Below are 57,671 nucleotides of genomic sequence, written 5' to 3'. Positions count from 1 at the left end.
TCTTCAATACTCAGCTGCTGTAAGAAATATTTTTGTGCAAAAGGCTGAGTGACTTCCATCATTGATAATTCGGGGTCTAAGGCTTTGATCACACCTTCCAAGGTGCCAAAAGCCTTAATCAGCAAGGTGATGTCTCGATGCATCTGCAGTTGGTTATCATGGCAGATCGTGATGACTTCCCCCATCACTTTTTGCAAGTCGATATCCTTTAGCGGCATATTATAGTAGTTTTCAACAAATTTTTGAAGATCCTGATAGAAGGCGACTTCATCAAAGGAACTGCCGCTGCTGTTGCACAAACGCAAGACAGCTTTGCCGACTTCTTGGGTGTCTTGGGTATACAAAGCAATCAATGCATCAGCTAAGCGACTGCGTAATGACTGATCCAAGTGTCCCATCATCCCAAAATCTAAGAAAATCACTTGGTAAGGCGGCATAATCGCTTCTTCTTGCCATTTCAATGAATAATCAACACCGCCGAGGACACCGACGCGCTTTTTGACTTGGAATGGTTTTGGTCGGTTGGTTTGATCTGTGAAGACATGTAAAAAAAGATTGCCAGGATGCGGATCAGCGTGAAAGAAGCCATCTTCAAAGACTTGCTTCATAAAGTTTTCGACTAATAGCGTTCCCACTTGTTTTTTCACTGCTTTCACGGACTGATTGTCATAAACGATATCTTGATTTTTGCGGGTCAGTAAGCAGTTCAAGCTTTCACCTGCCATGTAATCCATGACTAATATTTTTTGGGTACACCATTCGGGATAAACTTTTGGCAATGCCAACTGCGGGTCTTGGTGATTGTTGCGGTAGAATTCCTGTGCATTTTTCATCTCTTGCAAAAAATTCGTTTCATTGGCAAGTGATCGTCGGACTTCGCTTAGCACGCTTTTTAAATCCACCACATTGGCTTCTGGAATTGCGCGAACCAACGGCAGGGCTTTTTCAAAAAGATCGAGATCCACTTGAATCGCCGCAATGATTCCCGGATGCTGCACTTTGACGATCACTTCTTTGCCGCTGATCAAGTTTGCTCGGTGGGCTTGTCCGATGGAAGCTGAGGCGACTGGGATTTCATCAAAAGCGGAAAAAACTTCCGTTAGTGGCTGCTGTAGTTCTGCTTCCAGCAGTGCTTTGACCTTGGGAAATGGATCGCTTTTGACATTGTCTTGTAACTGCTTGAAGGCATCAACGAAAGTGCTGGAAAGCAGGTCATTGCGGACCGAAAGCATCTGCCCGATTTTGATAAATGTTGGTCCTAATTCTTCAAACGCTTGACGCACCATTTCGGGGTGCTGCTGTTTGCTGATATTTTGAACGACTTTGTATTTCAAAAAGACTTGAAGGATTTGTTTTAATCGTCCTTTTCTAGAAGGAGCAGTTTGTTCTGTCATAGGTCCCACCTCTTTAAACGTGCCGTGATATATTCATAGTACTGACAAAATGAAAAACATTCAACTAACGACTGTGTAAGCTTAAAGAAATTTCTGCAAGATTTAATGCCGGTTGGTCGATTTTGTGCTAAAATGTGGAAGACTTAGTTTGGTAGAATCAATGAATACAGGAGGAAATTCTTTTGAAAATCATTTTATTATACGGGGGACGCAGTGCAGAGCATGAGGTATCACTGTTATCCGCTTTTTCAGTTGTTAATGCTGTATATTATAATTACTACCAAGTTCAATTAGTAATGATCACTAAAGAAGGACGCTGGTTAAAAGGCCCATTATTGTCTGAGGCGCCAACGTCACCAGATACTTTGGCATTGACCAACGAAGAGACCAAAGGGGAAGAAATTTCACCTGGGGCAATCTATGAAGAAGACGCGATCGTCTTTCCATTGCTCCATGGACCAAACGGCGAAGACGGCACGATCCAAGGGTTTTTAGAAACCATCGGAATGCCTTATGTCGGTGCTGGTGTCTTGACTAGTGCCTGTGGGATGGACAAAATCATGACCAAGTACATCTTGCAAGCTGCGGGAATTCCGCAAGTTCCGTATGTACCAGTCTTGAAAAATGCGTGGAAAGAAAATCCGAAAAAGATTTTCGATCAATGCGAAGGCAGTCTCCTTTATCCGATGTTTGTCAAACCAGCCAACATGGGATCAAGTGTCGGTATCTCGAAAGCCGAGAACCGCGAAGAACTGCAAAATGCGTTGCAAGAAGCGTATCGCTACGATACCCGAGCGATCGTTGAACAAGGAATCGAAGCCCGTGAGATCGAAGTCGCTGTTCTTGGAAACGAAGACGTGCGGACCACCATGCCGGGAGAAATCGTAAAAGATGTTGCGTTTTATGATTACAATTCCAAATACATTGACAACCGAATCGAGATGCAGATTCCTGCGCAAATTCCCGAAGAAACACAAGCCAAAGCCCAAGAGTTTGCGAAAAAAGCCTATACGATGTTAGGCGGCAGTGGATTGAGCCGTTGTGATTTCTTTTTGACCAATAAAAACGAGCTCTTTTTAAATGAGCTAAACACGATGCCGGGATTCACTGAATTCAGCATGTACCCATTGCTATGGGAAAAGACCGGATTGCCGTATGGTGATTTGATTGAAGAATTGATCCAATTAGGGATGAATCGTTTCAACCAAAGACGTTCTTTCTTGACGAATGTGGAAGAAGCAGAAGTTGAAGCAGAGAATGAAAAAGAAGCAGAATAAATAGCAGGAAGAAAGCCAGCTCAACTCAAGGAAAATACTTGAAGCGATCTTGTGCTTTCTTTTTTTGTAAAAAAGGAGCGAAACTGATGAATTTTACTGTAAAAGAAGCCGCTGCCGTATTTGGTCAGCCAATTGAAAATGAGACACCACTTGCCTCTGTGGAGTTTGACAGCCGTCTAATCAAAGAAAACAGTCTTTTTGTTCCCTTGGCGGGGACTCGGGATGGACATGAATTTGCCCAACAAGCCAAAGACAATGGTGCGATCGCGACATTGTGGAGTCATCCCACCATCCAACCACCGCAAGGCATCCTTGTGATCCCCGTCAAGGATACTGTCAAAGCGTTCCAACAGTTAGCACGAGCCTACAAAGAAAAACTTGTGCCAAAAATCATCGCTATTACCGGAAGTAATGGGAAAACAACCACAAAAGATATGGTAGACGCGGTTATGGCACAAAAATACCAGACCTACAAAACTCAAGGTAATCATAACAATGAACTAGGCGTGCCTTTGACTATCTTGCATGCACCAGAAGATACGCAAGTGTTGATTTTAGAAATGGGAATGGACCATGCAGGAGAGATCGAAGTCCTTTCGCGCTTAGCAGAACCTGATGCTGCTGCTATCACGTTGATTGGCGAAGCCCACATTGAAAACTTAGGGTCCAGAGAAGGGATCGCCAAAGCCAAAATGGAGATCACCGCAGGATTGAAAAAAGACGGCTTCTTTATGATGCCGGTGGATGAACCATTGTTAGACCCCTTTGTTCCTAACTTGACGCAGACCATTGAAACTTTTGGCTTAACAGAGGGAGATCTGCAAGGAGACATCGTAGAGGAATCGCAAGATCAAACGATTTTTACGGTAGCAGGTACGACTTTTACCTTACCGGTATTAGGCGGTTATAATGTCAAAAATGCCTTGATCGCGATTGGGTTAGGACGTCATTTTGGTGTAGCAGATGAAGCCATCAAGAAAGGCTTGGCGCATTTTCAATTAACGAAAAATCGGACCCAATGGGTAACTGCCGGTAACGGAGCAGCGATTTTGAGCGATATATACAATGCCAATCCGACTGCCATGGGTCTTGTATTGGATAGTTTCCGCAAATTGCCGTTAGAAGGACGACGGATCGCCGTATTGGCAGATATGCTTGAATTAGGACCAGATTCTGCACAAATGCACGAGCAGATGGCCGCACATTTAGATGACTCGTTCCAACTAGTTTTTCTTTATGGCAAAGAAATGCAAGCATTGCAAAAACGACTAGCTCAGTCACCACTTTCTGACAAGGTGCGCTATTTTGCGACAGATGAAAAACCACAACTGATCGCCTCCTTAAAGGAAACTTTAGAACCTTCCGACAGCTTGGTAATCAAAGGGAGCAATGGCATGGGCTTGAGCGAAGTCGTTGATGCACTAAAAGGAATGTAAAGCGGAGTTGAAATCTTGCTGAAACTTTCAAAACGTGTTATACTTATCTAACGCCGAAAGATGAAGCACAGAATGATTACTGTAAAAAACATTGACGTTTTGAGATAAAATGATGGCTGAGACAAACAACACTTGTTTTAGCCTTTTATAATGCCTTCGTGAAGCGGTTTTTCGGTACCGAGAGAAAGATAAGAGTAAATGGGACTACTCTTGTGTTTCTGAAGAACTAACCTACGCTTCGATGATAGAAAAACAGGCATCGAAAAGATGACCAGCCTAGGAGGATCCATTTGAAATTTAAAGATCTAGAATTATCCAACGAATTATTGACTTCTGTTGAGCGTGCCGGCTTTGAAGAAGCAACACCCATCCAAGAAGCAACGATTCCATTAGCCTTAGCAGGCAAAGACGTGATCGGTCAAGCACAGACCGGTACTGGTAAAACCGCCGCATTTGGTTTGCCAATGTTAGAAAAAATCGACCCAGCGAACCATCAACTACAAGGATTAGTGATTGCCCCAACCCGTGAATTAGCGATCCAAACCCAAGAAGAATTGTATCGTCTTGGTAAAGACAAAAAAATTCGCGTTCAAGCAGTTTACGGTGGAGCCGATATCGGCCGTCAAATCCGTCAATTAAAAGATCGTCCCCATATCGTAGTTGGTACGCCAGGACGTATGTTAGACCATATCAACCGCCACACCTTAAAATTAGGTACGGTTGAAACGCTTGTATTAGATGAAGCAGACGAAATGTTGAACATGGGCTTCTTGGAAGATATTGAAAAAATCATCAGCCAAGTGCCAGATGTTCGTCAAACGTTGCTATTTTCAGCAACAATGCCGCCAGCAATCAAAAATATCGGCGTGAAATTCATGAAAGAGCCTGAACATGTTCAAATCAAAGCCAAAGAAATGACCGCTGATTTGATTGATCAATACTATGTTCGCTCAAAAGATTACGAAAAATTCGATGTCATGACTCGTTTGTTGGATGTGCAATCACCAGAATTGACGATCGTTTTCGGTCGTACGAAACGTCGTGTTGATGAATTGGCACGTGGTTTAGAAGCCCGTGGCTACAAAGCTGAAGGCATTCATGGGGACCTTTCTCAACAAAAACGGATGAGCGTTTTACGTTCATTTAAGAGTGGTCAATTAGATATCTTAGTTGCCACAGACGTAGCAGCTCGCGGATTAGATATTTCTGGTGTTACACACGTTTACAACTACGATATCCCTCAAGATCCTGAAAGCTATGTTCACCGGATCGGACGTACAGGTCGTGCCGGAAAAGGCGGAATGTCAGTGACTTTCGTTACACCAAACGAAATGAGCTACTTGCATGTCATTGAAAACTTAACGAAAAAACGGATGACACCAATGCGCCCACCAACCGAAAAAGAAGCTTTTAAAGGTCAATTAGGTGCCGCAATCGAATCTGTTGAAACAAAATTGGATGAAAATGGTTTGGATAAATACTTGCAAGCAGCCGACGATCTTTTGGAACGTTATTCTGCACAAGATTTAGCAGCACTGCTTCTAAAAACAATGGCGAAAGATCCAGCTGATTTAGAACCAGTCAAAATCACACCAGAACGCCCATTACCTCAAGGAAAAAAATCATTCAATAAAAACGGACGTCGCAGCAATAACAGCAATGGCGGCAATCGTAACCGCAAAGAAAACGGTGGGAACCGTGGCGGCGGCAACGGCAATAAAGCCCGTGGTAACTATTCAAAAGATGGTGCCCGTAAAAACAATCGCCGTAGCAACGACAAAAAACGCGGTTTCGTTATCAGAAATAACCAAGACTAATTGAGTTTGTGGACCTTGTAAGGAAACTTGCAAGGTCTTTTTATATAAAAAACAAATACGAGCGATTGAAAATCTTAATCTCCGTATAAACTCGTCAGATTTGAATGGTAATTCGCCATTTTTTTGGTAGAATGGTAACTAGCTGAACAAGGGCCAATTCCAATTTGGAAACCCCTATCTTAAGTAAAGGTAGCGAGAAGAATGATTAAAGGAATCGGGATCGATGCAGTCGAGCTGCCTCGAATGAAAGAATTAATTGAAAAAAAACCTCAGTTTATAACGCGTATTTTAACAGAGAAGGAAGCAAAATTATTTGCCCGTTTGCCCCTGAAACGTCAGGTAGAGTTCCTCGGGGGGCGCTATGCCTGCAAAGAAGCGTTCTCGAAAGCTTGGGGGACGGGGATCGGCAAAGTTTCTTTTCATGATATTGAAGTCTTGACCAATGAATTCGGTGCACCGATCGTTACCAAAGCACCGCACCCTTTAGAAAAAACGTTTGTCAGTATCACCCATACAAATGATACTGCCTTTGCACAAATTATCTTAGAAGTATCTGATAGTGAGTAACCTGAGTGGAAGTCGTCACTTGGTGAAAAAACGACGATACTTTATGGACGAACAGCCGACTACATAAAACCAACTTAATTTGTTTGTCTGATCAAGCATTAGTAGAAAGAAGGAACTGGAAATGGTGGTTGCTTACCATAGACCAACGAAAGCGATTATTGATACGACCGCGATTACCGAAAACATCAAAAATGAGATTGCTCACTTACCAAGCGAGACGTTTCTTTTTGCGGTGGTAAAAGCCAATGGTTACGGGCACGGAGCGGTACAAACTGCTCAAGCAGCCAAAGAAGGCGGTGCAGCCGGTTTTTGCGTTGCGACGATCGATGAGGCAATCGAATTGCGAGAAGCAGGAATCACTGACCCGCTGCTGATTTTAGGGGTTGTGAACGTGCAAGATATTCCCTTACTTGCAGAATACGATTTTTCTTTTCCAGTCGCTTCGATGGACTGGTTGGTAGAAGCCGGTACTTATTTGGAGGAGAATTCTATAAAGACACCGCTTAAAGTACATGTCAAAGTGGATACCGGCATGGGGAGAATCGGTTTTTTGACCCCAGAAGAAGTGCTTCAAGCCGTTCTTTGGTTGGAAACTCATCCCACATTTGATTGGGAAGGAATCTTTACCCATTTCTCCACAGCCGATCAAGCTGATACAACTTATTGGGAAACACAGCACCAGCGGTTTAAAGAAGTCTTAACTGTTTTGCCTTATTTGCCGACATATATACATACAGGCAATAGCGCGACCTCCTTGTGGCACAAAGAGGCCGTTGGGAATATGGTCCGTTTTGGGATCGCGATGTATGGATTGAATCCGTCAGGTCATGCATTGAAGGAACCATTTTCCTTAAAACCAGCCCTTTCACTTGTTTCTGAACTGATCCAAGTGAAATTACTTGAAAAAGGAGCGGGGATTGGCTATGGTGAGACATATATCACGCCCCGTCAGGAATGGATCGGCACTGTGCCTATCGGTTATGCGGATGGCTGGTTACGAAAAATGCAAGGCTTCTCACTCTTAGTAGAAGGCGAACCTTGTGAAATCGTCGGTCGGGTGTGTATGGATCAACTGATGATTCGTTTGCCGCGAGCCTTTGCTGTCGGTACAACGGTCACGTTGATTGGTGAGAATCATGGGAAACGAATTACGATGCAGGATGTTGCAGACCAGTTAGAAACGATTCACTATGAAGTAGCGTGCACCCTCTCAGCAAGGGTTCCGCGAGAATATAAAAGTTAGGGTGGTCCTATGGTAAAAAGGGGAGATATTTATTTTGCCGATCTTTCACCAGTCGTTGGATCGGAGCAAGGCGGAATACGACCGGTCTTGATCATTCAAAATGACTTGGGCAATCACTTCAGTCCCACCGTGATCATTGCGGCGATCACGGCAAAAATGGCGAAGCCGAAATTACCAACCCACATTGGGATTTCCGCTTCTTGCACAGGGATTGGCAAAGACTCCGTCATTTTGATGGAACAGATCCGCACGATCGACAAAAGTCGGTTGAAAGAAAAAGTTTGTCATTTAGACGATAAAGTGATGTGTGAAGTCGATGCTGCTTTGATGATCAGTATTGGTGTGGAGCCGACCTTTGCTACATCAACGATCGAGGTGTAAAACAAGCAATGGGGTATGTAGTATTAATAGTAGTTGTCATTTTATTGATTCTCTTTACTTATAAACATATTCGCCGTTTTCTTTCAGAAACCAAAAAGCGCAACGAAACCATGGAACAAGGGTATTACCTTGTCAGTCATACATATGAAGAGAAACGGGAACAGACCCATTATTACGGCGTTTTTCAACAAGGAGACAAAGAACTGATATTAGAAATGTCACTCCAGCTTTATTTACAGCTACAGCCACCGCAACGGGGGATGTTGACCGCCAAAGAAGGCCGAGTCCTTTCTTTTGAAGGGTGATCATGTGAAGAAAGCAGTGCCCATGAGAGAGTATCTCTTCAAGGAAAAGCAAACAAGCAGGAAAGAGCTGCTCCATTTATTTCACAGGAGTTGGTTCATTCACTGCTTGTTTTTTATGACTAAAATGTTTGTGAGAGCTATTTCAAGTAAGATGGCGTGATGGATGGGAACATTGAGCATCGAAAAAATGATCAACCAGCGCAGTAGAGCAACGGTTTTGCTTTGACAAACAACCAAGGTACGGTTGCTTTTCACAAAGAATTCAGTTATAGTATGTAGCGACTAGTTTGAAAAGAGGGAAAAAAGTGAACCCATCGATTTATGGACTTACCAAATCAGATCTATCTTTGTGGATAACTGAACAAAATGAAAAGAAATTTCGAGCCAACCAAGTGTGGGAGTGGCTCTATGAAAAACGAGTAACCAGCTTTGAAGAAATGACCAATTTACCGAAACCTTTGATTGAGAAACTGACGGCAGCCTTTGTGATCAATCCCCTGAAGCAGATGGTGGTACAAGAAGCCAGTGATGGGACCGTCAAGTATTTATTTCAATTGCCCGACAATCACATGATTGAAACGGTCTTGATGCGTCAAGAGTATGGCATGTCGGTTTGTGTGACGACCCAAGTCGGTTGCAACATCGGTTGTACCTTTTGTGCCAGTGGGTTATTAAAGAAACAGCGGGATTTAACAGCAGGCGAGATCGTGGCTCAAATCATGTTAGTACAACACTATTTTGATGAACGCAACGAGGGAGAACGGGTCTCTCACGTAGTCGTCATGGGGATCGGCGAACCCTTTGATAACTATGACAATGTGATGCATTTCTTGCAGATCATTAACGACCCAAAGGGTTTAGCGATCGGTGCGCGGCATATTACCGTGTCAACCAGCGGCTTAGCGCATAAAATCAAAGAGTTTGCGGAGAACGGCTTGCAAGTGAACCTAGCGATTTCGCTGCATGCCCCAAATAACGAAGTCAGAACCTCCATGATGCGGATCAATCGGAGCTTCCCGATTGAAAAACTGATGGCAGCGGTCGATTATTATTTAGAAAAAACCAATCGTCGCATCACGTTTGAGTATATCATGCTGGATCATGTCAACGACCGACCGGAACATGCCCGTCAGTTGGCAGCATTATTGAAGGATAAAAAGAAATTGTCTTACGTCAACTTGATTCCTTATAACCCAGTGAGTGAGCATGACCAATATGCTCGAAGTAAAAAAGCCGATGTGTTAGCTTTTTATGACATTTTAAAGAAAAACGGCATCAACTGTGTGATTCGTAAAGAACATGGGACAGATATCGACGCAGCATGCGGACAGCTGCGAAGCAAACAAATGAAAAAAGAAGCTTCTGCTTCTTAAACACAAAAAACCAAAAGAAGGACTGCACAAGCGTAGTTCTTCTTTTGGTTTTTTATTATCTAAGCAATTAAAAAACGCCTTAAAGAAAGCGTATTCCTGTAAAGAAAATTCAAAAAACATTGTTTTACAAGAAAAAAATAGATTATACTAAAAGCTGGTATTCATTAAAAATAACTTACTGTGAAAGGATGATTTGATGGAATGGATTAAATTAATTGGTATTCTAGTTATTTTAGTCGGCTTTTTGCTGAAGCTAGATACTATTGCTGTCGTAATCGTTGCTGGTTTTGTCACCGCGCTTGTATCGGGAATTTCTGTTGTTGATTTTTTAACAATGTTAGGAGAAGCGTTTGTCAATAATCGACTCGTTACACTGTTCTTGTTGACATTACCAATGGTCGGCTTGTCGGAACGTTTTGGCTTGAAACAGCAGGCCGTCATATTGATTGAAAAAATCAAAGGCTTGACACCAGGGAAGTTTTTGAGTTTGTACTTATTTATTCGGGAACTTGCTGGCTTTTTCTCTATTCGGATCCAAGGACATACGCAATTTATCCGCCCAATCGTTAACCCAATGGCGCAAGCTGCTGGGGAAAATAAATTTGGGGAACTGGATGAAAAAGATCAGGAAAAAATCAAAGCTCGGGCTGCCGCTAATGAAAATTTCGGGAATTTCTTTGCGCAAAATACCTTCGTGGCTGCTTCTGGTGTGCTGTTGATCGTAGGAACGTTGCAATCACTTGGATATGATGTGGCAGCTAGTTCGATCGCTCAAGCATCATTGCCGATCGCATTGATCGTCTTAGTTATTGCCACGTTATCGAACTTGCTCTTTGATCGCAAATTAGCAAAAAAATATGGCAAGAAGGAGGAGAAATAGATGGAAGGAATCGTTAACGGATTACTAGAATTCTTTTATATCTTGATTGGGCTGCTGTCGATCATGACGGCTGTCCGGGTTTTTCGTGAAGCAGACCATCCTACACGATTGGGCACCTCTGCCTTTTGGTTACTGCTAGGGGTCGTCTTTGCTTTCGGAAATTTTTTGCCGTATCTTGTGGACGGAATTTTGATCGTTTTGATGGGCTGTTTGACCTTCTTCAAACAAGTACAGATCGGTAAAATCGTCGACGTTGATGATGAAAAAGCCGAAGCGTCAGCAAAACGGATCGGTAGTACGATCTTCGTACCATGTATCAGCTTGGCATTGATCGCTGTGGTGATTTCTTATACACCATTAGGGGGCCAAGTGGGGATCGGGATCGCGTCGATCTTAGCACTCTTGTTGGCAGTCGTGCTAACTTCCGCTAAACCAAAAACAGTGTTAGACGATTCCGACCGGATGCTTCGCCAAGTCGGAACTGCCGGTATCTTGCCGCAGTTATTAGCAGCACTAGGTGTCATTTTTAACGCTGCTGGTGTTGGTGATGTGATTTCTCAAGGAATCTCTGGCGTCGTGCCAGAAGGCAATCGTTTTATCGGTGTCGTGGCTTACTGTTTAGGAATGATGATCTTTACTATGATCATGGGAAATGGCTTTGCAGCATTTACCGTTATAACTGCCGGTATTGGCGTACCTTTCGTAATGGCGCAAGGCGGCGATCCAGTTGTTGCTGGTGCTTTAGCAATGACCGCTGGTTTTTGCGGCACGTTGCTGACCCCGATGGCAGCCAATTTCAATGCACTGCCAGTGGCTTTGTTAGAGATGAAAGACCCTAATGGTGTCATTAAAGCACAAGCCCCAATTGCTTTATTATTGTTAGTGATCCACATCGCTTTAATGTACTTTTGGGCATTTTAGTGGTAAAACAGAGATGGAAGGATGATGGAAATGAAACTATTAATTACCGGATTTGATCCATTTGGCGGAGAAGCAATCAATCCTGCCTTAGAAGCAGTGAAATTACTGCCAGATACAATTCATGGTGCACAGATCGTGAAAGCAGAGATCCCCACTGTATTTGGGAAATCAGCGGCGATCGTCGAAGAGAAAATTGAAGAGGTCCACCCAGATGTCGTCTTAAACATCGGTCAAGCGGGCGGCCGGTTTGCCATCTCACCAGAACGAGTGGCAATCAATGTGGATGATGCCCGGATTCCTGATAATGAAGGCAATCAACCCGTCGATGAAGCGATCCAAACAGAAGGAAAGCCTGCCTACTTCACACAACTGCCAATCAAAGCAATGGTAGAAAATATGAAAAAAGCAGGAATACCTGCAGCCGTTTCTAATACTGCTGGAACCTTCGTCTGCAACCACATCATGTATCAAGTACAATACATGATCGATACAAAATACCCTGAAATGAAAGGCGGTTTTATTCACGTGCCATTTATTCCTCAGCAAGTCGTCGATAAAGCAGGACAGCCTGCAATGAGCATCGAAGACATCGCCAAAGGATTAACTGCAGCAGTGGAAGCTATCGTTGATTATGCCGACAAAGAAGATTTAAAAGCGATTGGCGGCGCGATCCATTAATCATTGAAGGACATCCGTTCGAGGACAAAACAAAAGTTCTTAAAATGAAAAGACCTGATCAGTAAGCATGCGATCAGGTCTTTTTTGTCTGAATTTGATAAGAAATCATCCTTGTTTTCTGCATGTTTACTTTTCTATCAGACATTTCTCATTTTGATGACTGAAATGAAAAAAGCAGACAGAAAATGAATATAAGTTACATTTAACCATGTTTTTTTATTATTTTTTTCGCTTTATTTCTTATAAATAAAGAAAGGAAAAATAGCATTTAACGAATGTTTGATGAGAGTAAGGTAAGTAAATACCAAGAAAACTTTCTTCCAAAGGTGTTTTTTATCGAAAAAGGGATTGCTTTTTTAATAATTATTAATTAAAATCTTATCTAACTTCAGAAATCGAATGATTATTCTGAAAATTAATTCAATTAAGGGGTAGGACAGGATGAAAAATAAATGGGCCTATGGTTTAGTAGCTGTGTGTGGCGTGGTGTTAGCCGGCTGTACAACAGGCGGAACAAATAGTTCAAGCAATGACACAGCAACTAGCGGCGATAGCAACGCAGAACAAGTATTTAACGTAGTGGTTTCACAAGAAATGCCAAGTGCGGATCTTTCATTAGCAACCGATACGATCAGCTTCAGTGCATTGAACAATGTATATGAAGGACTGTATCGTTTGGATGCTGACAGCACACCACAACCTGCTGGTGCAGCTGAAGCAGCTGAAGTCAGCGAGGATGGACTGACTTACAAGATCAAATTGCGTGAAGATGCGAAATGGTCAAATGGTGACCCTGTTACAGCAGCGGATTATGTCTATGGCTGGCAACGGACGGTCAAACCTGAAACTGCATCAGAATACGCGTATCTATTTTCACCAGTCAAAAATGCGGATGCCATCACAGCAGGCGATACGGATCCATCAGAGCTAGGCATCAAAGCAGTGGGGGATTATGAATTAGAAATCACCCTAGAAAAAGCAACACCTTACTTTGATTACTTATTAGCATTCCCATCATTCTTCCCGCAAAATCAAAAAGTAGTGGAAGAAAATGGCGATCAATATGCATCAACAAGCGACAATGCCGTTTATAATGGACCATTTGTCCTGACTGGTTTTGATGGGCCAGGAACGGATACAGAATGGGCTTATGAAAAGAACGATCAGTATTGGGACAAAGACACTGTTAAATTACAAACAATCAACGTAAGCGTCGTGAAAGAATCCTCAACTGCCTTGAATCTTTTCCAAGATGGTCAAGCAGATGATGTCATCCTAACAGGTGAACTGGCGCAACAGATGGCTAACGACGAAGCATTCGTTTCTCAACCAGAAGCAACGACTTCTTACTTAGAATTGAATCAACGTGATGAAGATTCACCTTTCCGTAACGAAAACTTGCGTAAAGCAATCTCTTATGCGATCGACCGTGATGCCTTAGTAACATCCATCTTAGGTGATGGTTCAATTGCTTCAAGTGGTTTGGTTCCGGAAGGCATGACTTTCAGTCCTGGCGATCATACAGACTTCACAGAAGCAGCTGGTAGCGTCATTAGCTACGATCAAGAGAAAGCAAAAGAATATTGGGAAAAAGCCAAAGGAGAATTAGGAATCGATTCATTAGAATTTGATATCTTAGCTTCTGATACAGACTCAACCAAGAAAATCATTGAGTACTTGCAAGACACGATCGAAAAAACATTGGACGGTGTGAAAGTCACGTTAAGTCCAGTTCCATTCTCTGTTCGTTTGGATCGTTCAAATGCGGGTGATTTTGATACAGTAATGGGCGGTTGGGGTGCTGACTATGCCGATGCAAGTAGCTTTACTGACTTGTTTACGACAGGTAACTCATACAACCGTGGTCAATGGAGCAGTGAAGAATACGATGCAGCTGTAAAAGCAGCAGGTACGACCAATGCCAATGACCCTGACAAACGTTGGGAAGATTTAGTCAATGCAGAAAAAATCATTATGAATGAACAAGGTGTCATTCCAGTTTATCAAAAAGCGGAAGCACATTTACGTGCAACAAAAGTCAAAGGTGTTGTTGCTCACGCAGCGGGCGCACAATACGACTACAAGTGGACATCAATCGAATAATCACGAGTAGTTGACTTGAAATGCCGAAGAAAAGGCTGAGACAATTTCTTGTCTCAGCCTTTTGCTTCTCATTTCAATGAGTAAAAATATAAGAGTGAAATTAACTAGTAGCAATCATTAAAAAGAGCAATGAAAGGAATAACAAGAAGACACCAGGCCATAACCAAAAGGCGTAACTCTGTTTGCCGACTTGGGATAATTTCAGATAATCTGTTTTATTTTTGGAAAAAGCTTTCTTCATGGAATATTGAAAATGGTCAAAGAAACCAGAAGCAAATACCCATAAAAAACCGCCAATGATCAAAAAGAACAGCGCCCACAAGAAAAGGGCATCTGAAAGAGCTGCTATGGAAAATTCATTTTTTATGGCTAACCATCCGCCAGAAATTGCGAGGCATAGGAGGGGTATGAGCCCACTACTTTTTTTTATTTTCATGATCTGACTCCTTTTTAATGATTCGTACTATGTTAATTTACATAATTATTGAATAGAAGTCAAAATACTTAAGGGGGAAACTGCGTGAACAGCTTTTTGAAATATTTATTGAAACGAGTGTTCTACATGGTCTTAACATTATGGCTGATTGCCACGATCACCTTTTTCTTGATGCAATTTTTGCCAGGAACACCATATACGAATGCTGAAAAATTAAGTCCAGAACAAATTGCCTTGCTAAATGAGCAAGCAGGATTGGACAAACCGATTATTACCCAATATTGGCTTTATTTGACCAATCTACTAAAAGGTGACTTTGGGATCTCTTTCCAATTTAAAAACCAGCCAGTAGCGAATTTATTATCAGGAAGAATCGGACCTTCACTGCAACTAGGACTACAAGCGATCATCTTTGGTACCTTCTTTGGGATCATTTTAGGAACGATCTCTGCAATGAAACAAAATACTTGGGTCGACACAACGTCTACCTTAGTGGCGATCTTAGGGCGTTCGATCCCTAACTTTGTCTTTGCCGTTTTGCTGCAATATATTTTTGCCATCAAACTAGGGATCTTGCCGATTGCCAAGTGGGAGACCTTTGCCAGCACGATCTTACCGACCGTCGCCTTAGCGATGTCGCCGTTAGCGGATTCCGCTAGGTTTATTCGAACCGAGATGGTGGAAGTGCTGCATAGTGATTATGTCGAGTTGGCACGAGCAAAAGGTTTGAGCCGCTGGGAAATTGCCTTCAAGCACGGTTTGCGGAATAGTTTGATTCCGTTATTGACGTTGTTAGGACCGCTAGCTGTCGGTTTGATGACTGGTTCCCTTGTCGTAGAAAATATTTTTGCGATCCCGGGTATCGGTGAACAGTTCGTAAAATCAATCATGACCAATGACTATCCAACAATCATGGCGGTAACGATCCTTTATTCCGCAATGTTGGTCTTTGTGATTCTTGTTGTTGATATTTTATATGGAATCGTTGATCCGCGGATCCGAGTTTCAGAAGGGAGTCGTGGCTAATGGCAGAGAAACCTTACACAGCAAATGATGTTGCTGCCATCGATGCAGCCAAATTTCAACCGTTACAAAAAAATACCAATGAAGAGCGTGAAGCGATCGCAACCCCCTCGTTAACCTTTTTCCAAGATTCATGGCGTCGTTTGAAAAAGAACAAAGCCGCTGTTTTCTCAATCGTTTTGTTGCTGATCATTATTACGATCTCAATCATTACCATTTTTGTCTCGCCACATGATCCGACCGCGCAAAATGTGACCTTTACAAATCTGCCGCCGAAAATTCCCGGTATCAACATCAATGGCTTAAACGGCTATGCGATGGTGGGAGGCGAGCTAGTGGATAAGTATGCAGCTGCCAATGTACCTGACGGGACATATTTCCTTTTAGGAACGGATGGATTAGGTCGTGACTTATTGAGTCGTCTATTTGTAGGGACACGTATCTCCTTATTGATTGCGTTTATCGCAGCGATGCTAGATATCATCTTTGGTGTAACCTATGGTTTGATCTCTGGTCTTTTAGGTGGACGAATCGATAATGTGATGCAACGTTTCCTAGAAATCTTATCAGGTATTCCCAACTTGGTGGTAATGATCTTAATGCTGGTAGTTTTCGAACCTGGGATCTTCTCGATCGTGGCAGCAATGGCGATCACTAACTGGATTCCAATGGCGCGGATCGTACGGGCCCAAACAATGAAACTAAAAGATCAGGAATTCGTTTTAGCCGCAACAACGCTGGGGGAAAGCCGTCTCAAGATTGCGATGAAACACGTATTACCAAATATTTCCAGCGTGATCATCGTACAAATGATGTTCAGTATTCCCTCGGCGATTTTCTTCGAGGCCTTCCTAAGCTTTATTGGGCTAGGATTAAAACCACCTTCAGCATCTTTAGGGATGTTACTAAGCGATGGCTACAAAACCTTCTTGTTCCTGCCTTACCAAATGTGGGTACCGGCTGTGACCTTGTCTGTGATTATGATTGGGTTCAACTTGCTGGCAGACGGTTTGCGTGATGCCTTTGATCCGAAAATGAAAGAGTGATTGCTATGAAAAAAGTCTTAGAAGTGAAAAACTTAGAAATTTCTTTTGACACCTTTGCTGGGAAAGTCCAAGCGATCCGTGATGTCAGTTTCGATCTATACAAAGGAGAAACCTTGGCAATCGTGGGCGAATCCGGGAGCGGCAAGTCCGTGACAACCCGCAGTATCATGGGGTTGTTAGCCAGCAATGCCAATGTCGATAATGGCCAGATCCTCTTCAATGGGACGGACATTTTGAAAAAATCCGAAAAAGAACTGCAAAAAATCCGTGGCAAGGAAATCGCCATGATTTTCCAAGATCCAATGACTTCACTAGACCCAACGATGCCGATTGGCAAGCAAGTGGCAGAGTCATTGATGAAGCACAACAAAATCAGTAAAAAAGAGGGCTTGCGACAAGCGTTGGAATTACTGAACCTTGTCGGCATCCCGAATGCTGAGAAACGCTTGAAAAATTATCCGCATCAATTTTCGGGTGGTCAGCGGCAGCGGATCGTTATTGCAATCGCGCTGATCTGTTACCCACAGATCTTAATTGCAGATGAACCGACGACTGCATTGGATGTAACGATCCAAGCACAGATCTTAGAGTTATTAAAAGATATTCAGAAGAAAATCAATTCGTCCATCGTCTTTATCACCCATGACTTGGGTGTCGTTGCCAATGTGGCTGACCGAGTAGCCGTGATGTATGGTGGGAAAATCGTCGAAGTGGGCACCGCAGAAGAAATCTTCTACAACCCGCAACATCCATACACCTGGGGCTTGTTGGGTTCGATGCCAACGTTAGAAGGGACAGGCGATCGTTTGTACGCGATTCCTGGTTCACCGCCGGATCTGTTGGACCCGCCAACCGGGGACGCTTTTTATCCACGAAACGAATTTGCTTTGCAGATCGATGCAGAACAGCAACCGCCGTTCTTTGATGTTTCACCGACCCACAAAGCAGCAACGTGGCTGTTAGCGCCGCAAGCACCGAAGGTAACTCCGCCGGATGAGATCTTGATTCGCTGGAAAAAATTCCAAGAAAAAAATACTCAGGCATCTGTCTAAAGGAGGAGAAACGGTTGGAAAAAGTTTTACTTGAAGTAAAGAATCTCAAACAATATTTTAACGTTGGCCGCAAAGACGAAGTCAAAGCCGTCGATGATATCTCCTTCCAAATCTATGAAGGAGAAACCTTTGGTCTAGTAGGTGAATCCGGAAGCGGAAAATCGACCACTGGACGGACGGTGATTCGTTTGAATAATCCTACCGGAGGCGAAGTTCTTTTTGATGGACAAGATGTTATGAAAATCAAAGGCAAGAAACCGCTGGCTGATTTTCGCCGGGAAGTTCAAATGGTCTTCCAAGATCCTTATGCCTCCTTGAATCCACGGATGAAAGTTCGCGACATTATTGCCGAAGGGATCGATATCAACGGATTAGCTAAAAATGAAAAAGAACGTAATGATCGGGTGGATGAACTCTTGCGAACCGTCGGACTAAACCCAAGTCATGGGACCCGTTATCCTCATGAATTTTCAGGGGGACAACGTCAGCGGATCGGAATCGCCCGAGCATTAGCCGTCGATCCAAAATTCATCATTTGTGATGAACCGATCTCGGCATTGGATGTTTCGATCCAAGCCCAAGTTGTCAACTTGCTGCAAGATCTGCAAGAAGAACATAAATTGACGTACTTGTTTATCGCCCATGATTTATCGATGGTCAAACACATCAGCGATCGGATCGGCGTGATGCACAACGGCAAACTGCTAGAAGTAGGAACCAGTGATGAAATCTATCATTACGGGGTCCATCCGTATACTGAAAGTCTTTTATCAGCGATTCCGCTGCCAGATCCTGACCATGAGCGTCAACGCAAACGGATCAAATACGTCAGCGAACCAAACGATAACCAAGAACGAGCAATGGAAGAGATCGCACCAGGACATTTCGTTTATGCCACGAAACAAGAAGCCAAGATCTACCAAGAAAAGTTAGCACAAAAAAAGGGGAACTAGCGTCAAAGGTATAGGGAGTGTTAGGAGGAGATGAAACTGGGTGTTTTAAAAGCATACAAATTTCGGATCTATCCTAATGGACAGCAAAAACAGTTTTTCATCGAAACCTTCGGCTGTGTTCGGTTTACGTACAATCAACTGCTGGAGGCGAAGATGGAGGAGCTGGCCAACAATGAAGCAAAGCAAGGGTTGACGCCAGCCAAACTAAAAAAGGAGTATCCTTTTTTGAAGGAGACCGATAGTTTGGCATTGGCGAATGCACAAAGGAATCTGGACCGAGCGTTTCGAAATTACTTTCAAAAGCGGGCTGGCTTTCCAAAAATGAAAACCAAAAAAAGTATTTGGCAATCGTATACTACGAATAATCAGCAGCACACCATTTACTTTGAAGAGGATCAAATCAAGCTGCCAAAGCTCAAAACACTGGTTCCAGTAAAAAAGCATCGGGAGATCAAAGGGAAAATCAAATCGGCAACGATCTCAGCGAAAAACAATGAAGAGTTTTATATCTCGATTCTTTGTTTGGAAGAGATCACACCACTCCCGAAACAGCAAGCGTCTATCGCGGTTGTTTATGATCCGCAGCAGCTGATCAAAGCCAACCAATCGGTACCGATCACTTGTGAGCATGCGATCCAAACAAAACAGAAGCTGACACGAGCAGAACGCAAACTTCAGGTGAAAGCTACGGCGGTCAAACGGAAAAAAATCCTTTTGACTCAGGCACGAAATTATCAGAAGCTAAAAGGAAAAGTCGCTCGCCTCTATCGTTTTCACTGCTGTCAAAAGCGGGAATTCATCGATCAAGTCAGTTATCATCTCGTAAAACAGTACGATACAATCTATTTGGAACAAATTGCTGAAGAAACGGTTCTAAAAGCCGGTCATTACAGCATCAGCGATTGGCATCAGTTTGTTCGCAAAATCCAGTACAAAGCGCAGTGGTACGGCAAAGAACTGCGTTTTGTCACGTTGGACACGCAGGACCAACAGAAGCTAGAGCGGCTCTCAGGCGAAATGAGCAGCTGATCTGCTTGAACTGGAAGGAACGCCAGGGATCGCCTAGGGTATAGAAAAAATCTTTATGATTTTTGTTTCTAGGAACCACGTTCACTAATTATGATTAACCAGCAACCCCCTGCCAAACTATGGTTTAGCAGGGGGTTGTATTTTTTTTACATTTTATCACCTAAAAATGCGTCATTTAAGCGATAGATCTTTGAGGGACGCCCGATGCCAACGGGCTTTTCGCCGACCTCCGTAAAATATTGAAGCATGGATTTTTTAAAGTTGGAATGATCGATCATTTTAAAATCGATCCCTAAAAACTTGGCGAATACTTTACGGGCTTCCGTGATCGTAAAGTCTTTGCCTAACACAAGAAGCACTTGCGGCTCGTGCTCCATCTTATTGGCAACCCGTTTGAAGGCTTTGAGAATGATCGCGCTGTGGTCAAAAGCCAGCGTATCTTTTCCAACAGAGGCACCAGTCACCAGGTCAAGAATGATCTCGATCTCACCGCTGGTCAAATAGATTTGATTGGCTTTTCTTTCCAGAGAAAACCAGCGTACCTGATTCGCATCGTCCCCAGCACTTAAGGGCTCTTCACCAATAAATGCCAAATAGCTGACGGTGATTACCCACCCACGTGGATCACGACCAGGGGTGCTGAAGGTGTGCAGCTGTTCGATGTTTTGTTTGGAGATAGTGACCCCGATCTCTTCTTGGGTCTCACGGATCACACTTTGACCTGTCGATTCATTCGGATTGACGAAGCCCCCCGGCAATGCCCAAGAATTGCGGAAGGGATGGCCTTTTCTTTGGATCAGCGCAATTTTGAGTTGTTCTTCTTCTTTGTTGTAACACATCAACACCATATCGACGGTTACGGAGGGTTTCTCGTATTTCGGCTGATCTTGTGCCTGATACCACGTAAGAAAGTCTGCTTCAGAAGCTTCTTTCTCATAGTAGTGTTTTTCAGCTGATTTTGAGGTAAATTCTTTCATTGGTTTCTCCTGCCTTAGATAAAGTAAGTAACTGAGCGCGATGGTTTTCCTTAACGGAAAAAATAAGGAACGATCAAATTAATGAAAAACAGTGCGAGATAAAGCCAAGAAGACCGAGGGTGTTCTTTGAGTGCTAAATAGCCCCAAAGAGCGATCCATAGCAGAAAAGCTACCCGTAGGATTGCCAGCGCTGTCGCAAAAAGCGCCGCGTAATCATGGCTGTTGAAGTAAGCAAACAAAAAGGGGTAACCTGTGGTTGAAAAGAGCAAGTGCCCCACAGAAAGCGCGGTTAAAAGCAAAAAATGCTGTTTGTTTTTTCGAGTCATAGCGTTCCTTTCTATAAGAGAAGTCTTCCTCATTATAGCAAAAGAAGTACCTGTTAATCAAAGAGAGATAAAACACCTTTATTTCTTATGAGATTCGTTGTCAGGATCAGATTCTTCCCCTAGAACATTGAAGTGAACGGCTATCTGCGCTATGATAACTAGTAGAAAAGAAATACTCAAATCTGCTGGTTTATTTGCTGCGTTTTAAGGACGAAAACGATTCCTTTGCTTCTTTTAGAGCATGAAGAAAGGTCTTATTATGTCCGCTTTTTTGATTAAATTTATAGCATTTTTGGGTTGCGAACTGTATACTACCTAAGTATACACTTTACTAGTGAAAAGGAGGACTTGCGTCCATGGCTGAAAAAGAAACATTCTATATTACGACGCCAATTTATTATCCAAGCGGCAAGCTGCATATCGGGAATTCTTACACGACGATCGCTTGTGATGCGGTAGCACGATACAAACGATTGATGGGCTTTGATGTCTTTTATTTAACGGGTGTCGATGAGCACGGTCAAAAAATCGAGAAAAAAGCAGAAGAACTTGGCGTAGATCCGCAAGAATACGTCGACAAAATGGCAGCTGACGTCAAGAAATTATGGAACACACTAGACATCAGTTATGACAAATTTATCCGTACAACGGATGACTACCATAAAACAGCCGTTCAAAAAATCTTCCAGCAATTGCTTGATCAAGGCGATATCTATCTTGGTGAATATGAAGGCTGGTATTCTGTTTCTGATGAAGAATACTTTACTGAAACGCAATTAGCAGAAGTTTACCGAGATGAAGAGGGCAAAGTCATCGGCGGCAAAGCGCCAAGCGGTCATGAGGTAGAATTGGTGAAGGAATCTTCTTATTTCTTCCGCATGAGCAAATACGCCGATCGTTTGGTTCAATACTATGATGAACATCCAGAGTTCATTCAACCAGAATCACGCAAAAATGAAATGCTGAATAACTTCATCAAACCAGGTTTAGAAGACCTGGCTGTTTCCAGAACGACCTTTAAATGGGGCATTCCTGTCACGGCTAGTCCTGAACACGTGGTGTATGTTTGGATCGATGCGTTATCTAACTATATTACGGCATTAGGCTATGGCTCAGAGGACGATTCCTTGTTCCAAAAATACTGGCCAGCTGACGTGCATATGGTTGGGAAAGAAATCGTGCGTTTCCATACGATCTATTGGCCAATCATGCTGATGGCCTTAGACTTGCCCTTACCGAAAAAAATCTTTGGTCATGGCTGGTTGATGATGAAAGACGGCAAGATGTCGAAATCAAAAGGCAATGTCGTTTATCCAGAAATGTTAGTGGAGCGCTACAGCTTAGATGCGTTGCGTTACTATCTATTACGGGCGGTTCCTTTTGGTAGCGATGGTGTGTTTACACCAGAAGATTTCGTTTCTCGTTTGAACTACGATCTAGCCAACGACTTAGGCAACCTGCTGAATCGGACGATCGCCATGATCAATAAATATTGTGATGGCTTAGTGCCCGATTATGCCTCAAAAGTAACGCCTTTTGATAGCGAGCTGTCAACGACTGCGGCCAATGTGGTTGGTCGTTACCATGAAGCCATGGATAAAATGGAATTCAGTACGGCATTGTCAGAAGTTTGGACATTGATTTCCCGTGCCAACAAATACATTGACGAAACCCAACCATGGGTGTTAGCCAAAGAAGAAGAAAAGCGCGCGGAATTAAACAGTGTGATGGTTCATTTGGCGGAAAGCTTACGCATCGTTGCGATCTTATTGCAACCGGTGATGACAGAAACACCAGCCAACATTTTCCAACAATTAGGATTGGCTTCTGTTGCCATGGATCTGAAAGATTTACGCTTTGGTGAATTTCCAAGTGGCACGAAAGTCGTTGCCAAAGGCACACCGATTTTCCCTCGGTTGGAACTTGAAACAGAAGTAGCCTACATCCAAAAGAAAATGGCTGAAGGGACACAAAGTCCAGAAGAAACAGTCAAATGGAATCCAGAAGAAACCACATTGCAATCAGACAAAGCCGAGATCAAATACGAAGACTTCGACAAGATCGAATTAAAAGTGGCAGAAGTCGTTGATTGTCAAAAAGTCAAAGGGGCCGACAAGCTGCTACAATTCCGCTTAGCTGCGGGAGATGATCAAGATCGTCAAATTTTATCGGGGATTGCTGAATTTTATCCAGAACCACAAGATTTGATCGGCAAAAAAGTCGTGATCGTTGCCAACTTGAAACCACGGAAAATGCGGGGGCAAGTCAGCCAAGGAATGATCCTTTCTGCAGAAGACAATGATGGTCGTCTGCAAATCGTGGAAGCGCCAAAAGGCATGCCAAACGGCTCGGTCATCGCTTGATTTTTAAGAGAAATTCTTTGTTGAATTTCAGCGAAAATAAAATTGCCAGACCCGAAAAGTTTTTGTATAATGTAGGTTATTGATATGAACATGAGGGAGTAATTGGCGGATTTTATCTGCGGCAGTATCACCATCCTGAAAGAAATTTCTGGTGCTGTCTTAAACAGTGAGACTTATGTATGCTTAGACAGTGCATACATAAGTCTATTTTTTTTCATATCATGTACAATAAAGGAAGAGTAAGTATAAAAGGAGGAGAAACATGTCAGAAGAAAACAAAAAGGAGCAGCTATCGCAGGCGTTTTATGCGCAAGAAGCGCAGCATGTTCTGGAAGAAATGCAAACAGATGCCAATGGATTAACGAACGATGAAGCGCAAAAACGCTTATCTGAGTATGGTCCCAACGAATTAGAAGAAGGCAAAAAGAAATCGATGGCACAAAAATTCTTTGAGCAATTCAAGGATTTGATGATCATCGTTTTGCTAGCGGCGGCGATTATCTCAGCAGTCGTTTCCCATGAAGTCGTGGACTCAATTATTATTTTAGCAGTTGTCATTATCAACGCGATCATGGGTGTTGTTCAAGAGGCAAAGGCAGAGCAGGCCATCGAAGCACTAAGAGAAATGTCCACACCAAATGCCAATGTCCTGCGTAATGGTCATACCGTCACCATCAAGAGCGATGAATTGGTTCCGGGGGATATTGTCCTATTAGAAGCTGGCGATGTCGTACCGGCAGATTTACGCCTCTTAGAAGCAAGTTCGTTAAAAATTGAAGAAGCCGCTTTGACCGGTGAATCCGTACCAGTCGAAAAAGAATTGACTGTCATCGAAGGGACGGATGTCGGGATCGGCGATCGCGTCAATATGGCTTATTCAAACAGTAATGTGACCTATGGCCGCGGAAAAGGGGTCGTGGTCAATACAGGGATGGGAACGGAAGTTGGGAAAATCGCTGGCATGCTAGCTAGCGCCCAAGAAACCGAAACACCATTGAAACGTAACTTAAATGAACTAGGAAAATTCCTGACGATCGCCATCATTATCATTGCAGTGATCATGTTCTTTGTTGGAACGATCTTTAACAATACGTCATGGGTCGACATGCTATTGACTTCGATCTCATTAGCAGTAGCGGCGATCCCAGAAGGGCTGCCAGCGATCGTAACGATCATCTTAGCCTTAGGTACGCAAGTAATGGCGAAACGAAATGCAGTGATCCGTAAATTACCAGCGGTTGAAACCCTTGGGGCAACGGATATTATCGCTTCTGATAAAACTGGTACTTTGACGTTGAATCAAATGACCGTGGAAAAATTGTATGTCAATAACAAACAACATGCTGCTTCAGAAGATATTCCGTTAGACAACATGGCATTAAAAGTCATGAACTTTGCCAATGATACAAAATTTGGTGAAGAAGGCAACTTGATCGGTGATCCGACCGAGACCGCATTGGTGCAATTCGGGATGGATCAAGGATTCCATGTGCGGGATCTCGTCAATCAAGAACCACGGGTAGCGGATCTGCCCTTTGATTCTGACCGAAAACTTATGAGTACGATCCACCAACAAGAAGACGGCCGCTATTTAGTTGCTGTCAAAGGTGCACCGGATGTCTTACTAGGCAGAACCTCAAAAGTACTATTGGATGGCCAAGAGCTACCAATGACGAATGAAGAAAAAGAAAAAATCTTATTCAACAATACCGATATGGCAAAACAAGCGCTGCGGGTATTGGGAATGGCCTACAAATACGTAGATCAAGTGCCAGAAAACTTAGAATCAGAAATCGTCGAAAATGATTTGGTCTTTGCTGGCTTAGTCGGAATGATTGACCCAGAACGGGCAGAAGCAGCCGATGCGGTACGTTTAGCCAAAGAAGCTGGGATTCGTCCAATCATGATCACCGGAGACCACCGGGATACAGCTGAAGCCATTGCGGGACGTTTAGGGATCATCAAACCGGGCGATGATGATGCTGTCTTGACCGGCGCTGAACTCAATAAAATGAGCGAAGAAGAGTTTGCCCAAAAGGTAGCCCACTATTCAGTCTATGCGCGGGTATCGCCGGAACATAAAGTCCGCATCGTCAAAGCTTGGCAGCAAGAAGGCAAAGTCGTTGCCATGACTGGTGACGGGGTCAATGATGCACCATCCTTGAAACAAGCAGATATTGGGGTAGGTATGGGGATTACGGGTACCGAAGTTTCTAAAGGTGCTTCCGATATGGTCCTAGCCGATGACAACTTTGCTACGATCGTCGTAGCAGTGGAAGAAGGACGTAAAGTCTTCTCCAATATTCAAAAAGCGATTCAATACTTGCTAGCCGCTAACCTAGGGGAAGTTTTGACCTTGTTCTTAGCAACCTTGTGGGGTTGGGACTCGCTATTGCCGATCCACTTGCTTTGGATCAACCTAGTAACCGATACCTTCCCAGCAATTGCCTTAGGAATGGAGCCTGCTGAAAAAGATCTAATGAAACATGCACCGCGGGGACGCAGTTCCAACTTCTTCTCCGGTGGTGTGATGAGCAGTATCATCTACCAAGGGATCTTAGAAGCAGCAACCGTGCTGTTCGTTTATTGGTCAGCGATCCAATGGCCCGTTCACAATACGTACGATGCGATCCATGCCGATGCCTTAACGATGGCCTTTGCCACGTTAGGATTGATGCAATTGTTCCATGCCTTCAACGTCAAATCGATCCATCAGTCGCTCTTTAAAGTAGGAGCATTTAGAAACAAAGCCTTCAACTGGGCGATCCTGTTGTCCTTTGCGTTGATGCTAGTGATCTTCATTGTGCCAGGATTAAACGATATCTTCCGTGTCGCACACCTTGACTTGTATCAATGGGGCATCGTTTTAGGCGCCTCCTTTGCGATCATTCCAGTCGTTGAGATCGTCAAAGCGATCCAACGAGCAATGGGACGCAAATAAGCCAAAAATAAACAGAAAAACAACGAATGGTCTGCTGTCCTTCTCCATGGGCAGCAGGCCTTTTTTTGCTGGCTTATTTTCGATAAACCCTATGGCTGTTTCTTGACCTTTTCATTTGCAGCAAGAAACGGTAAAATAGAAGATAATAACAAAGAAAGTAGGGGACCCACTGTGCGACCAAACTTAGGTTTTTATGTACAAACAATCAACGATCTTGTCAAAGAAACAGAAGCAATCGGGGAGAAAATGAATCCCAATTATGAAGAGATCCGCAAAGCGATCGACGAGAAGAAAGAAGCAGAGGTAACACCTGAGCGGCTAGCTGAGATTACCAGAATTTTTAAAGAAGGCACGGACAAATACCGCTTGATGCTGGAAAAAATCAGCAAATTGCGTCCACCAGCGAATGTGATGGGGATCCATAAAAAATTCGAGCGAGCGTATATGAAATATGTTGCCGGCTGTGATGAGATGATTTTGAGTCTGGATAACAAAATCGACCAAGAAGCCTTTGATGCAGCTGAAGCTAAGCAAGATGAAGCAACGGACGAAATTTCTTTTGCTATCCAACGGATGACCGCTTTATTGTTAAAAAAATGATAAACATTCAAGTTAAACAAGAGTTATTTAATTTAACTGTTATGTTTTTCACATGTAAAGTTTTTTTATCGGAGGTATAATGAATTCACAACCAACAACCTTTTTATTTTTCATTTTACTCCTTTTGCCATCAGGACTAACCAACCTGATGGTTTTTTTTGTTTTTTAATGAAGTGTTTCCATCAAAAGCGGGGATAGTTTGTGAACAAAATATAAAGTTGAAATAGCAAGGAATAGCAAGCTTGCGCTTTTTTGTCGATCAATGCTATACTTAGGGCACTATTAAACGAAATGAGGGATCCTCCATTGAAAAATTAACCAATTTGTTGAAAGCTGCATGAAACTGTTCCTCCAAGGGGATAGTCTGCAGATTTTCAGGATTGGTTGACTTTTTCAATGGGGGATCTTTTTGTGTACCTCTAAAAACTGATTCTGAAAATAGCTTTAGTCTACTCTATTCCGTGAATAGAGACGAGGTATATTTATGTCGAATATCAGTATTAATCATTTAACTTTTGGCTTTGATAGCCAGGAACGGTTGCTTTTTGAGGATGCCAACTTGAACCTTGATACTCAATGGAAATTAGGGTTGATTGGCAGAAATGGTCGCGGCAAAACGACCTTGCTGCGTTTGCTGCTCAATGAATTGCCGTATAGCGGCTCGATTACCCATGAGCAGCAATTCGTTTATTTTCCCTTAACCGTCGCTGACGATCAGCAACTGACGCTTTTTGTTTTACAAGAATCAGGTGAATTTGAGCAGTGGCGTTTGGAACGAGAATTGAACCTGCTGCAACTTGATCCAGAAGTTCTTTGGCGGCCCTTTGCCACTTTATCTGGCGGCGAGCAAACGAAAGTTCTGTTGGCGCGTTTGTTCGTTGATGAAGAGAATTTTGCTTTGATCGATGAGCCAACCAACCATTTGGATGTGACCGCTCGCCAACATGTTGCCCGCTATTTGCAGCAAAAAACCGGGTTTATCGTTGTGAGCCATGATCGACAGTTTGTCGATGAAGTCGTCGATCATGTATTGGCGATCGAAAAAAGCCGCTTGGTGTTGTACAAAGGGAATTATTCAGTTTATGAACTGCAAAAGCAGCAAAAAGATGCCTATGAGCAAGAACAAAACAGCAAGTTGAAAAAAGAAATCGGTCGTTTGAAGCAGACGGCAGCCGAGAAAGCGGAGTGGTCCCGAGGACGCGAACGGGACAAATTAGGGTCGCCGACCAAAAAAGGCAGTGGGGCAATCTATGATACGGGGGCGATCGGTGCCCGAGCGGCACGGACCATGAAGCGCTCGAAAGCGATCGTTAAACGGATGGAAGATCAAATTCAAGACAAGTCTGCGTTGTTAAAAGACATTGAGTGGATCGATCCTCTGAAAATGACCCCGCTTGTTAGTCATCATGACGTGTTGCTGGAAGCAGAGCATTTTCAGCTCGGCTATGAGAAGCCTTTGTTTAAACCGCTGACGTTTGCGATCCGTCAAAAAGAGCGCTTGGGGATTCAAGGGGCCAACGGATCTGGCAAGTCCAGTTTGATTGCGAGTATTTTAGGTACTTTCGAAGGACAGCAGACAGGGACGATCAAAACAGCCCATGGGATCACCATCAGTTATGTTCGACAAAACTACGAGGACAATTGTGGGATGCTGACAGAGTTTGCCCAAGAACATGGCTTGAATTATCAAGATCTGCTAAATAATTTGAAAAAACTTGGCTTGGAAAGAGCTGTTTTTCAAACGCCGATCCAGCAAATGAGCATGGGGCAGCGTAAACGCGTGGAACTAGCCAAATCATTAGCAACACCAGCAGAATTGTTTATCTGGGATGAACCTCTGAATTATTTGGATGTCTTCAATCAGAAGCAATTAGAGGAAGTAATCCATTTGGTGGAGCCTTCTATGCTGATCATTGAACACGACCGTTATTTTCTTGAGCAAGTCTCAACGAAATTGCTGACGTTGACGATCGATGAAGTCGAATAACTGAAGGGGAAAAAGGACGATTGTTTTCTTTGGGGAAACCGTCCTTTTTTGTTATTTTAATCGGAGAGATACTGACGATTTTAGTAAGTATTTAATAAGGGTGCTTTTGATAAAAAAGCTGTGTAAAAATAGTGTTATTATACACAGGTATGTATATTTGATAAAATTCATTCATTTTTTCATGAAAATTTTCGAAAAATGACGAAATGTTCGGGATTAGCGGGTAGAATTCCCTTTGAATCACTCATCGTTTTCTCATTGTTTGGTAAATTAATTAAAAATTCTTTCATAATTCCCATTGGTTTTTACAAAACATTTACAATAATAGTATCGAATAAAAACATTCGTTTGTTATGATTAAAATCGAATTTCTTTGAGCGTTTGACCGAAACATCAAGAGTTCGTTTTTTTTGTGACTTGAAATGCCAGTCAACTATTCGGAGGAAAAAGAGAAAATGGAGGGGCAGTTTTGATAGAAGTAGTCGGGTTGAAGAAGGTTTTTGATAATAAGTTCGAAGCCTTGAAAGCAGTAGATTTTACAATAGAAAAAGGCGATTTGGTTTGTTTGTTGGGACCTAGTGGTTGCGGGAAATCGACGATATTGAATTTGATCGCGGGGTTGTTAAGTCCCACCGATGGTGATATCCGCTTTAATGGTACTTCCGTTGTTAAGACGGAGCCGAAAGACCGCAATATCGGGTTTGTTTTTCAGAACTATGCCCTTTATCCCCATATGACTGTGTTAGAAAATGTCATGTTTCCTTTGACAGTCGGAGAGAAAAAGATCAAGAAAAATGAAGCACAAAAAATTGCTGAAAAGTTCATGAAACTGACCAATATTGAAGAATTAAGTCAGAAAAAACCAGGAACCCTTTCCGGTGGACAACAGCAACGGGTCGCCATTACTCGTGCTTTGGTACAAAGTCCAGAAGTGTTACTGCTGGATGAACCATTGAGTAACTTAGATGCCCGTTTGCGCTTGAAGATCCGTGAAGAGATCCGTCGGTTAGTCAAAGAAGTAGGTATCACTACAATCTTCGTGACACATGACCAAGAAGAAGCTCTTTCTATCAGTGATAAGATCATTTTGATGAACGAAGGGATCATTCAACAAAATGACGATCCGCAAAACCTTTACTTAGAACCAAACAATCTTTTCGTAGCGAAATTCATTGGTAATCCAATCATCAACATCTTGCCAGTAGAAGTCAAAGAGGGACAAATGATCCATCCAGCATTCACGATCCCAGTTGACCGCTTTACCGACATTCGCTTCAAGAAACCATTGACAGACGGCCAATATACGTTAGGTATTCGTCCAGAAGATGTGCTGACCACTTTACAAACAGGGTTGTTCCAAACAGAAATCAAGAGTGTGGAGCTGATCGGACGAGAACGAATCTTGAACTTTGATCTGGCTGCAAAACATATGAAATCGATCGTTAGTATTGAAGAGATCATTGAAGAAGGCGCGCAAGTGTCATTTGATTTTCATTACAAAAAAGCCTTTATCTTTGATGAAAAAGGAGAGCGGGTCTACTAATGTTCAAAAAAAATTATAACCCTGAGAATCAACCAAAGGCGTGGCTGTTTTTACTGCCTTCATTGGTCATTATTTTCTTATTCAGTGTGTATCCGCTGTTTCGTTCCTTCATCATGAGTTTCCAAAAAGGAACCTTGATTAACCAACAGTATGCTGGGCTTGAGAACTATCAAAGGGTTTTAACGGACCCCGTATTCTTTCGAGCACTGCAAAACACAGCGCTGTTTGCTTTTGCGGTCGTGCCGATCTCGCTGGTCCTCTCATTAGCGATCGCGTGGATCATTTTTGAAAAAGTCAAATACAAAAGTTTTTTTGAAACGATCTTCTTTATGCCCTATGTCACAAGTACGATTGCGATCGGGATCGTGTTTCGTTACTTTTTCAACGGCTCTTACGGGATCATTAATTATCTGCTAGGTCTTGTCGGCATTGCGCCAGTCAACTGGCTAGATAACGTCAATATGAGTATGACGACCTTGATCATCTTTGGCGTTTGGACGAGCCTCGCCTTCAACATTATTATCTTGTTGGCAGGAATGCGCAACATCGACAAAGAACACTACAAAATCGCAAAAATGTTTGGCGCCACCGATGGTGAGATTTTTCGGAAAATCACCTTTCCGCAATTGATCCCGACCTTTGCTTTCTTGTTGACGGTCAATCTGATCAGTGCCTTTAAAGTTTATACCCAAGTATATGCTTTGTTTGGCGGCCAGCCAGGGATCGCTCGTAGTGCAACGACGGCAGTCTTTTATATTTATGACAAATTCCATATCGCCGGACGTCCGGGGATTGCAATGGCGGCAACCGTGATCTTGTTTATCATTATTTTGCTCGTCACCTTTATCCAAAATAAACTTTTGAAGAAAGTGGGCGAATAAACGAATGAAAAAAATTGTCACGATTGTTTCGATGCTGTTTTTAGCAATTTTAGCAGTGATCACGCTATTTCCCTTTGTCTATATGATTTTAGCTGGTCTAATGACCTACAGTGAAGCAACCAGTATTCCACCGACGATCATGCCAGAGTCCTTCCAATGGAGCAACTACGGGGAAGTCTTTACCCGAGCACCGTTTTTACGCTACTTCTTTAATACGGTCTTCGTTTCCGCGGTGACGACTATCGCGACGCTGATCACGGCAATTTTAGCTGCTTTTGCATTAACGAGTCTTGAATTCAAATACAAGCGTCTCGTGATTGGTTTGATGATCTCCTTACTGATGGTTCCATATGAATCCATCATCTTTACCAATTACAATACGATTGCGCGAATGGGCTTATTGAATACGTATAGTGCCTTGATCATTCCCTTTCTGACTAGTATTTTTTACATCTATTATTTAAATGGCTATTTACAAAGTATTTCCAATACCTTTTACAAAGCGGCCAAAATCGACGGTGCTAGCGATTTGGCTTACATTCGGCGGATTTTGATCCCCATGTCAAAACCAGCCTTAGTGACAGTCGGGATTCTGACGTTCATCTCTAGCTGGAATTCCTTCTTATGGCCGTTGCTAGTAACCAATGAGAAAAAATACCGCCTCTTAAATAATGGGTTGGCTGCCTTTACCACAGAAAGCGGCAGCGATGTTCATTTACAGATGGCGGCAGCGACCTTGACCGTCATTCCAATTCTGATCATTTACTTGATCTTTAGAAAAGAAATTATCAAAGGAGTGGCTAAAGATGGCATCAAAGGATAAAACAACGATCACCTTCCATAGCGGAATTTTAACGATTGGAGGAACCGTCATCGAAGTTGCGTACAAAGATGCCCATATCTTTTTTGATTTCGGTTCGGAGTATCATCCAGAAACACCCTTACCAGATGAAGAATTACAAACGTTAGTTGCGCATCGCTGGATACCAGAACTGAAAAATGTCTACGATCCACGCTTAGACTACACGTACCAAGGAAGCGAAACGAAAGAATACCAAGAAACAGCAGTTTTTCTTTCCCACGCCCATCTGGATCATTCCAAGATGATCAACTTTTTAGACCCAAATATTCCTATGTACACCTTGAAGGAAACCAAAGCGATCCTCGAAGTGTTGAATCAAAAAGGGGACTTCTTGCTGCCCGTTCCTCATGAGGAAAAAAGCTTTGTCCGTGAATTGATCGGCTTAGAACCCCATGATGTGATTCGGATCGGGGAAATCGAAGTCGAGATCATTCCAGTCGATCATGATGCGTACGGTGCGGCGGCCTTGTTAATTCGCACGCCGGATCATTTTATCGCTTATACCGGTGATTTGCGTTTGCATGGCTATCATCCAGAGCGTACCAAAGAATTCTGTCAATTAGCCAAACACACGGATCTATTGATGATGGAAGGGGTCAGCATCAGCTTCCCAGAAAGAGAACCGGACCCCAAAGCGATCACGGTGGAAAGTGAAACAGAATTGATTGAGACCTTCGTGCGTTTGGTCAAAGAAAATCCCCAACGACAAATTACCTTCAATGGCTATCCAGCCAATGTTGAGCGCTTTATGGCGCTTGTTGAAGCCGCGCCGCGGACGGTTGTTTTAGAGGCGACGCAAGCTGCTTTGTTGAAAGAAATTTTCAATAAAGATGTACCGTTCTATACGATCGATGATCAAGTACCAGCGACTCTCGATCCAGCCTTCGCCATTTCTTATCAGGCATTATGTGCCGACACGAGCCAGTACCTTTGGCAAGCAGTCGCGCATTTTGAAAACTTGCAAACAGGTGGATTGTATATTCACAGTGATGCGCAGCCGTTAGGCGATTTTGATCCAGCTTATCAAGTCTTTTTGGATCAACTGGCAGCACTGGAGATCGAATTTTTCCGTTTGCCAAACTCGGGACATGCGAAACCAGCTGATTTAGATCAGATCATTGCATGGATCGAGCCCCAACGATTGGTTCCAATCCATACGCTGAAACCAGAAAATCTGGTGAATCCGTATGGTGAAAGAATATTGCCGCAACGCGGTGAAAAAATTATTTTAGAGTGATAGAGGAGAGGAAAAAATGAAAACAAAGAAACTTGCATTTGCAGCAGCTGCAGCCGCGACATTGGTATTAGGGGCTTGTGGAAACAACAACGATTCATCTGGTTCTACCGAAAGTGATGAAATCGTTACAGAACTAAGCGAAGATACGACTGTCACCTTTTGGCATGCAATGAATGGTGCGCAAGAAGAATCATTGACGAAATTGACGGAGCAATTCATGGACGAAAATCCAAACATCAAGATCGAATTGCAAAACCAATCCAGCTACTCTGATCTACAAGCAAAGGTGAATTCAACCTTACCTTCACCAAAAGATCTACCAACTATCACCCAAGCATATCCTGGTTGGTTATGGAATGCTGCCCAAGATGACATGTTGGTTGACCTTGGCGAATACATCAACGATGATACTATCGGTTGGGGTGACCAAGAAGAAATCCGCAGTGCCCTTTTAGAAGGCGCGCAGATCGACGGCGTGCAATACGGGATTCCTTTCAACAAATCAACAGAAATGCTGTTCTACAATGCAGACATGTTAGACGAGTATGGTATTGACGTACCGACAAACCTTGAAGAATTAAAAGAAGCTTCTCAAGAAATCTTTGAAAAATCAAACGGTGAAGTAGTAGGTGCTGGTTTTGACTCATTAAACAACTACTACGCCATCGCAATGAAAAACCAAGGTGTTGATTTTGACAAAGACTTGCAACTAGACAGCGATGAATCAAAAGAAGTCATCAACTACTACCTGGATGGTGTCAAAGAGGGCTACTTCCGAATCGCTGGTTCTGATCAATACTTGTCTGGACCATTTGCCAACGAGCAAGTCGCAATGTATGTCGGCTCAATCGCAGGGGAAGGTTTTGTTAAAAAAGATACCGAAGGCAAATTTGAATATGACGTAGCAGCTCGTCCAGAACCAATCAACTTGCAACAAGGAACTGACTTGTACATGTTCAACAGCGCAACACCAGAGCAACGTACTGCTGCTTTTGAATACATGAAATTCTTGACTTCTCCAGAAGCGCAAAAAACATGGGCAATCGATACCGGCTACATGCCAGTTGTTGAATCTGTTTTGGAAAGCGATGAATACAAAAACAATCCTGAAACAAAAGTGGCTGCCAAATTAGAAGATGCAACCAAAGAATTGTTCTCGATCCCAGTGATTGAAAATGCTGATCCTGCTTACAATGAAATGCGTTCAATCATGGAAAACATTTTGTCTAATACAGATCAAGATGTCGATCAATTGATTGAAAACGCAAAACCACAATTAGAAGATGCTTGGAACCAATAATTCTGAATTTCTTCGTCAAAATAGGGTATAATCAGGGAAACACCTGAGATGAAACACCAAAGGGTTTGTATCATAAGGTTTGAAGACGCAAGGAAGCAAAATTTGCTGGCTTTCGAGGGTTTTCGACTTATGCGCATGCCCTTTTGGTGTATTGAGGGGAAAAGGAGTCTTTTGAATGAAAATCACGTTTTTAGAAACGAGCGATATGCATGGCTATGTCTATCCAACCAATTTTGCCGATGACACGGAACAAGGATTCGGCGTGGCAAAAGTTGCCACCAAAATGAAAGAACTGCGCCAAGCAGCCACCGGACCGGTCGTAACGATCGAAAATGGCGACTTTATCCAAGGCTCGCCCTTAAGCTATTACATTGCCAAAAGCCAGCACTCCGTTGCCGCATTGACCGCTGTCGTCAACCACCTAGACGTTGATGTTCATGTCTTAGGCAATCATGAGTTCAACTACGGTCTGCCTTATTTGCAAGAAGCGATCGCCGGCTACCAAACGCCGGTACTTGCAGCCAATATTTTAAATGAAGCGGGGGAACCATTCTTTGGGCAAGCTTACACCATCATTGAAAAAGAAGGGGTAAAGATCGCGATTTTAGGAATGGTGACGCCCTATATTCCTCATTGGGAACAACCTGCGACGATTCGCGGGATGCAATTTGTCAGTATTGTTGAGACGGCGAAAAACTATGTACCTTACTTACGAGAACAAGCCGATATCGTTGTCATCAGCTACCATGGCGGCTTCGAGCGTGATTTAGTCACTGGGGAACCGACCGAATTATTGACTGGCGAAAATGAGGGCTATCAATTACTGCAGGAAGTTTCAGGAATCGATGCCTTCTTCACAGGACACCAACATCGTGAGATCGCCACAAAAATCAATGGTGTCCCTGTTGTGCAGCCCGGTTATCGTGGAAGCTTTATCGGCGCCATCGAATTGACGGTTGAAAAAAATCAGACAGGGGTTCATGTCACAAACAGTACGGCTGCGTTGATCCCTGTTGCGGATGCTGTCCCAGATCAAGAGACGTTGGCTTTGTTAGCACCCATCGAAGAAGAGTTACAAACATGGCTAGATCAGCCGTTAGGCAAAGTCAGTGGGGACATGCGAATCAACGATCCGATGGGGGCACGCTTGAAAGAGCATCCTTATATTGAATTCATCAATCGTGTTCAGATGGCTGCCAGCGGTGCTAAAATTTCTGGCACTGCTCTTTTCAACAATGAAGGCAAAGGCTTTGGCGCAACCATCACGATGCGGGATGTGATCACCAATTATATTTACCCAAATACATTAGCTGTAGTCAAAATAACAGGTGCCGAATTAAAAGCTGCTTTAGAACAAACGGCGGATTATTTAGCCGTTGTTGACGGTCAGATCGTTTTCAATCCTGCTTTTATTGAACCAAAACCGCAATATTATAACTACGATATGTATGAAGGCATCGAGTATACGATCGATCTTAGTCAACCCGTTGGTCAACGAATCACCCGTTTGGACTTTGAAGAAAAAGCCATTGCGATGGACCAAGAATTAGAGATCGTCATCAACCAATACCGTGCCGTGGGCGGTGGCAACTACGCCATGTTTTCTGCCGAAAAAATCGTTCGTGAGATTCAAGTCGATATGACGGAACTGATTGCTGACTATTTGAAACAGCATCCTCAGATCGAAGCTACGACGAATCAAAACTTTCTAGTGACGTTATAATAGCAAAACAGCCTGCGATGAATGAATCATCGCAGGCTGTTTCTTAATTTTCTACATTACGTACATAGTCATCAAAGTATTTTACCAAATCCGCTTTGACTTGTTGATAGTCTTCTTCGGAATAGTCTTTGTCTTCTAGTTTTGCTTCGAAAAATGGCATGGCCAATTCTTCTCGTAAACGATCCAACACTTGTTCTTGGTTCATAACGTCACCTTTTTCACTTTTGATTTGATTTCATCATAACAAATGAAATGAGGCTGTCAATGCTTCGTAAGTGTCTTTCATTTTTTCTAAACGATTTTTTAAAGAAACAAAATCATCGTCATCATGAAAAAGGACTTGTTTTAATTCAAAATAATAGATCTCAAAAGCATCAAAGAAAGCAATGACTTCCGCTGTTTGCAGCTCTTTGGCAGTATCGCAGCGAATATAGGCTTTTTCAGCGATCGCATACGTTTCCGCAGTCGTTAATAGGACCAATGATTCATTGTATTTGCGGCTCGTCACTAGTTCAAAGGTTGATTGACATTTATTGTAGATATTAGAAAAATCTTTGAGCACGAGTTCCTTTGGTGTTTTATCAAACATGGGGGAATCCTCCAAAACTTTATTTTTTGAATAAGACGCAGACACATTCTGGTGCGTAGATGTCTTTTTCTAAGACAGTCAATTTGCCAGTGGCTTCATCGCGTTTGTATAACGTTAGGTTATCAGAATTTTGGTTGGCACAAACCAGATAATCGTTTGTCGGGTCCAAATCGAAATCGCGAGGGAAGTCGCCTTCTGTTGAGATTGATTGAACAAAAGCCAGGCCAGCGCCTTCATCGGTTACTTCAAAAACAGCGATTGAATTATGACCGCGATTTGAGCTGTAAACAAAACGTCCATCGTTCGAGATACGTACCGCAGCGCCACTGTTGAAATCCGTAAAGTCCGCAGGGATCGTTGGCACCTTTTGGATTTTCTCAAAACTGCCATCTGCTTGATTGTAGCGTAAAACAGTCAATGAGCTGTCTAATTCGCCCACTAAGTAAGCGTATTGGTTATTTGGATGGAAGACTAAGTGACGAGGACCAGTTCCGTCTTCTGCCACGTAGACAGCTACTTCTGTCAGTTTGCCATCTTCTGAAATATCATAAGTATAGACCCGGTCCGTTCCAAGGTCACAAACTGCTAAACGTTGGTCTGGTGTTAAGTCAGTATAATGGACATGAGGTTTGTCTTGGTTTTCATGAGAGCCGACGGGTTCATCATGGTAGATGCTGTCCGTTGCTTCGATGCTGCCATCTTCTAGAATTTTATAAACATTCACTTCACCTTTGTGGTAGTTGGCACCATATAAAAGCTGACGGTTTTCATCAATTGCTACATAGCAAAGGGGTGCGCCTTCTTCCGTTGCGGTATTCAGCAAGGTAAAGTCTGGGGTATAAGCAGCGGCGCCGCCGTTGCCAGCTACTTCTGTGACGCTGTAAACTGCTTCTTTTTTACTGCGGGCAAGATAAGTCGGACTTTTTTCTTCCGCGCATAAGGTCAAATCGGTCAGTGTTCCTTTTTCCGTATCTAAAGCGATCGAATAGATCCCTTTACTTTCGCGACGAGTGTACGTACCTAAATAAATCGTTTGCAACATAAAAAAACCTCCTAATAGTTTCATTCCTATTTAATTCTACCATAGAATGCGGTTTTGGGCGGGCAGAAAAACTCTTTATGTTATAATAAACGAGAAGATAGAAAGGGGAGTTTGTCATATGAAAAAAGGGACGATCAAAGAAATTGGTCCACAGGCGATCGATTCGCAAGAAAGAATGATCATCTTCTTTGGGGAAGAAGCGACCGATACATTGCGAGAATATTCAGTCATCCAAACGATTCCTGATTCGCAAGAGTTAGTCGTAAAGAAAGAGGATCAGATTACTTTTGGTGATCAGACCTATCAAGTCCAATATGTAGGAACGGTGGCTAACCAAATCCTGCAAACGATCCAGCATGTGACCTTTGTCTTTGACGAAGTGCCGGCTGAAGAACCGCTTTCAAGTGCGATTTATTTAACGCCAACTGTTTTGCCGAACCTCGAAGTCGGCATGCAAGTGGCGTACAACTAGGAGGCAAAGAATGTCATGAAAGAAACGCAGAAAAAGCCGCATTCCTGGTTTTGGAAATGGTTTTTAAACAATCAAGCAGTGACCAGCTTGCTGGTCATTTTATTGATTCTCTTAATTTTGCTGCTCTTCACGAAAGTTTCATATTTGTTTGAGCCTGTCTGGCAATTTTTAGCCATCGTCGGATTGCCAATCATTTTGGCGGGGATCTTGTATTACTTGATGAATCCCACTGTTGACTATTTGGAGCGCAAAGGAATCAAACGAATTTACAGTATTTTTGGTCTTTTTGTTTTGGTGGTTGGTCTGATTGTCTGGGGGGTGGTGGTCATCATTCCTAAGATCCAAGAGCAATCCATGAGTTTTGCGGATAATCTGCCGGGGTATTTGACGATTATTGAGAATAAGGTGAATGAAATCTTGTCTGATCCAATCTTCTCGCAAGTCCAAGATCAGATCGAAGCTTCCAATGAGAAGTTGATTTCTTCTCTGACGGATATCGTCCAAAATCTTTCCCGTAGTACGATTCAAAATCTAGGTAGTTTCTTCGGGGCCGTTGCGACGATCGTTTTAGCGGTCATTACCATGCCGTTTATTTTGTTCTACCTACTGAAAGATGGCCGCAAACTAGCCCCTTATTTTGTCAAATTTTTACCAACCAAAATGCGCCAGCCGTCACTGATCGTTTTAAAAGAAATGAATGACCAGGTATCCTCCTATATTCGGGGACAGCTGACAGTGGCGTTTGCGGTCGCAGTGATGTTTATGATCGGCTTTAGTATTATTGGCTTAGATTATGCCATCACACTGGGGATTGCAGCGGGATTTCTAAATTTGATCCCTTATTTAGGCTCCTTTTTGGCCATGATCCCTGCGGTTTTTTTAGGAATCGTCGGCGGACCAGTGTTACTGATCCAAGTTCTGATCGTCTTTGTTATTGAGCAAACCATTGAAGGACGCTTGATTTCGCCATTAGTTCTAGGAAATGAGTTGTCGATCCATCCTGTCACGATCCTGTTAGTCCTCTTGACTTCAGGAAAATTGTTTGGTCTTGTTGGGGTCATTTTAGGGATTCCTGTCTATGCGGCTGCCAAGGTGATCATTACCCATGTGTTTGAATGGTATACGCGGGTTTCCTCCTTGTATGAAGAGGAAGAACCAATCCTCGAAGCACCACCAGAGGACACCCCAGAAGTTTAGCAGCTTCGAGTGCAAAAGAGTCCATACGTATTATCAACGGTACAGCCTTTTTCTGTGGGCTGTACCTTTTTTGTGCGGATAAAAGAGCCAGCAATCACTGGGAAGTAATGCAAGATTTACAACCTATGAACGGTGATTTGGGAGAAACCGACAGTTCTTTATTCAATAGAAAGAGTGAGGGAGTAGTGTCTTGAACCCGATTGACTTCGCAGGAACAAAAGAATATAATCGAGTTATATAAATCGTTTATATAATGTGACTTGTGCTTAAGGAGGGACTTGGATGCCAAAACAACGAATAACAAAGGAAATGGTGGTTGATGCCGCTTTTGAGATTGCTCGAAAAGGCGGTATGGAGCAAGTGATTGTAAAAAATATTGCGGAAAGGTTAGGCTGTTCAGTCCAGCCCATTTATAGTTATTGCACCAATATGGAAGGACTGCGGACAGAAGTAGAGCAGAGAGCACGGCAATTTTTACAAGAGTTTTTAGAAGCCCATAGTGACACCCAGGATCTGTTTCGCAGTACCGGACACGCATATTTGCAATTGGCGAAAGAAGAACCCCAAATTTTGAGAATTTTTGTCTTACAAAAAAGAGCGAATGTTTCGTCATTAGAAGAGCTGTATCAGTTGGAGACGAATCCTCAAGTAGCCCAAAGGATTGCCGCCGATTTGAATATTAGCATAGAAACCGCCAAACAGCTACACATGCATATGCTCATTTACACGATCGGAATCGGTACGATTTTCGCAGTAACGACACCTGGTATTCCACTAGATGAAATCTATGCACAACAGGAAAAAGCTTACGAGATGTTTTTGAAACAGGCAATAGATGGCGCAAAAAGTAGGTCGCAGTCCTAACTGCAGGGAGGAATTCCTCATGAAAAATGGCATTATTGTTTATCAATCGAAATACGGCGCTGTCAAAAAGTATGTCCACTGGCTTCAAGAAGCAACAGGTTTTCCCTGCCTAGAAACCCCAAAAGCCAAAATAGCTGAAGTAATGGATTATGACACAATTATCTTCTGTGGGGGAATCTATGCTTCGGGTATTGCTGGACTGTCCTTTTTAAAAAAGAATAGCAATCAGCTAAAAGGCAAAGAGATACTCATCTTTTGTGCGGGAGCTTCTGTTCCTGAAAAAGTGGTAGTGAAAAAACTCAGAGAACAGAATCTCACGGGTCCGCTAAAGGACATCCCCTTTTTTTACGGAAGAGGACAATGGCAGGAAAGCAAAATGAACTTTTTCGATCGAACCTTAGTGAAAATGTTAAGAAAAGCGGCCGCTAAAAAAGAGCCACACACCTATGACCCACAGACGAAGGTACTCATGGAAGCCAATGGACAAGATTGCGATTGGACGGATAAAAAATACTTGGTTCCGTTGGTGGATTATTTGGAGCAGGAATTGTATTGAACGAGCACAAGCGCTTTATTGAGGTTTTATGAATCAAATGAGCAATAAGTGACCAGAGTGTAAGAACAGAACAAAATTAGTTTACTGCGAATAGATTTTTTGTTGTGACACCAAGAGTCTGCAACTAAGTTCTTAAAATTGTTTGATCTATTCCTAAAATTCAATGAGTAAGTAGAATGCCGATCACGCATGAGAGGATGTCTTATGCGTGACGGTTTTTTTGTTTATAGCTTATCTTAATAGAAAAAACGGGAGTAGCTGATTCCTTTGTTTATAAAATTCTCAGACATTGTATCTAATAGTTCTATTTTTTAGCTTTGCATGATGAACATTTTTGTGAAGCTGAACGTTAAACCAGATCATTCAAGTGCTAAAAAAATAAGCAGAGAAGCTATCTCTGTATGTACAATGTATATTCTTTCTAAATGCAAGATATCTTTCGTTGCGGGCTTTTTTATGGCTTGGACGGATTTGACATATTGTTGCAAGAAATACATATGGTCGCTGAAAACATTGGTTGCGTATACTGAATGCAAGACAAAAGAAAACCTTGTGAGGTCAAGAAAATGTGGATTTTAGCAATTGATATTGGCGGTACTGCTATTAAATGTGGGTTAGTGAATAGTCAAGGGGAACGCAGACAATTGACTCAATTTCCTATGAACAAGGAATATTCCACAGTCACGCAACGTATATGTCGACAGATCGATGCATTCTATGCAGCAGCATTTGATGGCATCGCTATTAGCTCAACGGGACTGGTTGATCCACAAAGCCAAGAAATCGGGATGACATCACCTTTTTATGAAGGATTTGGTAAAAGACTGGTTAAGCATTTGCGCAGTACATACCAATGTCCAGTTGCTGCCGAAAATGATGGCAACTGTGCGCTATTGGCAGAAAAATGGTTGGGTCACGCTCAAAATTGTGCGTCCTTTGCGACAATTGTCCTAGGTACATCCGTTGGCGGTGGCTTGATGATCGATCATCAATTGATTCGCGGCAAACACTTACTAGCAGGAGAGTTTGGTTATCTGCTTTTTCCGACCGAAAGGAAGGATTGGGAACTTTGGAGCATCGCAGGGTCAACCAGAACATTAGTAGAGAAAACAGCAAAACGTATCGGAGACCCAACAATCAATGGCCAGCGTATTGATACACTGGTTCAAGAACAAGATCCGCGATGTCTGCCAGTAGTAGCTGATTTTGTCGATAAACTGGCGGCGGCTTGCTATAGCCTGCAATATATGATTGATCCGGAAATCATCTTGATTGGCGGTGGAATCAGTGCGAGCCGTTTCTTGATCCCACATGTAAACGCACGATTAGCTATGATTGCTGAGCAGATTCCTAGTACTGTTATCGTGCCAAACATTTGTGCCTGTCGTTTCGGCAATGAATCTAATTTATTGGGCGCTTGTTATAACTGGTTAAGAAAATACAAGCCTGATAGCTGACTTGTAAAAAAGCATTGTTTTTTATTAAAATAAAGCGTATTTTATTAGAGTATCATACATTCTTTTCTCCTAAATAAGTACCGATAAATGAAAGCGTTTTTGAGCTTTCGAAATAACAGAGAATAGGTGATGCAAATGGGAAAGTACACGGAACTGAATCGTCAAAAACTATTTAGGGGAATCATTCGTGCCATCAGCTCTTATTTAATCGTGTTTTTAGTGCCTTTTTTAGCCGTGTCATGGATTTGGTATGATACATCTGTCAAAAGTATCAATGAACAAGTGATGCTGACCGCTAGAAATCAATTGATTCAGTTGAAATATTCTTTAGAAAATACGTTTATTCAATTGAATTATCTGACGCAAAAAATGACCAATGATCATGTTGTCTCATTGAAATATTTGCAGCATCCTTACTTGACCAAAGAAGCAAGAGAGGCCATGCAAACGTACAAAATCACCAACGACTTAGTCGAAGAAGTCTATTTATATTATAAAGAGTCCCCAGCAACCTTGTATTCAACCGTAGGATCATTCTCTTTTGACACATTTTTGAAAAAAGTACTGCCGAAAAATGAAATGGGCCAGGAACAGTTAGCCGCACAATTGGATTCCTCAGCGCCTACATTGTTGACATTAGAAGGCGCCGGTGAGGAGCAGCGATATTCCCGTTTCTTTTATATCGTTCCCATTCAAAGTGAAGAGATGACTGTCTATGGCTCAGCGATCTATGAAATCAAAGAGAACAATTTGAAGAGAATTCTTGATCTCAGCAATAACGATGGGATCAGTAACACCTATATTATCAATGATGAGTACCAGTTATTAGCCAGTACCACCAATGATGAGTTAGCGCGCTTTTTAAATCATCCCGAACGCATGAAAAAAGGCATTCAAACAGGACGAATGCGGTTTGAACAATCAACGTATTTTGTTCAAGCGATTGCCAATAATGAATTGAATATTTCAGTGGTAGCCGTTGCTAATCCGAATCAAGCGCTGGCATCGGTCAACCGTGTACAAGAGCAGTTCGTCCTAGTATTTATCGCCATATTATTTACGGGTATCACTGCAGTCGTGATGCTTGGGTTACGTAGTTATCGCCCAATTCGCAAAATCGAAAATCTGGTTCAGGAGTTTCATCGGGACCCCAAAATGACCCTTCATTCGATGGATGATGTCCATAATACCTTGGCGGCATTTTTGGTTGAGCACCAAGAACTGCATCAGGAAGTCCGCCTGCAAACACCTCATGCCAGAGAGCAAGTGCTGCGCAAATTAATGAGCGGACGTTTTCGGTCCGAGCAAGAACTGGCTTTGCTTTTAGAAGCGGTTCATGTCTGCTTTCCTAAGTCAAATTACTTTGTGATCGCCATCGATACGAAAACTGTGGATTCCAAAGCCAAGCAAGGAGATAAAAAATTTCTGATCGATTATATCGAGGAAATCAAAGAGGCGGATTATACGGCATATGCGACGGAAATTTTATCCAAAGAAATGTTAGCCTTGACCGTAGGGTTTGTTGATGGCAAAGAACAACAAGAAATTGTGGATGCCATTGCGGAAAAAATTACCCATGCGATCTCCCTAACACCCACAATGGGTGTCGGTATGACGGTCGATCAACTAACCGCCATCAATGAATCCTATATCGAAGGGTTGGCAGCACTGGAAAATCAAGGGAGTCAAGGCAAGCAAATCAGCTACTATGCGGAGCTTTCCAAAGAGACCAATCATTTGCCAATCAATTATCCAGACAATCAAAAATTAAAATTGATCCAAGCCTTGAATCAAGGAAATATTGAGATTGCCAGTGAAACGATCCAGCGGTTGATCGAAGAAGGCGAGAGTAAACAGACTTCGCCTCGTGTCCAAAAAATGTATGGCTACTACTTGTTGAATACGATCGCGCAAGTCGGCGGTGAATTGGTGGGGGCAGAAGTACTGCATACCGCTTCTGAAAGTGCTGATTTCAACAGCTTGAATCAATTGCAGTCTGCCTTGTTAACGATTGCCCAGCAGATTTGCACGAAGGTGCAGAAACAGCCGCTGGATGATGAGTCGGAAATGAATGAGAAAATCTTCAGTTTTATCCAAGAAAATTACCATTCCTCACAGCTCTCCTTGGAATCGGTGGCAGAGGAGGTTGGTGTTTCTGTCTCTTATGTCAGCCGTTTTGTAAAAAAAGAAAGCGGCAAAACCTTCTCCAAATATATTCAAGAACTAAGACTGAAAAAAATCAAAGAGGAACTGATTGAAACAGATTTGCCAATCAAAGAAATTATTCGCAACAATGGGTATTATGATGTTTCCAATTATACGAGAAAGTTCCGAAAAATAGTGGGTGTGACACCAGGGCAATACCGTGAAATGAACCAAAAAATGAGAAATTATTGAAAGTATGGGGGAAAATGAGATGAACAAACAAGTTGATTTGACAAAAGTTCAGCAACGAGCAGCCGTCTTTTTTGAGGAAATAGGTTGGCAGTCGGCGAAAGATCCGTTACCGAAAATAGTGATCGATCCGCAGCTGGATGCTGATTTTCGATTTGAAAACCAAACAATCAGTGTGTCCTCGCCAGAACATGCCTTTTACGCGTTAACCAAATATGGCCGAGATCAGGCGACGGGTCAATTAGCACAGAAAAGCTATATAGCAGCGCTTAAAGAACGCTGTCTGATGATCGATATCGGGCGCAAATTTTATTCGCTAGCTGATTTGAAAGCAATCGTCCGCAGCATGGCTTGCTTCCAATTCACGCATCTGCAACTTCATTTTTCGGAAAACGAAGGCTTTCGGATTGAATCCCAGCAATTTCCAGAAATTGTTTCGGAAGAATGTTTGACCAAGCAAGAAATTCGTGAATTGATTGCGTATGCTCGAAATCATGCAATTGCCATTATCCCTGATTTTGATTCTCCTGGTCATTTGCGTCAAGTCCTAGCACAAAAACCTCAATGGCAATTGCCGACAGCAGATGGCACTCGTGATGATCGAGCACTGAACATTTTGGATTCAGAAGCGGTAGCCTTTATTCAGGAAGTTTATCGAGAATATGCGCAACTGTTTGAAGACAGCACCTATTTTCACATCGGGGCCGATGAGTTTATTGATTTTGACCAGTTAGAAAACTTTCCACAAATGATCGAAGCTGCCCGCGAGCGCTATGGGGAAAAAGCCAGCGGAATCGAAGTCTTTATTGATTATGTCAATGAGCTGGCGGCCTTTGTTGAAAGTCTCGGCTTTGTTGTGCGGGTCTGGAATGATGGTTTTTACCGCTTGAATCGCCAAGAGCAGACAACGTTGACGGAGAATTGTCAAATCTCCTATTGGACCCGTTGGAACCAGAATATGGCGCCGGCGGATGTCTTTTTTGAAAAGGGCTATACCATGATCAATCACAATGATAATTTTTTCTATTATGTCTTAGGAGAAGCGGCAGGGTATACCTACCCAACTTACGAAAAAATCAGCAATGAATTCCAGTTGACGACGTTTGCCAATGGACAACAAGTTGCACAGGAACAGCTTGCCCAAACACAGGCGATCGCTTTATCCGTCTGGGCGGATGTACCTGAGGCTCAGACTAGTCGTGAAGTGATCCAAGCGATTTTTTGGCTCCAAACGGCCATTAGCCAAAAAGTTTATAATGAGCCAAATCGACCAAAAGAAACATTTCGAAAGCTTTATGATGGGTGGGAAGCGACATTTAGCTGATTGTTAGAGGAATTGGGTGAAAGGGCACATCGCTGACAATCCCTGTTGTTTTCTTTATGATGAATAAGTTTAGCGACAAGTGAAACAAAAGCCAATAGTATTTTGATAAAATGAACGTAACTCCGAGTGAGGGGAGAAATGGAGCAATAAGTGATCATAGACATTCAACCGTTGAAGAAAAAAGATATCCTTGAAATGGATCAAATGTTTTTAAAGCAAGGGTGGCCTTCTCGCCAGCAGCTCTTGATGGAGTATTTAAACGAGCAAGAAGCGGGGGAGAGATACATTTTGCTTGCCAAAACAAACAACAAAACTGCCGGGTATTTGACATTGGTCCCTCTAGCAAAGCACGGACCATTTAAAGGCTTGTACCCAGAAATTGTGGATTTTAATGTTTTTGAATCTTATCAAAAACAAGGGGTAGGCAGTCAGCTTTTAAAAGCAGCCGAAGAAAAGGCACGAGAAATAGCTGCCGTGGTGACATTAGGGGTAGGTTTACACAATGGTTATGGATCGGCCCAGAGACTGTATGTAAAACAAGGCTATATTCCAGATGGATCTGGTGTTTGGTTCAATAATCAGAATTGTGCGATGAATGTGCCTTGTTGTAACAATGACGATCTTGTTCTTTATTTGTCTAAGGAACTTTGACCATCCCGTGGTAAGTACCTTTAAAAAAGGATTAATCCAGCAGCTTGTTTGCATGTTCTCATCACCTGTTCAACAAGCTAGCTCGCTACTTTCGTATAAGCGAATTTGGGGATTTTTTGAAAAAATAGCCATAAAAAATGACTAGAAACGATCAGTTTCTAGTCATTTTTTTGTAAAGAAAGTAAGGACAATGTTTTTGTATCAATAAAATATTCATTTAGGACAGTGCAATAGGCGCTTATATTTCTTTTAAAGTGATTTCGACCACTGGTACCAACACATCTGGGGGGCAGACGGGTAAGCTGAGAACAAGGTCCTCTTTGTTGATGATGGCTTCCGTTGACGTGAGAACTTCCTCGGGATCAAATCCTCGATAAAACAACTCGGAGCCATCATGTAAGAAACGGATATGCTTCACGCATCCTGCAAGTCCCGGAAGATGCAAGGATTTGTAGGGGTAGGAGAAGAGGTGCAAGTAAAGTTTATTCCCGTTTTGGGTGTAACGACTGTCAATAGGCGGTTGAAAAGTGCTGGCACCACAGCCGATAATCGCTTGCTGATGATAATGCATCCATGAACCGATGGCTTCTAAATGGCCGCGAGTTGGTAAGTTGATTTCTCCACGAGCATTCGGACCGATATTTAAGAGAAAGTTCCCATCTTTTGCTACTGTGTCAATCAGCATTTTGGTCATCATTTCACTGGATTTCCAGTGCTGAGCATCACGATCATAGCCCCACGTTTCGTACATCGTTTGGCACGCTTCCCATATTAAAGGCAATCCATTCGCTTCTAATGGTTTGTCTGGTTGGAATTGCTCAGGGGTGGTAATCCCTCGGCCCAAATCCAAACGGTCATTCAGTAACATCTCCGGCTGTAGACTTCGGCAAATTTCTTCGATCCGCTTACTATCCCAATCGGCGGCACCCTTGCCTTTTGACCATCCCCAATCTCGATGGCTATAAGGAAAATCAAACCACATATAATCGATGGTTCCATAATTGGTCAATAGTTCGGTGACTTGACCAGCCAAAAAATCTTGGTAACGGCGCATGTCCCGCTGGTCATTGGTTTGACGGGCTTGAATAGACTCTCGTTGCGGATGCAGGCCGTCGAGCGTGAAATCTGGATGATACCAATCGATCAGCGAATGATACAGTCCGACCTTAATGCCTACCTTGCGAAATGCCGGCAGCAGTTCTGCTAAGAGGTCTCGCTTGAATGGGGTGTTGGTTACTTTGTAGTCGCTGAGCGCGGTGTCCCAAAGGGCAAAGCCTTCATGATGTTTCGTCGTGAAGACCATGTATTGAAAACCGGCCTTCTTTGCGGTTTGAGCCCATTCCTCCGCGTTGAAAAGATCAGGATCAAACTGAGAAAAATAGTTCTCGCGATAGGTGGTGGGTTCAATTTTTTCTGTCGTCATAAACCATTCGTGTCGAGCGCCAATACTGAATAGGCCGAAATGGATGAATAAGCCAAACCGATCATGGAGGAACCAGTTTGGATCAGGGTAGTTGGCAGGCCAATTCTTATACGTTCTCATTAAAAATCACTCCTTTTTCACTCACTTAAAGAAATTCTGTATTCGTCATGACTGTTTCTTGAATTTTCCAGCCATCTGCTTCCTTAACGAAAGTATGGTAAGCCTCTGTGATGTGATCACGGTAGGAAGAATCTTTTGGGCTGATCGTTTTCTGTTGCGCCGCGACCAGCATGGATTCTGTCTCTTGTTTAACGACTTCAAAAGAAAGCAGCGTGTGCTGCAGCTGTTCTTCTGCAAAAAAAGCAGCCAATTCTTGGGTCGTCTCTGCTCGCGCCGCTGCCACGAGCGTGGCGGCATAAGCTGTCGCGTCTTGGTCAGAGGCTGCTTGTAAATTTTCTTTCAGCACTGCCAAACAAGCCTCCGCCGCTGCTTGACTTGTAATATTACCTGTCATCTCCAGTTTTTCTGAAGGTTGGGCATGAACTGGAGCAGAAGAATCGGTTGTTAGAAAATAGAGAAAGAATAGGCTAACAACAGCCAGCAAACTCACGATGATGGTTCGGCGCAGCAAGGATGTTTTCATAATTTCTCACTCCTTCTTTTAAACATCAGAAATTTTCCCCGCACTATAGATTCCATGAAATAAATTGCGACCCACAGAAGTGTTGCCGCTGAAAGGGGTCACCATTGGTAAGGACGGTTGAGTCAATTCTTCCAAAGTATCGAGCTCCCCGTCCAAGAAGGCAGTAAGCCGCCAGAGTGTCGTGTCGCAGCGCATCAGCAAGGCGCCGTAGCGCAGATCGATACTCTCAAAACCGAAAGGTCGATTCCAGTCAAACCAGACTTGACGATGGGCTTCATAAAGGGATTGCAAGGCGGATTTATAGACACTGAGCTCATCGACTGCTTGGCACAGTCCGGTGCGATCCTTGCTTTGATACGCACGGGTGATTTGGTGGGAAATGTTGGCCTTTTTAGCCAAAACGACTGCCATCTGTTGATAAAAGGCAAACATCGTTTGTGTGTCCCGTGTTGCTTTCACAGCGGCCAACTCTTGAGCCAATGTTTGATAGTGGGATGCTAAAGAAAGATCAGTTAAATTTTCTTGATACAAGCCATACAGCAAGTCTTGGTAGAGCAACAGCTTGCTGGGGTTTTCTCCGTGAGGATTGTTTTCTGGTACACCTGCAGTTTGATCAAAGCGATCAAGCAGTAAAAAATCTTTGGCTATTGATTGGTGAAAGAGCTGAAATTTTTTAGTTAAATTCTCTAACGAAAGGTCGTTTCCAAACTGCGCTTCACTGAAATATTGCAAACCTAATAGCGCAGCAATCAGCGGTGTTTCGGCTCCGTCGTCGCCCCAAAGTGTGGCATAAACTTCCTGAACATCGTTTTCTTTGGCGGCTTGCAAGGCATGACGCATGGTGGCGAAACTCTTGCCATAGTTCGGCGCCAAACCGTTCCAAGTCCAGATACCTCCAGCAAAGGCGATCGGCTGTTTTAATTCCCGATGTTTCGCAAACATTCGCTGATAAGAGGCATGATCATGGTGGTAATAATCCCAGTAAACCATTTTGACAGCAGGAAGGTCAGCAAACAATTCTGTGGGAAAACACACGTCTGGATCGTAATAATCACCAGTAGGTGCACCGATCCTAAAAAACATATCGCTCCACATCATCGGCTTAAAACCCACTTTTTGACAAAGCGCAGCTACCCGCTGCAGATGTTCGGCCATAATCGAGAAACGGTCTTTTAAACCGTGTAATACCAAATATCTTCCTTTCCCCAATTGGTGTGCTTCATCCATGCCAATGTGTAGCTGATCCGTCGTAAAACACGAACGGATCGAACGGATCGCTGCTTCCAAAAAGGTATATGTTTCTTCTTCTCCCACCAGTAAAATATCTTCCGTGTCCCGAATGTTTTTAGCAAATCCCCATTTTAAGGGATTCGTTAAGTGTGCCAATGTTTGAATCGCCGGAATCAAAGTTACACCTATAGATTGCGCGTAGCTATCAAGCTTCTTTAACTCACCTTGTGTATAACGGCCTCGTAAATGACCAAAATAAGGATACTCTGGAATTTCATAAGTGTCTTCCATATAAAGCGTGAGGCGATTAAGCCCCATCTTGCTTGTCAATAGAATAAAGCGTTGCAGTTTTTCAACGGTCATTACTGCATTGCGGGACAGATCGATCATTGGTCCAATTGCTTCAAAATGCGGCTGTTCTTCTAAGACATAGACTGGGCGGTCTTCATGCACCCATAAAGTTAATGCCCGAAATAAATGGGCCTTTTCTTGATAGTAAATGATTGTTGCTAGCGGACCATGGCAAATTTTCAGAGAACCGGGCCGTTGAATCAGCTGTAATGGATGCCCTTGCGGTGATTCTCGCAACGCTAGTTCCGGTAGTATGTTACTAAAAAAATCATCAAGATTTTCATTACTTTGGATAAAAATGTCTTTCATTACGAACGTCCCTTCTTAAGTTTCTTTTATCAGCAATGATTCTGAACGTTGGATCGCTTGAAAAGAGAACCAACTATTGGGAAAAAGGAAAAAAGGAACAAAGCCGATGACTAATAAAATCGGTAAAAAAGTCAAAATGATTGTAGTTACTAAGATTCCCAAAATCATCGCAATCGTTTGGGGAATACTGATAACCATCAGTATTACAGCTTGCTTAAAATAGTGAAGAAGGGGCAAGTCATAACGCAAATACACTGGCAGCAGATACAAGCTGATCAAAAGGGCACTGATAAACAATAGCAGCAAAAAAAAGTGAATCAAGCTATTTTGGATAAAGGTACTAGAGATGCGCAATTCTAGCCATAAGAAAAGCAGCAAACCCACTTGCATGGCTCCTAATTGATTGGCGCGACGGAAATTTTTTTTCACGACAGTTCTGAACCAAGACTTCAAAGCCGCTGGTCGTCCCTTTTTTTGGAAACTGTCGAAAAAAGCTTGAATGATCGTAGCGGTGGCAGGAAAAATCCCTAAAAATATCCCGTATCGCAAAACCCAATAGAACCAAAGAAACTGCAATTTTAGGCAATGGAGGAGCCATTCACCGACTTGATAGGAAACATGATAAAGACCATTGGATTGTTTCATAAGATCCTCACTTTCTTACGGATAACCATATTGTATCCGCTTTAATTGTTGTTCTTATCGTACCATTGATCCATGGATAGTGGGCATGGATGAAAAAAAACACACATCCCATACAGGAAAAACACAGCAAATATGTTTGACCCGCTTTATTTCTCTTAGCGCTTTTATGGAAGAAAGCTTTTTTCGTTACAAATTTTACAAACGCTCTTGCTTGGTTTAACACAGTGAAAAAAGTTACATATTGTTAGATGGACTTTTTTTCGCTTACATTTAGAACAAAGAAAGGAGTGCAAATGCATGACAAAAATTCGCGGCGATATTGAAGAAGCCAAGGAGAGAGAGCAAGCAGCGTGGGTCCCAGAAACAGAAATGCTCAAGCAGCGTCTGGAATGGTTTCAAGACTTGAAATTCGGAGTGATCTTCCATTATGGGCTGTATGCCGAAGCGGGGATCGTTGAATCATGGCAATTATCTGAAAAAGATGAATGGGCTAGAGAAAACCAGCCCTATCGAGAAACTATCGAAGCACTGCGTTTGGATTATTGGCAGTTGATTAATCAATTTGAGCCGAAGAAGCTGGATACCCGTAAATGGGCCAAGATCTGTAAGAAGGCGGGATTTAAGTACTGTTTATTCACAACAAAGCATCATGATGGGTTTTCGATGTTTAACACAATGGAGTCAGAGTTTAAAATCGGCGGGAAATTGAATCCCTTTAAACGCGACATTTTACAAGAAGTGTTTACGGCGTTTCAAGAAGCAGGGATTGCAACAGGAGCCTACTATTCTAAAGCTGACTGGTATTCTCCTTTTTACTGGTTGGATGATGACACCGTCAAAGGTCGTCATGCCAGCTATGACACCCACCTTCATCCAGATATCTGGGCGCGCTATGTGTCATTTGTGCATCGTCAGATTGTAGAGATTACTTCCAATTATGGAAAAGTCGATTTTCTTTGGTTAGATGCTGGTTGGTGCGGGCAAGGAAAAGAAGACCTACAAATGGATCGTTTAGCTGAGATTGCACGTGAGAAACAGCCGGAATTGATCATCGTTGATCGAATGATGGGTGGCCGTCATGAAAACTATGTGACACCAGAACGCAAAATTCCTGCATTAGCAGAAATTCCTAAAAAAGTTTGGGAAAGCAATATCCCGATTGGGAATGATTGGGGCTATGTGCCGAATGATACCTTCAAGAGCAGCCAAGAACTGCTGGAAACCTTGATTGAGGTAGTCAGCAAAGGGGGGAATTTGATTTTAGGTGTCGGCCCAACACCTGATGGCGAATTTACATTCGAAGAGACCCAACGCTTAGAAGAAATCGGCAATTGGTTGGCGCTATATGGTGAAGGTATCTATGAAACGCGGGCGAAACCAATAGCTTGGCCAAATGAATGGCATTTGACCTATCAAAAAGAGGGCAAGGCTCATTTTGCATTTCGCAGTATCGCTGCAGGCGCTTGCGAACAGATTCCTTTAACAGAGATCGGCGCAACTGAAGAAGACGAGCTAATTGATCTAGCCACTAAAAAAGCGTTGCCAGTCTATAAAAACGCTACCGAACCGTACCTCTTATGGTCGGATATCAGTCAGCCGAACGTTGGGGCAGTTGGGATTCGCGTTTCGACACATAGGGAAAAAAATACACATTGATTTGAAAGCGAATACAATCCATGATAAGGCTAACACCAAGCAAGGAGGAGGAAGAATGGAAACAGCGCCAATCAGACAAACCGTTTCAGTACCTAAAACAAAGAAACAAGATATAAAAATGAAGATCAAGAAAAATCGGCAATTGTACTTGTTTGTGTTGCCAGCATTTTTGATTATTTTGATTTTCTCTTATGGACCGATGTATGGAATCATTATTGCATTCAAGGATTATATGCCTTCATTAGGGATTTTGGGCAGTCCTTGGGTTGGATTTAAACATTTTCAACGTTTCTTCGATTCCTATTATTTTTGGGAACTCATCAAAAATACTTTAGGAATCAGTATCTATTCATTGGTTGTCGGTTTTCCGCTGCCGATCATCCTGGCATTGGCTTTGAATGAGATCAAAGACGGCCCGTTTAAAAAGATTACCCAAACAGTCACCTATGCCCCAAACTTTATTGCTGTGGTGGTCATGGTTGGTATGGTCATTGCTTTCTTATCTCCCTCAACAGGGATCATCAATCACCTATTAGAATTTTTGGGTTTCGAGCGGATCAGCTTTATGACCAATCCCCGTTGGTTTAAAACGATTTATGTCCTGTCCGGAGTTTGGCAAGGAACGGGATGGGGGTCTGTGATTTATCTGGCAGCTCTATCTGGAGTCGATACGCAACTGCACGAAGCGGCAACGATCGATGGCGCTTCTCGTCTGCAACGCGTTTGGTATATCAATATTCCAACGATCATGCCCACGATGGTGATCTTATTGATCATGAGCTTCGGCAGCTTGATGTCAGTTGGGTTTGAAAAAATCATCTTGATGCAGAATCCTTTGAATATGCAATCCTCGAATGTGATTGCGACCTTTGTTTACCAGCAAGGGCTGTTAGATGCGCAGTACAGTTTTGCTGCGGCAGTCGGCCTATTTAACTCATTGATCAATTCCGTATTGTTGATCGTAGTCAATCATATTGCCAAACGTTTAAGCAATTCTAGTCTATTGTAGGAGGGAGGACCAAAAGTGAAAACAACTTCTTTAATAAAAGATACCCGTGCTGATAAAATCTTTTTGATCTTTGTTTATGTGTTTTTAGCAATTTCATTGCTGATCGTTTTATATCCGCTGATCTATATCGTCAGTGCTTCGATCTCAAATCCGCATCTGGTAAACTCAGGTGAAATGTGGCTTTTACCAAAAGGAATCACCTTCGAAGGCTATCGAACATTATTGGGCAACAGCAGTATCTGGCGTGGCTATTTGAACACGATCTACTATACAGTGTTAGGAACATCGATCAATCTCTTGGTAACCTTGCCTTGTGCCTATGCGTTATCGCGAGAAGATTTTTATGGGCGACGGGCCTTCACCAATTTTATGCTGGTTACCATGTTCCTGTCTGGTGGCTTGATTCCCAGCTATTTGCTGATTCGCAGCTTAGGTATGCTGAATACCGTTTGGGCACTGGTGATTCCAGGGGCCGTCTCGGTTTACAATGTGGTTGTCACACGAACGTTTTTTCAATCCACAATTCCGCGAGAGATGGAAGAAGCAGCGATTGTGGATGGTTGTTCCGATTTTCGTCTATTCATGCAGATCGTTTTACCATTATCAACGCCGATCATTGCGGTAATGGCTTTGTTCTATGGCGTCGGACATTGGAACAGCTTCTTTAACGCATTGATCTATCTTTCTGATCGATCGATGTACCCGCTGCAGATGATTTTAAGAGAAATTTTGATTCTTCAAGATATGTCTTCAAATACCGTCAGCAATGTGACTTCAGAAATGGCGAATATGCTATACAGCAAACAGCAACTCGCTCAAGTCATCAAATACGGCGTCATGATCGTTTCTTCGTTACCGGTAATCATCGTCTATCCGTTCTTACAAAAGTATTTTGTCAAGGGCATGATGGTCGGTTCAATTAAAGGATAAAAAAATCAAAGGAGGAAGAAAATGGGATTAAAAAAGAAACTTTTAGGAATGGCGGGTGTCGCTTTATGCAGTACCCTCGTCTTGGGTGCCTGCGGCAATTCTTCAGATGAGGGAACTGGAGAAAAGAAAGAGGTTGCTATCAATCATGACAGCCAATTTCCAATCATCAAAGAAGGCGAAGAGCTGACCTTGAATATCATGGCACCAGGTGTGGGAATGGCCGAGTGGGAAGACATGCCGACGCTACAGGATTACCAAGAAAAAACCGGTATCAAACTGACTTATACGACACCGCCATCGGCTGACTTTAGTACGAAACTGAACTTAGCTTTTGCTTCCGGCGACTTGCCGGATATCGTTTACGGTGCTGGTTCGCAAGCACTGACGGCTTCGATGGAGATCGATTACGGTTCACAAGGGATTTTACTTCCCTTAGAGGAGTATATCACGCCAGAAATCATGCCAAATCTTTATGCACTGACGCAAGAAGATCCTTCTATTTTAAAATCGATCACCACGCCAGATGGGCACATTTACTCCTTACCAATGATCTCTCGGAATGCGACTTCAATCTGGTGGCAAGGCCCGATGTGGTACAACGGCACGTGGCTAGATAATTTAGGTGTATCAGAACTGCCGAAAACCACAGAGGAACTGCAAGAATTGTTGACGCGTTTCAAAGACGAAGATCCTAACGGAAATGGTCAAGCAGACGAGATTCCATTGACGGATGTCGATATGAACTCGACACGTGTTTGGTTGATGGCCGCCTTTGGCTTACGGACTCGCGGGATTCAAGTGGACGATGATGTGGTCTCCTACACACCGACATCAGAAAACTACAAAGCATTCTTGGAATACATGAATACACTGTACGATGCAGGATTACTGGATAAAGAAGTTTATGGACAGTCCGATGAGCAGAAAAAAGCGAAGGGTGAAAACAATCAACTAGGGCTTTTTGCCGACTATTTCAGCTTCTTTACTACTGGTCGCAGTGAGGCAGAGGCGATGAACGATCCGATGTTCCAACCGTTGACCTCTGAATGGGCACCAGAAGCCAAGATTCCTGGCAGTCCACGAATCTCTCGGGGAACTTTTGCATTGACCAATGTCAATCCTTCCCCAGAAGCTTCCATGCGTTGGGTGGATTACTTCTATTCGGAAGAAGGCACAAAATATATTGAACAAGGGCCAGAAGGTGTTCTTTGGGAGTACCAAGAAAATGCGGATGGCGAAAAAGTCCGGGTTTATGTGGATGGTATTGATACAGACAACACAGAAGACGAACGCGGCAAAATCACGCCGGCGTATGGATTGACTACACCAAACATTGTCATTGATACAACAGGTGAATACCATATCCGCAAAACGGCTGATGAAGAACCAGATACTCGTTTTAGTGATTGGGTTGCACAAGAAACGGCAGAAAAGATGGAAGACATCGCTGAAGTACCATTTCCGCTACTGTATTTAACGATTGAAGAAAATGACAAAGTAGCAGCCACTGCCACTGATTTGACAACTTATGTAGAACAAATGGAAGCTAAGTTTATCACAGGTGTCGAGCCATTAGACAATTGGGACGATTATGTGAAAACGATCGAAGCAATGGGCATTGACGAATATGTCGAAGTCTATCAAACGGCCTATGACCGCTGGAAAGCAAACTAATATCATACGATAAGGGAAACGGGTCGAGACAATCAATCTCCACCCGTTTTTTTTCAAAAAATAGATAGAGGAGTCAAAAGAAAAATGAGAGTTATGCAGCCTTACGAGTTTGAACGCATCCGAAAAATTTTCTACAAATTAAAACAGTACCGTGTACGCTATCAACAGCCAATAGACCTGCTTTTTTTTAAGCAAGAGGATTGGGTACCGTATGAACAAGGGAGTTATTTCGGAGAAAAAAACACCTATTACCAGTTGAAAGGCAGCTTTCAAGTTCCCGCTGACTGGGTAGGGAAACCTTGTGTTTTACAAGTCTATTCAAGTCTCTCAGAGTGGGACAACACCACCAATCCCCAAATCAAAATTTATTTGGACGATACCTATGTCCAAGCTATCGATGTCAATCATCGAGAGGTCACTTTGGCTGAAGGATATCAACAAAAAGCAGTCAAACTGAAGATTGATCTGTTCTCGGGCCGTTCCGATAAACCATTCCCACTGCATATCAACTTATTGGCATTGGATCCTGTCGTCAATGAACTCTGGTTTGATTTTTATACGCTGTTTGATAGTTGGCGTGCCATTCGTGCGTTTGGCGGTG

At 42.9% G+C, this 57,671-nt stretch carries 51 protein-coding genes (2 of these 51 only partly in view); 40 read left to right on the top strand and 11 right to left on the bottom strand.

Going from position 1 to position 57,671, the window contains the following annotated elements:
• A protein-coding gene (locus tag IGJ42_RS14400) for an ABC1 kinase family protein (RefSeq protein ID WP_429946826.1) crosses the window boundary here: on the bottom strand, positions 1-1,394 show its 5' portion. It extends 349 nt beyond the left edge of the window; 1,394 of the gene's 1,743 nt are visible here — the first part of the coding sequence; the start codon lies at positions 1,392-1,394; its stop codon lies beyond the left edge, outside the window.
• Between the two features lie 182 nt (positions 1,395-1,576).
• On the opposite strand from IGJ42_RS14400, the gene IGJ42_RS14395 reads away from it, so the two are divergent.
• From IGJ42_RS14395 to IGJ42_RS14340, 12 genes are all read left to right on the top strand, one after another.
• Complete coding sequence (locus tag IGJ42_RS14395; RefSeq protein ID WP_005233659.1) at positions 1,577-2,671, top strand: D-alanine--D-alanine ligase; 1,095 nt, start codon at positions 1,577-1,579, stop codon at positions 2,669-2,671.
• Between the two features lie 86 nt (positions 2,672-2,757).
• The gene (locus IGJ42_RS14390) at positions 2,758-4,107 is read left to right on the top strand and encodes a UDP-N-acetylmuramoyl-tripeptide--D-alanyl-D-alanine ligase (RefSeq protein ID WP_429946824.1); all 1,350 of its coding nucleotides are present in this window, start codon (positions 2,758-2,760) and stop codon (positions 4,105-4,107) included.
• 290 nt (positions 4,108-4,397) lie between these two features.
• A complete protein-coding gene (gene cshA / locus IGJ42_RS14385) occupies positions 4,398-5,924 on the top strand; it encodes a degradosome RNA helicase CshA (protein ID WP_010749100.1) in 1,527 nt (508 codons plus the stop codon).
• A gap of 201 nt (positions 5,925-6,125) precedes the next feature.
• Complete coding sequence (gene acpS, locus IGJ42_RS14380) at positions 6,126-6,491, top strand: holo-ACP synthase (protein WP_005233665.1); 366 nt, start codon at positions 6,126-6,128, stop codon at positions 6,489-6,491.
• 121 nt (positions 6,492-6,612) lie between these two features.
• Positions 6,613-7,734: an alanine racemase gene (alr, locus tag IGJ42_RS14375; RefSeq protein ID WP_429946823.1), complete on the top strand. Its 1,122-nt coding sequence runs from the start codon at positions 6,613-6,615 to the stop codon at positions 7,732-7,734.
• Positions 7,735-7,743: 9 nt separating this feature from the next.
• Complete coding sequence (locus tag IGJ42_RS14370) at positions 7,744-8,115, top strand: type II toxin-antitoxin system PemK/MazF family toxin (protein ID WP_005227961.1); 372 nt, start codon at positions 7,744-7,746, stop codon at positions 8,113-8,115.
• An 8-nt stretch (positions 8,116-8,123) separates the two neighbouring features.
• Positions 8,124-8,420 carry a hypothetical protein gene (locus IGJ42_RS14365; protein WP_016612926.1) on the top strand — a complete coding sequence of 99 codons (297 nt, stop codon included), beginning with the start codon at positions 8,124-8,126 and terminating at the stop codon, positions 8,418-8,420.
• 305 nt (positions 8,421-8,725) lie between these two features.
• Positions 8,726-9,793, top strand: a complete 1,068-nt coding sequence (gene rlmN / locus IGJ42_RS14360) for a 23S rRNA (adenine(2503)-C(2))-methyltransferase RlmN (protein WP_010749104.1) — start codon at positions 8,726-8,728, stop codon at positions 9,791-9,793.
• A 196-nt stretch (positions 9,794-9,989) separates the two neighbouring features.
• Positions 9,990-10,673: a DUF969 domain-containing protein gene (locus tag IGJ42_RS14355; RefSeq protein WP_005233676.1), complete on the top strand. Its 684-nt coding sequence runs from the start codon at positions 9,990-9,992 to the stop codon at positions 10,671-10,673.
• Positions 10,674-11,594: a DUF979 domain-containing protein gene (locus IGJ42_RS14350; protein ID WP_005233677.1), complete on the top strand. Its 921-nt coding sequence runs from the start codon at positions 10,674-10,676 to the stop codon at positions 11,592-11,594. It begins immediately after the preceding gene.
• Between the two features lie 30 nt (positions 11,595-11,624).
• On the top strand, positions 11,625-12,272 hold the full coding sequence (gene pcp, locus IGJ42_RS14345) for a pyroglutamyl-peptidase I (RefSeq protein WP_008379428.1): 648 nt from the start codon (positions 11,625-11,627) through the stop codon (positions 12,270-12,272).
• A gap of 441 nt (positions 12,273-12,713) precedes the next feature.
• Entirely contained in the window at positions 12,714-14,375 is a 1,662-nt protein-coding gene (locus IGJ42_RS14340; protein WP_429946822.1) for a peptide ABC transporter substrate-binding protein, read from the top strand.
• 100 nt (positions 14,376-14,475) lie between these two features.
• On the opposite strand, the gene IGJ42_RS14335 is transcribed toward IGJ42_RS14340, so the two are convergent.
• A complete protein-coding gene (locus tag IGJ42_RS14335; protein WP_005227990.1) occupies positions 14,476-14,811 on the bottom strand; it encodes a DUF3899 domain-containing protein in 336 nt (111 codons plus the stop codon).
• Between the two features lie 84 nt (positions 14,812-14,895).
• On the opposite strand from IGJ42_RS14335, the gene opp3b reads away from it, so the two are divergent.
• Genes opp3b through IGJ42_RS14310 form a run of 5 tightly spaced genes read left to right on the top strand, consistent with a single transcriptional unit; the run spans position 14,896 to position 19,914 of the window.
• Positions 14,896-15,837 (top strand): oligopeptide ABC transporter permease, encoded by a 942-nt coding sequence (opp3b, locus tag IGJ42_RS14330; protein ID WP_005233681.1) that lies wholly within the window; start codon positions 14,896-14,898, stop codon positions 15,835-15,837.
• Positions 15,837-16,880, top strand: a complete 1,044-nt coding sequence (locus IGJ42_RS14325) for an ABC transporter permease (RefSeq protein WP_005233683.1) — start codon at positions 15,837-15,839, stop codon at positions 16,878-16,880. Before opp3b ends, IGJ42_RS14325 begins: the two co-directional genes overlap by 1 nt.
• Positions 16,880-17,932, top strand: a complete 1,053-nt coding sequence (locus IGJ42_RS14320; RefSeq protein ID WP_216593164.1) for an ABC transporter ATP-binding protein — start codon at positions 16,880-16,882, stop codon at positions 17,930-17,932. Before IGJ42_RS14325 ends, IGJ42_RS14320 begins: the two co-directional genes overlap by 1 nt.
• 14 nt (positions 17,933-17,946) lie before the next feature.
• Complete coding sequence (locus IGJ42_RS14315; protein ID WP_005233685.1) at positions 17,947-18,885, top strand: ABC transporter ATP-binding protein; 939 nt, start codon at positions 17,947-17,949, stop codon at positions 18,883-18,885.
• 30 nt (positions 18,886-18,915) lie between these two features.
• Positions 18,916-19,914 carry an RNA-guided endonuclease TnpB family protein gene (locus IGJ42_RS14310; RefSeq protein ID WP_429946820.1) on the top strand — a complete coding sequence of 333 codons (999 nt, stop codon included), beginning with the start codon at positions 18,916-18,918 and terminating at the stop codon, positions 19,912-19,914.
• Between the two features lie 146 nt (positions 19,915-20,060).
• On the opposite strand, the gene IGJ42_RS14305 is transcribed toward IGJ42_RS14310, so the two are convergent.
• Positions 20,061-20,891 carry an NUDIX domain-containing protein gene (locus IGJ42_RS14305; RefSeq protein ID WP_005233702.1) on the bottom strand — a complete coding sequence of 277 codons (831 nt, stop codon included), beginning with the start codon at positions 20,889-20,891 and terminating at the stop codon, positions 20,061-20,063.
• 50 nt (positions 20,892-20,941) lie between these two features.
• Positions 20,942-21,217, bottom strand: a complete 276-nt coding sequence (locus IGJ42_RS14300) for a hypothetical protein (protein ID WP_034872151.1) — start codon at positions 21,215-21,217, stop codon at positions 20,942-20,944.
• 356 nt (positions 21,218-21,573) lie between these two features.
• Here IGJ42_RS14300 and metG point away from each other — a divergent pair, with 356 nt between their 5' ends.
• The 10 genes from metG (at position 21,574) to IGJ42_RS14250 (ending at position 36,654) form a co-directional block, all read left to right on the top strand.
• Positions 21,574-23,580, top strand: coding sequence for a methionine--tRNA ligase (gene metG, locus IGJ42_RS14295; RefSeq protein WP_005233704.1), 2,007 nt, complete (start codon positions 21,574-21,576; stop codon positions 23,578-23,580).
• A gap of 262 nt (positions 23,581-23,842) precedes the next feature.
• On the top strand, positions 23,843-26,521 hold the full coding sequence (locus IGJ42_RS14290; RefSeq protein ID WP_008379442.1) for a cation-translocating P-type ATPase: 2,679 nt from the start codon (positions 23,843-23,845) through the stop codon (positions 26,519-26,521).
• 171 nt (positions 26,522-26,692) lie between these two features.
• The gene (locus IGJ42_RS14285; protein ID WP_005228008.1) at positions 26,693-27,121 is read left to right on the top strand and encodes a hypothetical protein; all 429 of its coding nucleotides are present in this window, start codon (positions 26,693-26,695) and stop codon (positions 27,119-27,121) included.
• A 484-nt stretch (positions 27,122-27,605) separates the two neighbouring features.
• The gene (abc-f, locus tag IGJ42_RS14280; protein ID WP_086316601.1) at positions 27,606-29,108 is read left to right on the top strand and encodes a ribosomal protection-like ABC-F family protein; all 1,503 of its coding nucleotides are present in this window, start codon (positions 27,606-27,608) and stop codon (positions 29,106-29,108) included.
• A gap of 469 nt (positions 29,109-29,577) precedes the next feature.
• On the top strand, positions 29,578-30,651 hold the full coding sequence (locus IGJ42_RS14275) for an ABC transporter ATP-binding protein (RefSeq protein ID WP_005233711.1): 1,074 nt from the start codon (positions 29,578-29,580) through the stop codon (positions 30,649-30,651).
• Positions 30,651-31,532: a carbohydrate ABC transporter permease gene (locus IGJ42_RS14270; protein WP_060791541.1), complete on the top strand. Its 882-nt coding sequence runs from the start codon at positions 30,651-30,653 to the stop codon at positions 31,530-31,532. The genes IGJ42_RS14275 and IGJ42_RS14270 overlap by 1 nt, the downstream gene beginning before the upstream one ends.
• Before the next feature lie 4 nt (positions 31,533-31,536).
• Positions 31,537-32,355 carry a carbohydrate ABC transporter permease gene (locus IGJ42_RS14265; RefSeq protein WP_005228015.1) on the top strand — a complete coding sequence of 273 codons (819 nt, stop codon included), beginning with the start codon at positions 31,537-31,539 and terminating at the stop codon, positions 32,353-32,355.
• Positions 32,339-33,631 (top strand): MBL fold metallo-hydrolase, encoded by a 1,293-nt coding sequence (locus tag IGJ42_RS14260; RefSeq protein WP_429946817.1) that lies wholly within the window; start codon positions 32,339-32,341, stop codon positions 33,629-33,631. The genes IGJ42_RS14265 and IGJ42_RS14260 overlap by 17 nt, the downstream gene beginning before the upstream one ends.
• A gap of 16 nt (positions 33,632-33,647) precedes the next feature.
• Entirely contained in the window at positions 33,648-34,931 is a 1,284-nt protein-coding gene (locus tag IGJ42_RS14255) for an ABC transporter substrate-binding protein (RefSeq protein WP_005233730.1), read from the top strand.
• A gap of 175 nt (positions 34,932-35,106) precedes the next feature.
• On the top strand, positions 35,107-36,654 hold the full coding sequence (locus IGJ42_RS14250; RefSeq protein WP_005233732.1) for a bifunctional metallophosphatase/5'-nucleotidase: 1,548 nt from the start codon (positions 35,107-35,109) through the stop codon (positions 36,652-36,654).
• A gap of 43 nt (positions 36,655-36,697) precedes the next feature.
• Here the strand turns inward: IGJ42_RS14250 and IGJ42_RS14245 are convergent, their stop codons facing one another.
• Genes IGJ42_RS14245 through IGJ42_RS14235 form a run of 3 tightly spaced genes read right to left on the bottom strand, consistent with a single transcriptional unit; the run spans position 36,698 to position 38,285 of the window.
• Entirely contained in the window at positions 36,698-36,859 is a 162-nt protein-coding gene (locus IGJ42_RS14245; protein ID WP_005233739.1) for a hypothetical protein, read from the bottom strand.
• Positions 36,860-36,892: 33 nt separating this feature from the next.
• Positions 36,893-37,243, bottom strand: a complete 351-nt coding sequence (locus IGJ42_RS14240) for a hypothetical protein (RefSeq protein WP_005233740.1) — start codon at positions 37,241-37,243, stop codon at positions 36,893-36,895.
• A gap of 19 nt (positions 37,244-37,262) precedes the next feature.
• Positions 37,263-38,285 (bottom strand): lactonase family protein, encoded by a 1,023-nt coding sequence (locus tag IGJ42_RS14235; RefSeq protein WP_430615774.1) that lies wholly within the window; start codon positions 38,283-38,285, stop codon positions 37,263-37,265.
• Positions 38,286-38,403: 118 nt separating this feature from the next.
• Between IGJ42_RS14235 and IGJ42_RS14230 the strand changes: the two genes are divergently transcribed.
• The 8 genes from IGJ42_RS14230 (at position 38,404) to IGJ42_RS14195 (ending at position 47,200) form a co-directional block, all read left to right on the top strand.
• A complete protein-coding gene (locus tag IGJ42_RS14230) occupies positions 38,404-38,757 on the top strand; it encodes a PTS glucitol/sorbitol transporter subunit IIA (RefSeq protein WP_034878298.1) in 354 nt (117 codons plus the stop codon).
• A 15-nt stretch (positions 38,758-38,772) separates the two neighbouring features.
• A complete protein-coding gene (locus tag IGJ42_RS14225) occupies positions 38,773-39,954 on the top strand; it encodes an AI-2E family transporter (protein WP_005233743.1) in 1,182 nt (393 codons plus the stop codon).
• A 282-nt stretch (positions 39,955-40,236) separates the two neighbouring features.
• Positions 40,237-40,818 carry a TetR/AcrR family transcriptional regulator gene (locus IGJ42_RS14220; RefSeq protein WP_086372380.1) on the top strand — a complete coding sequence of 194 codons (582 nt, stop codon included), beginning with the start codon at positions 40,237-40,239 and terminating at the stop codon, positions 40,816-40,818.
• A gap of 19 nt (positions 40,819-40,837) precedes the next feature.
• The gene (locus IGJ42_RS14215) at positions 40,838-41,374 is read left to right on the top strand and encodes a flavodoxin domain-containing protein (RefSeq protein WP_008379457.1); all 537 of its coding nucleotides are present in this window, start codon (positions 40,838-40,840) and stop codon (positions 41,372-41,374) included.
• A gap of 530 nt (positions 41,375-41,904) precedes the next feature.
• Complete coding sequence (locus IGJ42_RS14210; protein WP_429946813.1) at positions 41,905-42,831, top strand: ROK family protein; 927 nt, start codon at positions 41,905-41,907, stop codon at positions 42,829-42,831.
• 129 nt (positions 42,832-42,960) lie between these two features.
• Positions 42,961-45,228 (top strand): helix-turn-helix domain-containing protein, encoded by a 2,268-nt coding sequence (locus IGJ42_RS14205; RefSeq protein ID WP_008379459.1) that lies wholly within the window; start codon positions 42,961-42,963, stop codon positions 45,226-45,228.
• A 19-nt stretch (positions 45,229-45,247) separates the two neighbouring features.
• Positions 45,248-46,549 (top strand): family 20 glycosylhydrolase, encoded by a 1,302-nt coding sequence (locus tag IGJ42_RS14200; protein WP_042890670.1) that lies wholly within the window; start codon positions 45,248-45,250, stop codon positions 46,547-46,549.
• A 150-nt stretch (positions 46,550-46,699) separates the two neighbouring features.
• Positions 46,700-47,200 carry a GNAT family N-acetyltransferase gene (locus IGJ42_RS14195; RefSeq protein WP_016621903.1) on the top strand — a complete coding sequence of 167 codons (501 nt, stop codon included), beginning with the start codon at positions 46,700-46,702 and terminating at the stop codon, positions 47,198-47,200.
• Between the two features lie 238 nt (positions 47,201-47,438).
• Here the strand turns inward: IGJ42_RS14195 and IGJ42_RS14190 are convergent, their stop codons facing one another.
• From IGJ42_RS14190 to IGJ42_RS14175, 4 genes are read right to left on the bottom strand one after another with little or no spacing between them, the layout of a single operon-like run.
• Positions 47,439-48,743, bottom strand: coding sequence for an alpha-L-fucosidase (locus IGJ42_RS14190; RefSeq protein WP_101699358.1), 1,305 nt, complete (start codon positions 48,741-48,743; stop codon positions 47,439-47,441).
• Positions 48,744-48,768: 25 nt separating this feature from the next.
• Positions 48,769-49,266: a hypothetical protein gene (locus tag IGJ42_RS14185; protein WP_101699357.1), complete on the bottom strand. Its 498-nt coding sequence runs from the start codon at positions 49,264-49,266 to the stop codon at positions 48,769-48,771.
• Between the two features lie 18 nt (positions 49,267-49,284).
• On the bottom strand, positions 49,285-51,156 hold the full coding sequence (locus IGJ42_RS14180) for a beta-N-acetylhexosaminidase (RefSeq protein ID WP_430615771.1): 1,872 nt from the start codon (positions 51,154-51,156) through the stop codon (positions 49,285-49,287).
• 15 nt (positions 51,157-51,171) lie between these two features.
• Complete coding sequence (locus tag IGJ42_RS14175) at positions 51,172-51,801, bottom strand: DUF624 domain-containing protein (protein WP_194195209.1); 630 nt, start codon at positions 51,799-51,801, stop codon at positions 51,172-51,174.
• A gap of 297 nt (positions 51,802-52,098) precedes the next feature.
• Between IGJ42_RS14175 and IGJ42_RS14170 the strand changes: the two genes are divergently transcribed.
• The 5 genes from IGJ42_RS14170 to IGJ42_RS14150 all read left to right on the top strand — a co-directional run.
• Positions 52,099-53,457, top strand: a complete 1,359-nt coding sequence (locus IGJ42_RS14170; RefSeq protein ID WP_429946811.1) for an alpha-L-fucosidase — start codon at positions 52,099-52,101, stop codon at positions 53,455-53,457.
• A 55-nt stretch (positions 53,458-53,512) separates the two neighbouring features.
• Entirely contained in the window at positions 53,513-54,466 is a 954-nt protein-coding gene (locus IGJ42_RS14165) for an ABC transporter permease (protein ID WP_008379472.1), read from the top strand.
• A gap of 15 nt (positions 54,467-54,481) precedes the next feature.
• The gene (locus IGJ42_RS14160; protein WP_008379474.1) at positions 54,482-55,396 is read left to right on the top strand and encodes a carbohydrate ABC transporter permease; all 915 of its coding nucleotides are present in this window, start codon (positions 54,482-54,484) and stop codon (positions 55,394-55,396) included.
• 21 nt (positions 55,397-55,417) lie between these two features.
• Positions 55,418-57,070: an extracellular solute-binding protein gene (locus tag IGJ42_RS14155; RefSeq protein ID WP_429946810.1), complete on the top strand. Its 1,653-nt coding sequence runs from the start codon at positions 55,418-55,420 to the stop codon at positions 57,068-57,070.
• A gap of 84 nt (positions 57,071-57,154) precedes the next feature.
• Positions 57,155-57,671, top strand: partial view of an alpha-mannosidase gene (locus IGJ42_RS14150; RefSeq protein ID WP_429946809.1) — the 5' portion only. Its footprint extends 2,531 nt past the window's final position; only the first 517 of its 3,048 coding nucleotides appear in the window; its start codon is at positions 57,155-57,157; the stop codon falls past the right edge of the window.

The organism is Enterococcus sp. DIV1067f (genome assembly GCF_050543505.1).
Classification (GTDB): domain Bacteria; phylum Bacillota; class Bacilli; order Lactobacillales; family Enterococcaceae; genus Enterococcus_D; species Enterococcus_D entomosocium.
The sequence above is the reverse complement of the archived record's forward strand: the minus strand, read 5'-3'. Positions and strand labels throughout refer to the sequence as shown.

Coding starts and splice junctions, on each gene's coding strand:
- IGJ42_RS14335 (WP_005227990.1), bottom strand. CDS start 14,811: ATGAAAATAAAAAAAAGTAGTGGGCTCATACCCCTCCTATGCCTCGCA.
- IGJ42_RS14190 (WP_101699358.1), bottom strand. CDS start 48,743: ATGAGAACGTATAAGAATTGGCCTGCCAACTACCCTGATCCAAACTGG.
- IGJ42_RS14180 (WP_430615771.1), bottom strand. CDS start 51,156: ATGAAAGACATTTTTATCCAAAGTAATGAAAATCTTGATGATTTTTTT.
- IGJ42_RS14365 (WP_016612926.1), top strand. CDS start 8,124: ATGGGGTATGTAGTATTAATAGTAGTTGTCATTTTATTGATTCTCTTT.
- IGJ42_RS14200 (WP_042890670.1), top strand. CDS start 45,248: ATGAACAAACAAGTTGATTTGACAAAAGTTCAGCAACGAGCAGCCGTC.
- IGJ42_RS14250 (WP_005233732.1), top strand. CDS start 35,107: ATGAAAATCACGTTTTTAGAAACGAGCGATATGCATGGCTATGTCTAT.
- IGJ42_RS14260 (WP_429946817.1), top strand. CDS start 32,339: ATGGCATCAAAGGATAAAACAACGATCACCTTCCATAGCGGAATTTTA.
- IGJ42_RS14310 (WP_429946820.1), top strand. CDS start 18,916: ATGAAACTGGGTGTTTTAAAAGCATACAAATTTCGGATCTATCCTAAT.
- IGJ42_RS14300 (WP_034872151.1), bottom strand. CDS start 21,217: ATGACTCGAAAAAACAAACAGCATTTTTTGCTTTTAACCGCGCTTTCT.
- IGJ42_RS14170 (WP_429946811.1), top strand. CDS start 52,099: ATGACAAAAATTCGCGGCGATATTGAAGAAGCCAAGGAGAGAGAGCAA.
- IGJ42_RS14350 (WP_005233677.1), top strand. CDS start 10,674: ATGGAAGGAATCGTTAACGGATTACTAGAATTCTTTTATATCTTGATT.
- IGJ42_RS14225 (WP_005233743.1), top strand. CDS start 38,773: ATGAAAGAAACGCAGAAAAAGCCGCATTCCTGGTTTTGGAAATGGTTT.
- IGJ42_RS14290 (WP_008379442.1), top strand. CDS start 23,843: ATGTCAGAAGAAAACAAAAAGGAGCAGCTATCGCAGGCGTTTTATGCG.
- IGJ42_RS14215 (WP_008379457.1), top strand. CDS start 40,838: ATGAAAAATGGCATTATTGTTTATCAATCGAAATACGGCGCTGTCAAA.
- alr (WP_429946823.1), top strand. CDS start 6,613: ATGGTGGTTGCTTACCATAGACCAACGAAAGCGATTATTGATACGACC.
- IGJ42_RS14270 (WP_060791541.1), top strand. CDS start 30,651: ATGTTCAAAAAAAATTATAACCCTGAGAATCAACCAAAGGCGTGGCTG.
- IGJ42_RS14245 (WP_005233739.1), bottom strand. CDS start 36,859: ATGAACCAAGAACAAGTGTTGGATCGTTTACGAGAAGAATTGGCCATG.
- IGJ42_RS14240 (WP_005233740.1), bottom strand. CDS start 37,243: ATGTTTGATAAAACACCAAAGGAACTCGTGCTCAAAGATTTTTCTAAT.
- IGJ42_RS14155 (WP_429946810.1), top strand. CDS start 55,418: ATGGGATTAAAAAAGAAACTTTTAGGAATGGCGGGTGTCGCTTTATGC.
- IGJ42_RS14165 (WP_008379472.1), top strand. CDS start 53,513: ATGGAAACAGCGCCAATCAGACAAACCGTTTCAGTACCTAAAACAAAG.
- IGJ42_RS14185 (WP_101699357.1), bottom strand. CDS start 49,266: ATGAAAACATCCTTGCTGCGCCGAACCATCATCGTGAGTTTGCTGGCT.
- IGJ42_RS14340 (WP_429946822.1), top strand. CDS start 12,714: ATGAAAAATAAATGGGCCTATGGTTTAGTAGCTGTGTGTGGCGTGGTG.
- metG (WP_005233704.1), top strand. CDS start 21,574: ATGGCTGAAAAAGAAACATTCTATATTACGACGCCAATTTATTATCCA.
- acpS (WP_005233665.1), top strand. CDS start 6,126: ATGATTAAAGGAATCGGGATCGATGCAGTCGAGCTGCCTCGAATGAAA.
- IGJ42_RS14220 (WP_086372380.1), top strand. CDS start 40,237: ATGCCAAAACAACGAATAACAAAGGAAATGGTGGTTGATGCCGCTTTT.
- IGJ42_RS14355 (WP_005233676.1), top strand. CDS start 9,990: ATGGAATGGATTAAATTAATTGGTATTCTAGTTATTTTAGTCGGCTTT.
- IGJ42_RS14305 (WP_005233702.1), bottom strand. CDS start 20,891: ATGAAAGAATTTACCTCAAAATCAGCTGAAAAACACTACTATGAGAAA.
- IGJ42_RS14235 (WP_430615774.1), bottom strand. CDS start 38,285: ATGTTGCAAACGATTTATTTAGGTACGTACACTCGTCGCGAAAGTAAA.
- IGJ42_RS14265 (WP_005228015.1), top strand. CDS start 31,537: ATGAAAAAAATTGTCACGATTGTTTCGATGCTGTTTTTAGCAATTTTA.
- IGJ42_RS14230 (WP_034878298.1), top strand. CDS start 38,404: ATGAAAAAAGGGACGATCAAAGAAATTGGTCCACAGGCGATCGATTCG.
- IGJ42_RS14390 (WP_429946824.1), top strand. CDS start 2,758: ATGAATTTTACTGTAAAAGAAGCCGCTGCCGTATTTGGTCAGCCAATT.
- IGJ42_RS14210 (WP_429946813.1), top strand. CDS start 41,905: ATGCAAGACAAAAGAAAACCTTGTGAGGTCAAGAAAATGTGGATTTTA.
- IGJ42_RS14255 (WP_005233730.1), top strand. CDS start 33,648: ATGAAAACAAAGAAACTTGCATTTGCAGCAGCTGCAGCCGCGACATTG.
- pcp (WP_008379428.1), top strand. CDS start 11,625: ATGAAACTATTAATTACCGGATTTGATCCATTTGGCGGAGAAGCAATC.
- abc-f (WP_086316601.1), top strand. CDS start 27,606: ATGTCGAATATCAGTATTAATCATTTAACTTTTGGCTTTGATAGCCAG.
- IGJ42_RS14370 (WP_005227961.1), top strand. CDS start 7,744: ATGGTAAAAAGGGGAGATATTTATTTTGCCGATCTTTCACCAGTCGTT.
- IGJ42_RS14325 (WP_005233683.1), top strand. CDS start 15,837: ATGGCAGAGAAACCTTACACAGCAAATGATGTTGCTGCCATCGATGCA.
- IGJ42_RS14205 (WP_008379459.1), top strand. CDS start 42,961: ATGCAAATGGGAAAGTACACGGAACTGAATCGTCAAAAACTATTTAGG.
- IGJ42_RS14175 (WP_194195209.1), bottom strand. CDS start 51,801: ATGAAACAATCCAATGGTCTTTATCATGTTTCCTATCAAGTCGGTGAA.